Source organism: Roseibium algae (assembly GCF_037783265.1).
Lineage (GTDB): Bacteria > Pseudomonadota > Alphaproteobacteria > Rhizobiales > Stappiaceae > Roseibium > Roseibium algae.
On the sequence record NZ_JBAKIA010000018.1, the window covers coordinates 1 to 57,073 of the forward strand.

At 54.3% G+C, this 57,073-nt stretch carries 55 protein-coding genes (1 of these 55 cut by a window edge); 30 read left to right on the forward strand and 25 right to left on the reverse strand.

From position 1 onward, the window contains the following. The 3 genes from V6575_RS19605 to V6575_RS19615 form a co-directional block, all read right to left on the reverse strand. The coding region (locus V6575_RS19605) for a cache domain-containing protein (protein WP_340276760.1) at positions 1-411 on the reverse strand (411 nt) is incomplete at its 3' end. A gap of 554 nt (positions 412-965) precedes the next feature. Continuing rightward, complete coding sequence (locus V6575_RS19610; protein WP_340276761.1) at positions 966-2,327, reverse strand: MFS transporter; 1,362 nt, start codon at positions 2,325-2,327, stop codon at positions 966-968. A 68-nt stretch (positions 2,328-2,395) separates the two neighbouring features. After that, positions 2,396-7,201, reverse strand: coding sequence for an NAD-glutamate dehydrogenase (locus tag V6575_RS19615; protein WP_340276762.1), 4,806 nt, complete (start codon positions 7,199-7,201; stop codon positions 2,396-2,398). 96 nt (positions 7,202-7,297) lie between these two features. On the opposite strand from V6575_RS19615, the gene V6575_RS19620 reads away from it, so the two are divergent. The 4 genes from V6575_RS19620 (at position 7,298) to V6575_RS19635 (ending at position 10,609) form a co-directional block, all read left to right on the forward strand. Next, the gene (locus V6575_RS19620; protein WP_340276763.1) at positions 7,298-7,867 is read left to right on the forward strand and encodes a peroxidase-related enzyme; all 570 of its coding nucleotides are present in this window, start codon (positions 7,298-7,300) and stop codon (positions 7,865-7,867) included. 92 nt (positions 7,868-7,959) lie between these two features. After that, on the forward strand, positions 7,960-8,910 hold the full coding sequence (gene argC / locus V6575_RS19625) for an N-acetyl-gamma-glutamyl-phosphate reductase (protein WP_340276765.1): 951 nt from the start codon (positions 7,960-7,962) through the stop codon (positions 8,908-8,910). A gap of 47 nt (positions 8,911-8,957) precedes the next feature. Further along, positions 8,958-9,563, forward strand: coding sequence for a 3-isopropylmalate dehydratase small subunit (leuD, locus tag V6575_RS19630; protein WP_340276766.1), 606 nt, complete (start codon positions 8,958-8,960; stop codon positions 9,561-9,563). 161 nt (positions 9,564-9,724) lie between these two features. Then, a complete protein-coding gene (locus tag V6575_RS19635) occupies positions 9,725-10,609 on the forward strand; it encodes a protein-methionine-sulfoxide reductase heme-binding subunit MsrQ (RefSeq protein ID WP_340276768.1) in 885 nt (294 codons plus the stop codon). Between the two features lie 9 nt (positions 10,610-10,618). Here V6575_RS19635 and V6575_RS19640 read toward each other — a convergent pair whose 3' ends face one another. Both V6575_RS19640 and V6575_RS19645 read right to left on the reverse strand, forming a co-directional pair. Continuing rightward, positions 10,619-11,137: a Crp/Fnr family transcriptional regulator gene (locus V6575_RS19640; RefSeq protein ID WP_340276769.1), complete on the reverse strand. Its 519-nt coding sequence runs from the start codon at positions 11,135-11,137 to the stop codon at positions 10,619-10,621. Between the two features lie 25 nt (positions 11,138-11,162). After that, positions 11,163-11,846, reverse strand: coding sequence for a response regulator transcription factor (locus V6575_RS19645; RefSeq protein WP_340276770.1), 684 nt, complete (start codon positions 11,844-11,846; stop codon positions 11,163-11,165). 330 nt (positions 11,847-12,176) lie between these two features. Here V6575_RS19645 and V6575_RS19650 point away from each other — a divergent pair, with 330 nt between their 5' ends. The 5 genes from V6575_RS19650 to ftsY all read left to right on the forward strand — a co-directional run bounded on the left by V6575_RS19650 (position 12,177) and on the right by ftsY (position 17,168). Continuing rightward, the gene (locus V6575_RS19650; protein WP_340276771.1) at positions 12,177-12,590 is read left to right on the forward strand and encodes a L,D-transpeptidase family protein; all 414 of its coding nucleotides are present in this window, start codon (positions 12,177-12,179) and stop codon (positions 12,588-12,590) included. 27 nt (positions 12,591-12,617) lie between these two features. Next, positions 12,618-13,517 (forward strand): KPN_02809 family neutral zinc metallopeptidase, encoded by a 900-nt coding sequence (gene ypfJ, locus V6575_RS19655; RefSeq protein ID WP_340276773.1) that lies wholly within the window; start codon positions 12,618-12,620, stop codon positions 13,515-13,517. A 120-nt stretch (positions 13,518-13,637) separates the two neighbouring features. Next, positions 13,638-14,549 (forward strand): diaminopimelate epimerase, encoded by a 912-nt coding sequence (gene dapF / locus V6575_RS19660; RefSeq protein WP_340276774.1) that lies wholly within the window; start codon positions 13,638-13,640, stop codon positions 14,547-14,549. Next, positions 14,546-15,814 (forward strand): tRNA (N(6)-L-threonylcarbamoyladenosine(37)-C(2))-methylthiotransferase MtaB, encoded by a 1,269-nt coding sequence (gene mtaB, locus V6575_RS19665; protein ID WP_340276776.1) that lies wholly within the window; start codon positions 14,546-14,548, stop codon positions 15,812-15,814. Before dapF ends, mtaB begins: the two co-directional genes overlap by 4 nt. 40 nt (positions 15,815-15,854) lie before the next feature. Beyond that, positions 15,855-17,168, forward strand: a complete 1,314-nt coding sequence (gene ftsY, locus V6575_RS19670; protein ID WP_340276777.1) for a signal recognition particle-docking protein FtsY — start codon at positions 15,855-15,857, stop codon at positions 17,166-17,168. 13 nt (positions 17,169-17,181) lie between these two features. On the opposite strand, the gene V6575_RS19675 is transcribed toward ftsY, so the two are convergent. From V6575_RS19675 to gloB, 4 genes are all read right to left on the reverse strand, one after another. After that, complete coding sequence (locus V6575_RS19675) at positions 17,182-17,802, reverse strand: hypothetical protein (protein ID WP_340276778.1); 621 nt, start codon at positions 17,800-17,802, stop codon at positions 17,182-17,184. Between the two features lie 65 nt (positions 17,803-17,867). Continuing rightward, positions 17,868-18,326, reverse strand: a complete 459-nt coding sequence (locus tag V6575_RS19680) for a cupin domain-containing protein (RefSeq protein WP_340276779.1) — start codon at positions 18,324-18,326, stop codon at positions 17,868-17,870. Between the two features lie 117 nt (positions 18,327-18,443). Continuing rightward, the gene (locus tag V6575_RS19685; protein ID WP_340276780.1) at positions 18,444-18,659 is read right to left on the reverse strand and encodes a hypothetical protein; all 216 of its coding nucleotides are present in this window, start codon (positions 18,657-18,659) and stop codon (positions 18,444-18,446) included. A 63-nt stretch (positions 18,660-18,722) separates the two neighbouring features. After that, complete coding sequence (gene gloB, locus V6575_RS19690) at positions 18,723-19,505, reverse strand: hydroxyacylglutathione hydrolase (RefSeq protein ID WP_340276782.1); 783 nt, start codon at positions 19,503-19,505, stop codon at positions 18,723-18,725. Between the two features lie 122 nt (positions 19,506-19,627). Between gloB and V6575_RS19695 the strand changes: the two genes are divergently transcribed. Further along, positions 19,628-20,386 (forward strand): class I SAM-dependent methyltransferase, encoded by a 759-nt coding sequence (locus V6575_RS19695; protein ID WP_340276783.1) that lies wholly within the window; start codon positions 19,628-19,630, stop codon positions 20,384-20,386. A gap of 42 nt (positions 20,387-20,428) precedes the next feature. Here V6575_RS19695 and metW read toward each other — a convergent pair whose 3' ends face one another. Both metW and metX read right to left on the reverse strand, forming a co-directional pair. Further along, positions 20,429-21,064: a methionine biosynthesis protein MetW gene (gene metW, locus V6575_RS19700; RefSeq protein WP_340276785.1), complete on the reverse strand. Its 636-nt coding sequence runs from the start codon at positions 21,062-21,064 to the stop codon at positions 20,429-20,431. A gap of 1 nt (position 21,065) precedes the next feature. Continuing rightward, a complete protein-coding gene (gene metX / locus V6575_RS19705) occupies positions 21,066-22,262 on the reverse strand; it encodes a homoserine O-acetyltransferase MetX (RefSeq protein WP_340276786.1) in 1,197 nt (398 codons plus the stop codon). A 224-nt stretch (positions 22,263-22,486) separates the two neighbouring features. Here metX and V6575_RS19710 point away from each other — a divergent pair, with 224 nt between their 5' ends. From V6575_RS19710 to V6575_RS19720, 3 genes are read left to right on the forward strand one after another with little or no spacing between them, the layout of a single operon-like run. Beyond that, positions 22,487-23,353 carry a chorismate mutase gene (locus V6575_RS19710; protein WP_340276787.1) on the forward strand — a complete coding sequence of 289 codons (867 nt, stop codon included), beginning with the start codon at positions 22,487-22,489 and terminating at the stop codon, positions 23,351-23,353. Positions 23,354-23,358: 5 nt separating this feature from the next. Next, positions 23,359-24,486 carry a histidinol-phosphate transaminase gene (hisC, locus tag V6575_RS19715; protein WP_340276788.1) on the forward strand — a complete coding sequence of 376 codons (1,128 nt, stop codon included), beginning with the start codon at positions 23,359-23,361 and terminating at the stop codon, positions 24,484-24,486. A 23-nt stretch (positions 24,487-24,509) separates the two neighbouring features. Then, complete coding sequence (locus V6575_RS19720; RefSeq protein WP_340276789.1) at positions 24,510-25,451, forward strand: prephenate/arogenate dehydrogenase family protein; 942 nt, start codon at positions 24,510-24,512, stop codon at positions 25,449-25,451. A 55-nt stretch (positions 25,452-25,506) separates the two neighbouring features. On the opposite strand, the gene V6575_RS19725 is transcribed toward V6575_RS19720, so the two are convergent. After that, positions 25,507-26,367 carry a polyprenyl synthetase family protein gene (locus V6575_RS19725; protein WP_340276943.1) on the reverse strand — a complete coding sequence of 287 codons (861 nt, stop codon included), beginning with the start codon at positions 26,365-26,367 and terminating at the stop codon, positions 25,507-25,509. Positions 26,368-26,598: 231 nt separating this feature from the next. Here V6575_RS19725 and V6575_RS19730 point away from each other — a divergent pair, with 231 nt between their 5' ends. The 4 genes from V6575_RS19730 to V6575_RS19745 all read left to right on the forward strand — a co-directional run bounded on the left by V6575_RS19730 (position 26,599) and on the right by V6575_RS19745 (position 29,523). Continuing rightward, positions 26,599-27,819 carry a class I SAM-dependent methyltransferase gene (locus V6575_RS19730; protein WP_340276791.1) on the forward strand — a complete coding sequence of 407 codons (1,221 nt, stop codon included), beginning with the start codon at positions 26,599-26,601 and terminating at the stop codon, positions 27,817-27,819. Continuing rightward, entirely contained in the window at positions 27,806-28,573 is a 768-nt protein-coding gene (mtgA, locus tag V6575_RS19735) for a monofunctional biosynthetic peptidoglycan transglycosylase (RefSeq protein ID WP_340276793.1), read from the forward strand. The genes V6575_RS19730 and mtgA overlap by 14 nt, the downstream gene beginning before the upstream one ends. 168 nt (positions 28,574-28,741) lie before the next feature. Further along, positions 28,742-28,927, forward strand: a complete 186-nt coding sequence (gene rpmF, locus V6575_RS19740) for a 50S ribosomal protein L32 (RefSeq protein ID WP_340276794.1) — start codon at positions 28,742-28,744, stop codon at positions 28,925-28,927. Between the two features lie 170 nt (positions 28,928-29,097). Continuing rightward, on the forward strand, positions 29,098-29,523 hold the full coding sequence (locus V6575_RS19745; RefSeq protein WP_340276795.1) for a hypothetical protein: 426 nt from the start codon (positions 29,098-29,100) through the stop codon (positions 29,521-29,523). Positions 29,524-29,612: 89 nt separating this feature from the next. On the opposite strand, the gene V6575_RS19750 is transcribed toward V6575_RS19745, so the two are convergent. Next, positions 29,613-30,254, reverse strand: coding sequence for a septation protein A (locus tag V6575_RS19750; protein ID WP_340276796.1), 642 nt, complete (start codon positions 30,252-30,254; stop codon positions 29,613-29,615). Between the two features lie 166 nt (positions 30,255-30,420). Between V6575_RS19750 and V6575_RS19755 the strand changes: the two genes are divergently transcribed. Then, the gene (locus V6575_RS19755) at positions 30,421-31,173 is read left to right on the forward strand and encodes a DUF3299 domain-containing protein (protein WP_340276797.1); all 753 of its coding nucleotides are present in this window, start codon (positions 30,421-30,423) and stop codon (positions 31,171-31,173) included. A gap of 60 nt (positions 31,174-31,233) precedes the next feature. Here V6575_RS19755 and phbB read toward each other — a convergent pair whose 3' ends face one another. Then, on the reverse strand, positions 31,234-31,962 hold the full coding sequence (gene phbB / locus V6575_RS19760; RefSeq protein ID WP_340276799.1) for an acetoacetyl-CoA reductase: 729 nt from the start codon (positions 31,960-31,962) through the stop codon (positions 31,234-31,236). A 124-nt stretch (positions 31,963-32,086) separates the two neighbouring features. Beyond that, positions 32,087-33,268, reverse strand: coding sequence for an acetyl-CoA C-acetyltransferase (locus V6575_RS19765; protein ID WP_340276800.1), 1,182 nt, complete (start codon positions 33,266-33,268; stop codon positions 32,087-32,089). 305 nt (positions 33,269-33,573) lie between these two features. Between V6575_RS19765 and phaR the strand changes: the two genes are divergently transcribed. Next, positions 33,574-34,164, forward strand: coding sequence for a polyhydroxyalkanoate synthesis repressor PhaR (phaR, locus tag V6575_RS19770; protein ID WP_340276802.1), 591 nt, complete (start codon positions 33,574-33,576; stop codon positions 34,162-34,164). 60 nt (positions 34,165-34,224) lie between these two features. Here the strand turns inward: phaR and V6575_RS19775 are convergent, their stop codons facing one another. Then, a complete protein-coding gene (locus V6575_RS19775; RefSeq protein ID WP_340276803.1) occupies positions 34,225-34,656 on the reverse strand; it encodes a GlcG/HbpS family heme-binding protein in 432 nt (143 codons plus the stop codon). A gap of 139 nt (positions 34,657-34,795) precedes the next feature. Between V6575_RS19775 and ggt the strand changes: the two genes are divergently transcribed. From ggt to V6575_RS19790, 3 genes are all read left to right on the forward strand, one after another. Then, the gene (gene ggt, locus V6575_RS19780; RefSeq protein ID WP_340276805.1) at positions 34,796-36,391 is read left to right on the forward strand and encodes a gamma-glutamyltransferase; all 1,596 of its coding nucleotides are present in this window, start codon (positions 34,796-34,798) and stop codon (positions 36,389-36,391) included. A gap of 178 nt (positions 36,392-36,569) precedes the next feature. After that, positions 36,570-36,803 carry an HD domain-containing protein gene (locus V6575_RS19785; protein ID WP_340276807.1) on the forward strand — a complete coding sequence of 78 codons (234 nt, stop codon included), beginning with the start codon at positions 36,570-36,572 and terminating at the stop codon, positions 36,801-36,803. Continuing rightward, the gene (locus V6575_RS19790; protein ID WP_340276808.1) at positions 36,766-37,071 is read left to right on the forward strand and encodes an HD domain-containing protein; all 306 of its coding nucleotides are present in this window, start codon (positions 36,766-36,768) and stop codon (positions 37,069-37,071) included. The genes V6575_RS19785 and V6575_RS19790 overlap by 38 nt, the downstream gene beginning before the upstream one ends. A gap of 27 nt (positions 37,072-37,098) precedes the next feature. Here V6575_RS19790 and V6575_RS19795 read toward each other — a convergent pair whose 3' ends face one another. Both V6575_RS19795 and V6575_RS19800 read right to left on the reverse strand, forming a co-directional pair. Further along, positions 37,099-37,443: a hypothetical protein gene (locus tag V6575_RS19795; protein ID WP_340276809.1), complete on the reverse strand. Its 345-nt coding sequence runs from the start codon at positions 37,441-37,443 to the stop codon at positions 37,099-37,101. A gap of 325 nt (positions 37,444-37,768) precedes the next feature. Continuing rightward, on the reverse strand, positions 37,769-38,674 hold the full coding sequence (locus V6575_RS19800; protein WP_340276811.1) for a LysR family transcriptional regulator: 906 nt from the start codon (positions 38,672-38,674) through the stop codon (positions 37,769-37,771). Positions 38,675-38,766: 92 nt separating this feature from the next. On the opposite strand from V6575_RS19800, the gene V6575_RS19805 reads away from it, so the two are divergent. Then, the gene (locus V6575_RS19805; RefSeq protein WP_340276814.1) at positions 38,767-39,732 is read left to right on the forward strand and encodes an NAD(P)H-binding protein; all 966 of its coding nucleotides are present in this window, start codon (positions 38,767-38,769) and stop codon (positions 39,730-39,732) included. An 82-nt stretch (positions 39,733-39,814) separates the two neighbouring features. Here the strand turns inward: V6575_RS19805 and V6575_RS19810 are convergent, their stop codons facing one another. Further along, positions 39,815-40,771 carry a GlxA family transcriptional regulator gene (locus tag V6575_RS19810; protein WP_340276815.1) on the reverse strand — a complete coding sequence of 319 codons (957 nt, stop codon included), beginning with the start codon at positions 40,769-40,771 and terminating at the stop codon, positions 39,815-39,817. A gap of 82 nt (positions 40,772-40,853) precedes the next feature. Here V6575_RS19810 and V6575_RS19815 point away from each other — a divergent pair, with 82 nt between their 5' ends. Further along, positions 40,854-41,522, forward strand: coding sequence for a DJ-1/PfpI family protein (locus V6575_RS19815; RefSeq protein WP_340276816.1), 669 nt, complete (start codon positions 40,854-40,856; stop codon positions 41,520-41,522). Positions 41,523-41,591: 69 nt separating this feature from the next. On the opposite strand, the gene V6575_RS19820 is transcribed toward V6575_RS19815, so the two are convergent. The 6 genes from V6575_RS19820 to V6575_RS19845 form a co-directional block, all read right to left on the reverse strand. Beyond that, complete coding sequence (locus tag V6575_RS19820; RefSeq protein WP_340276817.1) at positions 41,592-43,028, reverse strand: alanine/glycine:cation symporter family protein; 1,437 nt, start codon at positions 43,026-43,028, stop codon at positions 41,592-41,594. A 207-nt stretch (positions 43,029-43,235) separates the two neighbouring features. Further along, the gene (gene rplT / locus V6575_RS19825) at positions 43,236-43,595 is read right to left on the reverse strand and encodes a 50S ribosomal protein L20 (RefSeq protein ID WP_340276818.1); all 360 of its coding nucleotides are present in this window, start codon (positions 43,593-43,595) and stop codon (positions 43,236-43,238) included. A gap of 32 nt (positions 43,596-43,627) precedes the next feature. Further along, entirely contained in the window at positions 43,628-43,825 is a 198-nt protein-coding gene (gene rpmI / locus V6575_RS19830) for a 50S ribosomal protein L35 (RefSeq protein ID WP_340276819.1), read from the reverse strand. A 232-nt stretch (positions 43,826-44,057) separates the two neighbouring features. Continuing rightward, positions 44,058-44,975, reverse strand: a complete 918-nt coding sequence (locus tag V6575_RS19835) for a response regulator (RefSeq protein WP_340276820.1) — start codon at positions 44,973-44,975, stop codon at positions 44,058-44,060. After that, complete coding sequence (locus V6575_RS19840) at positions 44,968-48,357, reverse strand: hybrid sensor histidine kinase/response regulator (RefSeq protein WP_340276824.1); 3,390 nt, start codon at positions 48,355-48,357, stop codon at positions 44,968-44,970. Before V6575_RS19840 ends, V6575_RS19835 begins: the two co-directional genes overlap by 8 nt. 219 nt (positions 48,358-48,576) lie before the next feature. Then, entirely contained in the window at positions 48,577-50,157 is a 1,581-nt protein-coding gene (locus V6575_RS19845; protein ID WP_340276826.1) for a BCCT family transporter, read from the reverse strand. 379 nt (positions 50,158-50,536) lie between these two features. Here V6575_RS19845 and urtA point away from each other — a divergent pair, with 379 nt between their 5' ends. The 6 genes from urtA to V6575_RS19875 all read left to right on the forward strand — a co-directional run. Next, positions 50,537-51,832: an urea ABC transporter substrate-binding protein gene (gene urtA / locus V6575_RS19850; RefSeq protein ID WP_340276827.1), complete on the forward strand. Its 1,296-nt coding sequence runs from the start codon at positions 50,537-50,539 to the stop codon at positions 51,830-51,832. Positions 51,833-51,954: 122 nt separating this feature from the next. Next, a complete protein-coding gene (gene urtB / locus V6575_RS19855) occupies positions 51,955-53,574 on the forward strand; it encodes an urea ABC transporter permease subunit UrtB (RefSeq protein WP_340276829.1) in 1,620 nt (539 codons plus the stop codon). Beyond that, positions 53,571-54,764 (forward strand): urea ABC transporter permease subunit UrtC, encoded by a 1,194-nt coding sequence (gene urtC / locus V6575_RS19860; protein WP_340276831.1) that lies wholly within the window; start codon positions 53,571-53,573, stop codon positions 54,762-54,764. Before urtB ends, urtC begins: the two co-directional genes overlap by 4 nt. Then, the gene (urtD, locus tag V6575_RS19865) at positions 54,764-55,510 is read left to right on the forward strand and encodes an urea ABC transporter ATP-binding protein UrtD (RefSeq protein ID WP_340276832.1); all 747 of its coding nucleotides are present in this window, start codon (positions 54,764-54,766) and stop codon (positions 55,508-55,510) included. The genes urtC and urtD overlap by 1 nt, the downstream gene beginning before the upstream one ends. A gap of 51 nt (positions 55,511-55,561) precedes the next feature. After that, positions 55,562-56,257 (forward strand): urea ABC transporter ATP-binding subunit UrtE, encoded by a 696-nt coding sequence (gene urtE, locus V6575_RS19870; protein ID WP_340276834.1) that lies wholly within the window; start codon positions 55,562-55,564, stop codon positions 56,255-56,257. An 82-nt stretch (positions 56,258-56,339) separates the two neighbouring features. Then, a protein-coding gene (locus V6575_RS19875) for an AsmA family protein (protein WP_340276836.1) crosses the window boundary here: on the forward strand, positions 56,340-57,073 show its 5' portion. It continues 2,125 nt past the right edge of the window; the window shows 734 of its 2,859 coding nt (coding positions 1-734); the start codon lies at positions 56,340-56,342; the stop codon falls past the right edge of the window.

A 57,073-nucleotide genomic window follows, 5' to 3' on the forward strand; every position in this document is an offset into this window, starting at 1 on the left:
CAATACCCAACCCCACGGTTTAAATGCCTGAGCCCAAGAGATTTTTGGCAAAGGTTCTTTACCCCCTGGCCGTGAGACCACGTAGGGCACGGATCCGCCGCCTGCCTTGGCCGCTGCAATCATCTCTCGAACATGGTATTTCCCACTGGCGTCTTTCGCATCATAGGCATTTGTTCCGATCAGGTCAGCGCGTGAGCTGATGATGCGTGTCCCGTCCATGCCATAAGCAAATACATAGCCTTTGCCATTATAGCGCAGGTTGGTGATCGTATCACTTGCTTGCTGCTGGGCTTCCTCACGAGTCAGCTCTCCGGACAGCTCTTTTTTGTGATAATAATCGGCTGCGGAAATAGCCATTTGAACGATTGATTTTGTTTGGTTGCTTCGCTCATCAAAGAGCGCACCGTTCAAGGCTAAAAGGCTAAAAGGCTAAAAGGCTAAAAGGCTAAAAGGCTAAAAGGCTAAAAGGCTAAAAGGCTAACGGCTGCAACGATCATTGAGAGGATGGTCAAGGTGGTGACTGGGAGCCAGAATTTGAGGCTAAGGCCGATTCGATTGAGCATATTCGCGGACCTAAGTTATTTAAATGTGATTTAAAAATAACTTATAGAAACTTAACGATGCGTAAATTACATAGTAAAAATTATCGATGTAATAAATTTCTAAAATTATTACTTTAGCCGTAAAATAAAATTCTGACGTGTGATGTTGCGCTCGCTGAGTCAGATGGTGCTGTTAGAAAAAAGTCTTCGGGATTACTTAAGCTGAAAAATTTTGGACAGATGAGTTTCAACAGCCTCATAAGCCATTGCTGCTGAAACGGCATTTGCATCGAAGTGAGGTCGGGCACGACGCATTCGTCTGAATAGGTGAATGGCTTGCCAGTCTCCAGATTCATCAGAATGACGGTTTCGCCTTCCGCAATTTTACAAGCGCGGAAGGTCTGGGATTTTTAGACTCGTTTTCTAACTCTTGTTGTCTATCCGAGTGAGTAGAAACGCACCCAGAATGAAGAAAAGAAGGATGATAGACATGCCCGCAGACTGACTGCCTGAAGCAAGAGTAACGAGGCTGACCAAAAGCGGGGCTAGAAAACTTGTGACCTTGCCAGAGAGCGCAAGAAGTCCAAAGAACTCTGATATTTGCTTTTTGGGTGCGAGGTAAATGAGAAGGCTGCGGGATGAGGCTTGCATGGGGCCTGCCGCAGCACCGATCAATCCTCCCAAAGCCAGGAACATTTGTTCTGGAAGCGAGCTGAAGGGTGCACTTCCTGCTGGTGCGGGCGTCGTTTCGATGAAGAAGAAGATTGTCGTTCGATCGATTGAGATGATACCCAGGCAGCTTACGATCAGGATCAAAAGAGCGCCAAAAACGACTGCCTTGGGGCCAAAACGATCATCGAGACTGCCTCCGATGATGGCACCGAAGATACCTGTGATGGTGACAAGAATGCCGAAACTGCCGATCTGAATCGAACTCCATCCAAGTTGCCCGGCCGCATATATACCGGCAAATGCGGCCAGAGCGACAAATCCATCCTTGTAAATCATGTTGGCTAGCAAAAACACGAACATTGGTTTGCGCTTGCGTGCATTGCGCAAGGATTTCAACAGGTTGGAGGGTCCGGTCTTGATGGCTAGACCTAAGGCAGACTTCTTGGGTGCGTCGGGCGTAAACAAGAAGAGTGGCAGAACGAATATCAGATACCAAAGCGCTGAAAATGGCCCAGTGGCCCGGTCACCTTCCCGGGTGGCCGCATCAAGGCCGAACCAGGGGTCTATTCCGAGCAGGGTTAGCCCCGTTTCCGGCTTTGCAGTGAAAAAGCCAAGGACAATGACGAGGCTGATGAGGCCGCCAACGTAGCCTGCAGCCCAGCCAGCACCTGAAAGCCGGCCTACTTTATTTGGCGCAACAAGGTCCGGCATCATGGAATTGTTAAAGATTGTTGCAAACTCAATAGCCAAGGTTGCAACGGCGAACGAGACAACCGCTATTGCAATTGAAGAGGGGTTTTCTGGCGAAGTATACCAGAGCATGCAACAGGCGATTACAAAAGGGATCGAGAAAGCGAAGATCCAGGGCTTTCTGTGGCCGGTCGCATCTGCGATAGCCCCCAAAATTGGGGCTAGAAGTGCTATGGCGAGGCCGGAAGCAGCTGTTGCATAGCCCCATAGAGTTTGCCCTTCCGCAGGAGTATCTGCCAATGCTGAGGCAAAATAGGGTGCGAACACAAATGCGGTGATCAATACGAAGAATGGTTGTCCGGCCCAATCGAACAGGGCCCATGACGTAATGGCGAGTTTGCTCGCCGGAGCAGGTTGGTTCATGTCGTCTTTCTGTGATTGATGTCACACGGTCGGCAGGTTGATTGCCGACCGTGCGTGAACTTCAAACTCTACCGTTTGACTTCTGCCAGAAGACTTGCAGCGACAGAGAACTTCGAGACTGTAAGGTCGCCTTCGAGGATCTCATTGACCGTTTGCGAGGTCCGGGCAACGTCAGCTTCATGGGTCGATAGCCACGCTTGGAAGCTGCCTGATGAGATGGCCTGAACTGATAGACCGCGATGGGCCGCTGCAAGGATCGAGCGGGCTCGATCCAATGCCAGTCCGTCATAGTAGTCCGAAATTGACAGCTCACGTGCCATTCCATCCATCGCGCCGATGCGGAAATGCGCGGCAACTTCGAAGAATGCTTTGGCTGCATCGTCCAGCTTTGCACCGGTTTCTTCAGCAACAAGGACGATGTCCGGAACAGCAGCTTCGACAGGTAACCAGGCCATTCGACCGGCAAGGGCCGCTGGCACCCCGTTTTCGGTATATCGTTCTGCCACGCGTTCGAGTTCTGCTGCTTGGGCTTCGCTCAACAGGTCCTTCATTTGAGGGCGCAGGGTCTTGATACCCGTGCCGAAGCGTTCGACCACCTCGGATATGCCGTTTCCAAACGCGACATTGCGTTTGAACCAGACCACTTGCTCCAGAAGAAGATCCTGGACCGCAGAATAGAGCTCAAGTTGAATCTTGCCTGAGACATTGGTGTCCAGAGCGTCGATTTCGGTGTTCAGATTGGTCATGTCAAAACTGTTGCGGACTGCAACGAAGCTCTGTGCAATTTCGCTGGCAGAAGCACCGGTCTGATCAACGAGGCGTGTCAGGAATGTTGCCCCCCCCCGATTGATCATCGAGTTTGCCAGCATTGTGGCAATGATCTCTCGGCGCAAACGGTGACCCATGATCTCATCTACGTAGGTATCTCCCATTTGGTTCGGGAAGTAGCGGAACAACTCGCGGCTGAGATAGCTGTCATCTGGAACGCTGCTGTCCAGCAACTCATCGTAGAGTGTGAGTTTGGCGTAAGCGAGGAGGACTCCGAGTTCAGCGCGGGTCAATGTGGCATTGGCTTTGACCATGTCCGCCAGGGCTGCGTCATCTGGCAGGAACTCGACATCCCTATCTAGCAATTCGGCGCTTTCCAGTTGCCGCATCATACGGATCTGATAGCCGAGATCTTCACTGCCACGCCGTTCGGTAATGGAAATTGCCAGCGTCTGCAGATAGTTGTTTCTCAAGACCAGTTCAGCAACTTCGTCCGTCATGTCGGCCAGGACAACATTGCGCTGTGTAATGTCCAACTTGCCAGCTTTGATCGCGGCGCCGAAGGCGATCTTGATGTTGACCTCCATATCCGAGGAGTTCACGCCAGCGGAGTTGTCAATGGCATCTGAGTTGCCCCGACCACCCTTCTTGTTGAACTGGATACGTGCAAGTTGGGTGATGCCAAGGTTGGCACCTTCGCCGATAACCTTTGCGCCGACCTCTGGTGCCGTGATCCGGATTGAATCATTGGCACGGTCGCCTGCATCTGCATCGGTTTCTGTCGTTGCCCGAATGTAGGTTCCAATGCCGCCGAACCACAGCAAGTCGACATTCATCCGCAGGATAGCTGTCATGACCTCCTGTGGTGCTGCTTTGGATCGGGAAATTCCGAGTAGAGCCTGAATTTCCGGCGTCAAAGGAATGGACTTTGCTGCGCGGGAGAAAATACCGCCGCCCTTGGAAATCAGTTTCTCATCATAATCTTTCCAGGATGAACGACCCATATCGAACAGGCGCTTGCGCTCGGTCCAAGTCTTTGCTGCATCCGGATCCGGATCAATGAAAATATCCCGATGATCAAAGGCTGCCAGAAGTCTCGTGGTTTTGGACAGGAGCATGCCGTTGCCGAAGACATCCCCCGACATGTCGCCGACCCCTGCGGCTGTGAACGGTTCGCTTTGGATGTCACGATCCAATTCCCGGAAGTGGCGTTTGACCGCTTCCCAAGCGCCGCGTGCGGTGATGCCCATTTTCTTGTGGTCGTACCCGGCTGATCCACCTGAGGCAAAAGCATCGCCTAGCCAGAAATCACGTCCCTCGGAGATGCCATTGGCGGTATCGGAGAAAGTCGCTGTGCCTTTGTCGGCTGCGACAACCAGATAGGGGTCATCACTGTCATAGCGTTGCACTTCAAGAGGAGGCTTCACAGCATCATCGACAAGATTGTCGGTTACATCCAGCAGTGCATTGATAAAGATCTTGTAGCTCTCGGTTCCTTCCTTGAACCAGGCATCGCGATCACTCATGTCGGGCAGCAATTTCGGTACAAAGCCACCTTTGGCTCCAACTGGAACAATCACGGCGTTTTTGACCTGCTGGGCTTTCACGAGGCCGAGGACTTCAGTTCTGAAATCCTGAGGCCTGTCGGACCAGCGCAATCCGCCGCGTGCCACCATGCCGAACCGCAGATGCACACCTTCAACGCGTGGGCTGTAGACGGATATCTCGCGGAACGGACGAGGTTGTGGCAAGTCTTCTATTTTTCGGGAATCGATCTTGAATGCGAAAGTTTGTTTCGGAGCTCCGCTTGCGTCCAGCTGGAAGAAATTCGTCCGCAAAATCGATTCGATTGTGTTCTGGAAACGGCGGAGAATGCGGTCGTCATCCAAGCTTGTGACATTGTCGAGCGTTTCGCTCAATTTGCTTTCCAGATTGGCGATCTGGAGTGTTCGGTCATTTTCCTCCATTGAAGGGGCGAACCGGAGATGGAACAGGTCGACGAGCTTGGACGCGATCTCCGGATAGTGGTTCAGCGTCGTCCACATATAGTCTTCGGAGAATCGAATCCCGGTCTGCCTCAGGTACTTCGAAAGGGCCCGGAGAATGGCAATGTCACGCCAAGCGAGACCCGCGCTAAGGACGAGGGCGTTATAGCCATCGTTTTCTGCCTGGCCGGTCCAGATCGCCATGAACAGGCTTTCGAGCCGGTCCTGTACGTCTCGTTTGAGAGCAATGTCTCCGCCGCGTCGTGACTCCAATGTCATTTCATGGAGGTAGGACATGGGCGCGTCGGTTGGCGTGATGCGGTAGGTTCGCTCGTTGATGACGTGGAAACCCATGTTTTCCAGCAGTGGAACACGTGCGGACAACGGGATAGGGGCACCGCGGTTGAAGACCTTCAGCGATAGCTTGTCCTCCATGGTACCTGTGCCACGGAAGAAAGAGATTGCCGTTTCGCGGTTCTCAGACAGGGTCTCGACCTTGAGAACGTCCGACAGAGCGGTCTCTGCGTTATAAACTTCCTTGTAGCCGCCGTGAAATGCCAGAGCATAGCGGTCGGATAATTCGCGAGCCTTGACCGAAGGGAACTTGGCTTTCATTGCGTCACGCAGACTGTCTGGCCAGGTTCTGACCATGCTGGCAACGGCAGCTTCAAGGTCTTCTTGCGCCGGTGTGGGTGTTTCGCCCTTGTCGCGTCCGACGATGAAATGCACACGTGCGAGGGAACCTTCTGGATAGGTGACGTACCAAGCGGACAAGCGGCCATCATAGACAGACGCCAGATAGGTCCCAATGTTCAGGCGCACTTCAGTTGTATAGCGATCGCGCGGCACGAAGCAGAGAATTGAGACATATCGATCAAACCTGTCGGCGCGGGCCAGCACGCGAATACGCGGGCGCTCTTCCAGCTGCAAGATGGTGATGGCGAACTCGAACAGGGTATCGCGATCGATTTGGAACAATTCGTCGCGGGGAAATGCTTCCATCACATTTGTCAGTGCGCGCCCGGAATGGCCGTCCGGATCGTACCCGGCTTTTGCCAAAACGCTGGCCACCTTGCGGCGCAAGAAAGGAATTGTGCTGGTCGGTTCTGTGTAGGCAGTCGATGCAAACAGCCCGACGATTCGCAGTTCGCCGACCATTTTTCCGTCATCATCGAATAATTTGACGCCGATGTATTCCATGTGAACACGGCGGTGCACCTTGCTCTTCACATTTGCCTTGGCAATGATCAGAGGGTCCGGCTTCATCAGGAATTCGCGGATTTCCGGGGTGATTTGAACGAATTCAGACCCGCGGCGCAAGACGCGTACATCCGGATCGGTTAAAAGGCCGAGGCCCGTTCCCTCGGATGGGGACAGCGAGCCCTCTTCGACGCCGCCGTCGAACGTATATTCGCGCATCCCCAAGAAGATAAAGTTGTCTTTCGACATCCACTCGAGATAGTGGATCGTTTCCCAGAGTTCGTCGTTGCTGCCGCTGAGTTGGGCGGTTTTATAGGCGTTGATCGCGCGCACGATACGCTTGTTCATCGGCTGCCAGTCACGTACGGCTGAGCGTACATCCTTAAGGACTGCGTCGAGGCGATTTTCGAGTGCCTTGCGGGCGCCTTCAGAATCGATCCGGGTGATGTGAATATGGATCAGGCTTTCCTGATCGTCTTCACGCGGGGCCCCCTTTTTCTTGCCTTTTGCGGTGACCAGCTTGCCTTTGGCATCGCGCTCAACATTGAAAATCGGGTGCAGAACGAGATGAACTTCGTATCGGCTGTCCTGTATTTCGGCCATAACCGAATCCACAAGAAACGGCATATTGTCATTGACGATTTCAACGATCGTCAGTTCAGAAGCTCTGTCACCCTTTGCCTTGAAGACCGGGTTTGCAACACTGACGCGGTGGGTGTCGCGTGGATGGGTCTGGAAATCTGCAAAAGCGTGCTTTGCGAAGCCGCCCAATTCTTCCATCGAATAGGTTACGAGATCTTCCGCAGCACTTCGGAGATAAAACTCTCTTGTAAACTCGGCGAGGTCAGGATCTTTGCCTTTTAGATCGCTGTAAAGCGATTCAATGAGCTTTGTTTTTGCAATTTCTCTTTTATCAGTCATTCCGGACCCCTTACGCACCCGTATTCGACGGCATTTGATCATGCTAACCTTAGTTAGTGATGGAATGCTTACAATTTCGTAGAATTGAGGAAAGACATGACCGTAAACCGAATTACAGCCCTGAATCTGGGCGATAATGGTGATGTTAGCCCTGAGACGCAGAAATATTTTGACATTTGTCAGGACAAACTCGGGTTGGTTCCGAATGTTTTGAAAGCCTATGGGTTCGATGACAGGAAACTGCGCGGCTTTACCGAAATGTACAATGAGCTGATGCTTGTGGATTGCGGCTTGTCAAAGCTGGAGCGGGAGATGATTGCCGTTGTGGTTTCGTCGGTAAACCGTTGCTTTTATTGCTTGACTGCCCATGGAGCTGCTGTTCGAGAGTTGTCTGGAGATCCTGTTCTGGGCGAGCTGATGGTGATGAATTATCGTGTTGCGGATCTGACTGACCGCCAGCGTTCCATGCTGGATTTTGCTGTGAAGCTGACAGAGCTACCGGCTGAAGTCCTGGAGAGAGACCGTCAGGATCTGCGCGATGCGGGGTTCTCAGATCGCGATATTTTCGACATCTCATCGGTTGCTGCGTTCTTCAATATGACGAACCGGGTAGCTGCTGCGACTGATATGCAGCCCAATCATGAGTATCACTCAATGGCCCGTTGAGTTTGCGTCGCTTGTCAACGAGTGACTTTTTTGACATTTGAGTGTAAGAGGGCTCGTGTTTTTCATGAGCAACAGGAGAGGGAGCCGAGACCATGGTCGCGCGCGTATTCATTGATGGCGAAGCAGGAACGACGGGTTTGCAGATCCGCGAGCGCCTTGCATCGCGCCGCGACATAGAGCTCCTGTCGATTCCTGATCACTTGCGCAAGGATGTGGCTGCAAAGGCGGATATTCTGAATTCCGCGGATGCGACTATTCTTTGCTTGCCGGATGCGGCGGCAAAAGAGAGCGTTTCCCTGATCACAAACGACAGAACCCGGGTCATCGATGCGTCGACGGCTCACCGGGTGGCGGATGGCTGGGAATACGGCTTTGCAGAAATGGATAAGGGCCAGGCGGCCAAGATTGCCGCCTCGACCCGTGTCGCGAATCCAGGTTGCTGGCCGCAGGGTGTGATTGCGTTCATCCGCCCATTGATTGCAGCCGGGATCTTGCCTGCCGACTTCGCTCTGACTGTCAGTGGCATTTCCGGCTATTCCGGCGGTGGCAAGTCCATGATTGAGGCCTATGAGGCTGAAGGCGAGACAGCCAACGTGTTTTCGCCTTATGGGCTGACGTTCTCTCACAAGCATCTGCCTGAAATGAAGCGCTATGCCACGCTGGACCGCGATCCTCTGTTCGTGCCGGCTGTCGGCAACTACTATAAGGGCATGCTGACTTCAGTGCCTTTGCAGCTGTCGCAGCTTGATAGTATTCCGACGGGTGCAACTCTCCATGCGGCCATTGCAGATCATTTTGCTGGTGTCAGTGGCGGGTTTGTCGAAGTTGCGCCGTTGGCGGATCTCGGGCGTTCTGACGAGTTGGATCCTCAGGCGCTGAACGGAACAAACCGCATGCGATTGCATGTCTTTGCCAATGATGCGCGGGCACAGGCAGTCTTGATTGCGACTTACGACAACCTCGGCAAAGGCGCATCGGGCGCGGCAGTTCAGAATCTGAATCTTATGCTGGGTGCTGACGAGGCAACAAGTCTCGCAGCCTGAGTTCGATACAAATAAAAATAAAGACAGAGACCTTTGGAGTAACCACCTTGGACAAGTTCGACACGCTTACCGGTGTTGCCGCGCCGATGCCGATCATCAACATCGACACGGATATGATTATCCCGAAGCAGTACCTGAAGACGATCAAGCGCACAGGCCTTGGAACCGCGCTTTTCAGCGAAATGCGTTACAATGAAGATGGGTCCGACAATCCGGATTTCGTCTTGAACAAGCCTGCCTACAAGAACGCGAGTGTCCTGGTCGCGGGCGATAACTTCGGTTGTGGCTCTTCTCGTGAGCACGCACCTTGGGCGTTGGTTGATTTCGGCATCCGCTGTGTGATTTCTACATCCTTCGCTGATATTTTCTATAACAACTGCTTCAAGAACGGCATTTTGCCGGTGCAGGTGTCTGAAGAGACCCTCGAAAAGCTGATGGATGATGCGTCCCGAGGTGCGAACTCCACATTGACGATTGATCTGGTCAGCCAGACAATCAAGGGCCCGGATGGCGGCGAAATCAAATTCGAGATCGACCCATTCCGCAAACATTGCATGTTGAATGGCCTGGATGATATCGGCCTGACCATGGAGAAAGCGCCGAAGATCGACACCTACGAATCCAAGACTGCAGAGAGCCGTCCTTGGGGTTGAGCCTGACACGGCATGCTAATCTGAATCTGGAAAGGCCGGGCAGTTGCTCGGCCTTTTGGCTTCCTGCATCCAATCAGTGTTTTGATAATGGCTTCTACCTTAGATAATTATCACACAGTCTTGAAAAAGTGTTGCGTGAAATTTACGTATCGGCACTATACATGCGTCTCATGACCAATTTGTCTTCATATGCTGAGTTCGCTCCCTGGAATGACCGACGCGGCAAGCTGTCCGTGCTGCGTTTGATTGTTCTCCTCGTGTTGCTTCTACCTGCGACGATGGTACTGGCCGATCTGGCCTTTGGCCCTATCCGACCAGAGCCTTATGAACATGCGCTGCATGAAAGCGGTGAATGGGCGGTTCGGTTCTTGCTGCTTTCCCTGTTCGTCACACCGCTTCGGCGGATATTCTCCTGGAATAAGATTATTGGCGTTCGGCGGATGATCGGTGTTTCGGTGTGTGCCTATGCGTTTCTGCATCTGGGACTCTACGCGGCACAGGAAAACTGGGATCTTTTGAAAGTCGTTTCCGAAATTTACCAGCGAATATATCTGACGATTGGTTTTGTTGCGCTTTTGGGGCTTGCTGCGCTCTGTGCCACCTCTTTTGATAGAGCTGTGCGCAAGATGGGCAAAAGCTGGCACCGGCTTCACATGTTGGCCTACCCAATTGCAGCGCTGGGGATCTTACACTTCTTTTTGCAGTCCAAATCAGATGTGACACAGCCGACGCTCATGGCGGGCCTATTCTGCCTGTTGATGTTCTATCGTCTTGCTGTGCGGGTAAATCTGCCGGTGTCTAGTTGGTGGGTGCTGTTGGTCTGCGCCGGACTGAGTTCTGCCGCGACGGCCGGTATTGAATATGCTTGGTATGCGTTGGCGACTGGTATTCCAGCACATCTGGTGTTTTTGGCGAATTTTGATGTGGCCAACAGTTTGCGGCCTGCCGTATGGATTGGAATCATCGGAGCTGTGATCAGCCTCGCCGCGCTGGTCCGTTTGGGCTGGACACATCTGCGTTCTGAAAAGCGCTCCATTGCAGCTTAAAGCTAAGCTCTAACTTTCACTTGTTCCGCGCAGTTTCTGGCCACCCAGTTTGTGGGTGGCAGAGAGTTTCTCCAGTTGCGCCATACGTTCTCCGATGGGTGCAAGGGCCGTAGCCGTTGCCCGGTATCGGAGTGCGTGAGCCTCAAATAGACCTCTTGCAAGATCTGGGTATTCCTGGATCATACGCTTAAACAGGGCACGGCGAATTCGGATGACGCGCACACCGCCGACTGCAACTGCCCTGCAAGGGCGTGTTGTTTCGACCAGCATGGCTGTTTCGCCCAGGAGCGTTCCGGTCATTGCCAGATCGACTTCTTCAAATCCATCGGACCCACGTTTTTGCAGGCTGACATCACCGCTTGCAATCGCGAGACCGCCATCAGCACGATCACCCTCTTCGAACAGTGTCATACCGTTTCGATAGTCAAGGCTCTCCGCGCTGAAGGCGAGCAGGCGCAACTGGTCGTCGGTAAATTCCGACAACATGGGGATCTTTTGAAGAATCGCTATGTCCTGCGTAAGGCTCATACTTATGATTTACGCTTATTCGGCTTTACGGCACAAGCTTGTATCCACCGGCTTCTGTGACCAAAAGCTCTGCATTTGATGGATCTCGCTCAATTTTTTGCCTCAGACGATAAATATGGGTTTCCAACGTGTGAGTCGTTACACCGGAATTGTAGCCCCAGACCTCATGCAGCAGGACGTCTCGCGTGACCGGTTTTTCGCCAGCCCGGAACAGGAACTTCAAGATTGATGTTTCTTTTTCCGTCAGACGAACCTTGCTACCTGTGTCGTCCTGCATGATCTTGCCTGCGGGGCGGAACGAAAAGCGACCGACGGAAAATGTGGCGTCTTCACTTTGCTCATGCTGGCGCAGGTGCGCTCGAATGCGAGCAAGAAGGACCGCAAACTTGAAAGGTTTGGTGACATAGTCATTTGCGCCAGCTTCAAGACCAAGGATCGTATCGCTGTCACCGTCGTGGCCGGTCAGCATGATGATGGGAGCCTTGAAGCCATTTTTGCGCAGCAGTTTGACGGCCTCACGTCCATCAATGTCCGGCAGGCCGACATCCATCAGGAGCAGATCAATGTGATCATCCTTGGCAAGAGCGATTCCGGTGGCGGCCGAATTTGCCTGAACTGTTGCGAACTCATCGTAGAGCGCTAGCTGTTCGACAAGCGCCTCGCGCAGGTCATCATCATCATCGACAATCAGGATGGTGCGGGCGGTCATTCTTTGCTCCTCACTTGGCCAGATGGCCTTTGTCCCTGTCTCTGCTTGAGTTGGGGATGATTGCTAAATGGGTCTTCTCACGCGTTTGTGCGAGGGAAATCATGGTCAAACAAGCTGCGCTTCGTCAATTCTTCTTCACGCGGGCTTTATGAAAGGTTTATCAAGGCCTTTGGAGCTCTTGATTTTTTAGGTGAACATGTGACGGCAGGCGTTGAGAAAGCGGCGAGATATCTTGAAGTTCGGGCGATTCCGAGCTGCCGGACAAGGGGCACTTTAACGCTTGGAACGATCACGGTTCCGTGTGCGTTGGGGAGATCCGGGCTTACAAGAATGAAGCGCGAAGGCGATGGAGCAACGCCTGTTGGGCAGTTTGAGCTGCTGAATGTCATCTATCGTGTGGATCGTGGGCGGCGTCCCAGAACCGGATTGCCGGTGGAATCCATGGCTTTGTCTGATGGTTGGTGCGATGCGCCAGGTCATCGCCGCTACAACCGTCCGGTCGATCTTCCGTTTTCCGCAAGCCATGAAAAGATGTGGCGGGAGGACCGGCTCTACGACATTGTTGTGGTTCTGGACTGCAACATGCATCCTCCGGTTCCGGGGCGCGGAAGTGCGATCTTCTTTCATATTGCCCGAGAGGACTATCGTCCCACCGAGGGCTGTGTTGCTGTTGCTCCTGTGCATATGCGGTTGATTCTGGACTGGGTCCGACCGGGAACGATCATGCGAATTTCTCAGAGTTGATTGTCTGGGGCAAAAGGAAAAAGAACCATGCGTTGGAAAGGCCGTCGCGGTAGCAGCAACATTGATGACCGGCGTTCATCAGGCGAGGCAAGACGCCAGATGCGCATCCTGCATGGGCGAGGCGTCAAGACGGGTGGTAGCATTGGCCTGACCGGCCTTGTCGTCGTGCTTTTCGTGTCCTGGGTCGCTGGAATCAATCCGCTATCGCTTCTGGGTAGCTTGGATGGCAGCAGCTTTGAGGTTGGTCCCACCTATGACACCTCTGTTCCGTCTTCATCGGAGAGCGATGAAACAGCCGCGTTCGTGTCTGTCATTCTTGCGGACACCGAAGACACCTGGAACCATATTCTGGCGCAGCATTCGGTCAATTATCCTGAGCCGACGCTGGTGCTGTTCTCGGATTCTGTCTCGTCCGCCTGCGGCCACGCCAGTTCCGCGACCGGACCTTTCTATTGCGGTGCGGATCAGAAGATCTATATCGACTTGTCGTTCTATCGGCAGCTTGCCGGTCAGCTGAATGCACCCGGTGATTTTGCTCAAGCCTATGTTTTGGCTCATGAAGTCGGCCATCACCTGCAAAACCTTCTTGGGGTTTTGCCTGAGTATCAAAAGGTACGACGTACGTTGAGCAAGGCGGAAGGCAATGCCCTGTCGGTCCGCGTTGAACTTCAGGCCGATTGTTACGCAGGCATCTGGGCGCATTATGCAGCCAGGCAGCGCGGCTTCATCGAGGACGGAGATATCGAAGAAGCTCTGAATGCAGCCAGCCGGATTGGAGATGATACTCTGCAGAGAGAAGCTCAGGGCTATGTGGTGCCGGAAAGCTTCAACCATGGCACCTCTGCCCAAAGGGCGAGCTGGTTCCGACAGGGCTTTCAATCCGGCGACATGACGGCCTGCGACACCTTCAGCGCTGCGCAGCTTTAACGCTGTTTGCACCTGAAACCCAGACCACTGGTAATTGGGCAAGGTTTCCGCCATATAAGGGCAAATGCCATTTAGATTGGCGACAGGTTTTCAACCCTTTTGAATGAAGCGAAGACTGGTATGGCGCAGGCGCGCAGACCCTTTTTGAAGATGAACGGCCTTGGCAATGATTTTGTCGTTTGGGATGCGCGGGATCAACCGCTGCGCCTGACACCAGAGGTGATTGCCAAATTGGGGGATCGCGCGTCCGGGATCGGCTTCGATCAGATGATTACGGTGGAGCGTTCTCCGGCCGGTGTCGATGCGTTCATGCGGATCCACAATTGCGATGGCTCGCAAGTAGATGCCTGTGGCAACGCGACTCGCTGCATTGGCCGCTTGTTGATCGAAGAAACATCTAGGCATGTTGTCACGATTGAGACAAATGCGGGTCTGTTGCATGCTTCTGTCGGCACGGCTCGAGGCTCTATCACTGTTGACATGGGCAAGCCGCGCCTGAGATGGGACCAGATTCCGCTCGGCGAAGAGTTTGCAGATACGCGGGCGATTGAGCTGCAGATTGGGCCTATTGATGATCCGATCCTGCACACGCCTGCTACCGTCAATATGGGCAATCCCCACGGCATTTTCTGGGTGAAGGATATTGAGGCCTACGACCTGTCCAAGGTCGGGCCGTTGCTGGAACATCATCCGGTGTTTCCGGAGGGAGCAAATATCTCGTTGGCACATATCTTTGCTCCAGATGAAATTCGCGTCAAAGTCTGGGAACGCGGTGTGGGGCTGACCGAGGCTTGCGGTACGGCGGCCTGTGCCGTTGCAGTTGCGGCTGCGCGGGACAAGAAAGCTGGACGCAAATCAACGATCCATCTTCCGGGCGGTCCGTTACATATTGAATGGCGTGTGAGCGATGATCATGTGCTGATGACGGGCCCGACCGAGGTTGAGTTTGAGGGCGAAATCGACCTTGAGACGCTGGAGTGGGTACGCACTGCGCCGGGTGACGCTGACCTTGCTGCGGAGGCATTCGCATGACCATTGATGTCGTGACATTTGGCTGCCGGTTGAATTCCTACGAATCTGAAGTCATGAAGCGGGAAGCGGAGGCTGCTGGCCTCAAGGACGCTATCCTGATCAACACTTGTGCTGTGACCAATGAGGCGGTTCGTCAGGCCCGTCAGGCTGTTCGGAAAGCCCGCCGTGACAATCCGCAATCCCGGATCATTGTCACCGGCTGCGCTGCGCAAACGGAAAGTGCGACATTTTCTGAGATGAACGAAGTCGATCTGGTGCTCGGCAACACCGAAAAGCTGGAGCGCAAGTCCTATAGCCAGGTTGCGGCCTTTGGCATCGACGAGAGCGAGAAGGTCCGTGTCAACGACATCATGAGCGTCGAGGAGACGGCGGGGCATCTGATTGATGGGCTTGCAGGCCGTGCGCGTGCCTTTGTGCAGGTTCAAAATGGCTGTGACCATCGCTGCACCTTCTGCATCATTCCCTATGGTCGGGGCAATTCACGTTCGGTTCCCATGGGGGTTGTGATCGACCAGATCCGCCGACTGGTAGAAAACGGCTACAATGAAATTGTTCTGACCGGTGTCGATATTACTTCTTATGGCGCTGACCTGCCGGGCACGCCGAAGCTGGGAACGCTGGCTGCGAAAATTCTCAAAATGGTGCCGGACCTGAAGCGTTTGCGCTTGTCGTCGATCGATTCCATCGAAGCAGATGATGATCTCATGCGGGTCATTGCAGAGGATGAGCGGTTGATGCCGCATTTTCACCTGTCCTTACAGGCCGGGGATGACATGATCCTGAAGCGGATGAAGCGCCGCCATCTGCGTGCTGACACTATTCGGTTTTGTGAAGATGTGCGCCGGATGCGGCCTGATGTGGTGTTTGGCGCAGATATCATCGCCGGGTTTCCGACCGAGACCGAAGAGATGTTCCTCAACAGCTTGCGCATCGTTGATGATTGCGGCTTGACCCACTTGCATGTGTTTCCGTTTTCACCGCGCCCGGGAACGCCCGCAGCGCGTATGCCGCAGTTGCAGCGACCTTTGATAAAGGAACGGGGCGCGCGGCTTCGGGCCAAGGGGGAAGAGGCCTTGCAGGCGCATCTTTCTGCCGAAGTGGGTAAGATTCGTCCAGTTCTGGTGGAAAAAGAAGGCCTCGGCCGGACCGAGCAGTTCACCCAGACAGAGATTTCAGGCGGTGTTGCCGGTGAAATCCTGTCCGTGAAGATTACCGGTCACACAAGCCGCCATCTTCTTGGCGACGTGGCTTCCGAAGCGGCTTAAAGCCCGCAATTGATTCAGGCAGTACTTTCAAGGCGATTTCATGAGCGAGAAAAAGCGCGGGTTTCTTGGGCGGTTGTTTGGAGCCAAGGACGAAAAACCCGAGGCGGACCATCTGGAAGCGGCGGCGGTATCTGCTGTCGAGGCAGATGAGGCAATTCCTGATGAAGTGACCGCGCCCGACGTTGAGATGCCCCTTAAGCCGGCTCCAGACGCAGATGCGCTTGTGTCCGAAGCTCCTGAGACGCCTGTCCTCGAAGTTGTCGAGCCTGAAGCTCTGTCTGATGAACCCGTTGCCGAGACAGCAGAGGCTGTAAAGTCTGAGACTTCCGATGTGCCTGCTGTTGTGGAGCCTGAGTCTGTTCCCGCAGAGGCCGCCGTTGAGCCTTCTGCCGTGCCCGCTCCAACTCCGGGTTTGGTCGAGACAGCAGCTGAGCCGGAACTGTCCTGGTTCCAGAAGCTCAAGCAGGGCCTTTCGCGCTCATCTTCCGCGCTGACGGATGGAATTTCGTCGATCTTCACCAAGCGAAAGCTTGATGCGGCGATGCTGGAAGAGCTGGAAGACATCCTGATTCAGGCAGACCTTGGCGTCGATACGGCCATGGCGATTACTGAGCGTCTGTCTCAGGGTCGGTTCGACAAGGAAATCTCGCCAGAAGAAGTCCGTGCGGTCCTGTCGGAGGAAGTCGAGAAGGTTCTGGCCCCTGTGGCTATGCCGCTTGATCTGAACCGGGGCAAGTCTCCCCATGTTGTGCTGATGGTCGGCGTCAATGGGACCGGCAAGACCACCACCATCGGCAAGCTGTCCCAGAAGCTGGCGTCTGAAGGTAAAACCGTGATGCTGGCCGCTGGTGATACGTTCCGGGCCGCTGCCGTCGAGCAGTTGAAAATCTGGGGTCAGCGCACTGGTGCCAAGGTGATTTCTGGCGACACCGGAGCTGATGCGGCAGGGCTGGCCTATGATGCCATGAAGGCGGCCAAGGATAGCAATGTCGATGTTCTCCTGATCGATACCGCTGGCCGTTTGCAGAACAAGACCGAATTGATGGACGAACTTGAAAAGGTCATTCGGGTCATCAAAAAGCATGACCCGGACGCGCCCCATGATGTCATTCTGACGCTTGACGCAACGACCGGACAAAATGCGCTCAATCAGGTCGAGATTTTCGGCAGGGTTGCCGGTGTGACCGGTCTGGTCATGACCAAACTCGACGGCACCGCCCGTGGCGGCATCCTCGTCGCCATCGCCTCCAAAAACCAGCTGCCAGTGCATTTCATTGGCGTCGGCGAGGGCGTTGATGACCTGGAAGCCTTTTCCGCGAAGGATTTCGCCTCGGCAATTGCCGGATTGGCTTGAGGAACCACGATCTTTAAGAAAATGGGTTAAAGCTATCTAGGCTATCCAAGTTTTTGATTAGATCACCAAAAGATTTTTTCGCAGTTCCCAATGCTCCAGTAATATCTTCGGATATTTCTTTTTCTGCAGACTTTCTTGTGAGTTTTGTAAACCAATATAATCCTTGACGAACTCTGCCCCTATCTATGGCGGGAGCCTCAAGTTCGACAATAAGTGTTTTAAGAACGGCAAGTAATTGCGAATAATTTATTTTACCGAGTATTTCCTCAATGCTCTCGTTTTGATTTCTAGATCTAAGAGTTTCATATAGGCCTTCCAGTGATGTTAGTGCGTTTTTCAAAAGCAAATTTGTAATTTTATCACGTGAGCTAACCCATTCACTGTGATGTGGCCCATACTCTTGAAGCACATATTCTTTTATTTCTTCCGCGCTATCGTCATCTAAGCCACACTTTATGTCGTCAATCACTTCAGACTTAACGTCATCCCGCAATGAATCAATTAAGTGTTCGCGTATGTACTGGGGTAATGAATCGATATCATGAAAAGCCGTTTTTAAAATTTTCATTCTTTCAATGTCTGAGCTAGCTTTACTCAATTGAAATGTTAGTGTTTTAGAAAAATCATCGATCATTAAAACGCCCCAAATGATGTTAGAGACTATGCAGCCTGGTCGGGTAAATACAATCTAGCCTCTTCTCATTTGTTTGGCTCCCAACCTTCTGGTGCCATTTCAAAGCCTTCGAATTGAAATCCGGGGGCGACTGTGCAGCCGACGAGGGTCCAGGCGCCAAGGGAGCGGGCCTGTTGCCAGCCGTCTCGTGGCACGATGCCTTGCGGGCGCTGGCCGTTGATCAGGTCGGACCCCAGCGTGATGATGTCGAGTGCACGGCCATCCGGGCTGATGGACAGCTCCAGCGGACTGCCTGCATACCAGTGCCATGTCTCGACTGCATCGACCTTATGCCAACGAGAGGTGATGCCTTCGGGCAGCAGGAAGTAAATCGCGGTTGAGGCGGCACGGTCGGTTTCATCCACCACATCATCACGGAAGGTCTCGACGTAAAAGCCGCCTTCGGGATGGGGTTGCATGTTCAGGAGCTTGACGACCTCGTCTGCGCTCAAGGATGTCTGCAAGATCGGGGGTGTTTTGGGCATACTGCTGGTTCCTGGTGGGCACTTATCTGCAATTGGGGGCAATGCCAGCATTCGCGGGGCGGGGTCGGCCGGAAAAGCGTTTGTTAGAGTTCCGGGCCGACCCTTGCCAAGTCGCGATCAGCTGGCATTTGCTGTAGTAAACACCAGATCATCAATCGTTTCACGCAAAGCGCCGAGAACCTCCGCGTGAAGTGTTGTTGTGTCCAGTCTATGTCCACCGCCCTGCTGTATCGGAATTGCTTCCGCTTGCATCAGGATGCGGTGAACGACCGCTTGCGCCCTTTGTTCTGCCGTTCTGGCCTCCGGTGCACAGCTTTTAATATCCGTCATCATAAAATGCCCCTTTCTGATGCCGAGGCCTTTCATATGGTAACGGAGAGAGTGCGGTAAAAGGTCTCAGGCGTTGTCTTTGCGGGTTCTGATCTCTGCGAAGACTTCTCCAGCTGATTTCCCCACCATGCCGAGAGCTTCCTGGACGCCCGTGTCGGCTGCTCGCAGGAAAGGGTTGGCGGCCAGTTCCTGGGCCATGGTGGTCGGCAGGGTTGGTTTGCCAGCAGCGCGCAGGGTTTCGACTTCTGCAGCGCGCGCCTTCAGAGCTGCGTTGTTCGGATCGATGGTCAGAGCGAATTTGGCGTTCGACTCGGTATATTCGTGGCCGCAGTAAATTGCGGTGTCTTCCGGCAGAATGCGGGCGAGCTTTTCGAGGGATGCCCACATCATCTCCATGTCACCTTCGAAGATGCGGCCGCAGCCAAGGGAAAACAGCGTGTCGCCGGTGTGGGCTATTTTCAGCGCGGGAAAATACCACGAGATTTGATCCAGCGTGTGACCGGGTGTGGAAATGGCGGTGACTTCGAACGGGCCAACCAGGATCTTGTCGCCGTCTTCGACAAATTTATCCATGCCTGTGATTTTCTGACGCGAACGTTCTGGGCCGGTGACATGAGCTCCGGTTTTTTCTTTCAATTCTGAGAGCCCTTGAACATGGTCCCAATGATGATGGGTGATCAGAATATGGGTCAGTTTCCAGCCGTTTTCGGCGAGTATATCGAGATAAGCCGCTGCGTCGGGTACATCAATGGCGATCGTGGTACCGTTATCTGGATCGTGGATCAGAACGCCGAAATTATCGGACAGGCAGGGAAACTGGCGAATTTCAGCTGATGGTGCAACGGTCATGATGGTTCCTTCAGAGGTGATTTCCCCTAAGGTTGCAAAGTCATTGCCTCCGAACAAGGGGTTCCTTCTTGCGTAACGATGCGGATCAAGGTTCAATCGCGCCAGATTGATGCGGGCGGACCATGTATCTCGACGTAGCAGACCTGAGAACGTTTTATGATTTGCCCATGGGCCGGCTTTTGCGGGTGCTGATTGGTGGGCAAATTCGTGCGCTTTGGCCTAATCTCGAAAACCAGAGCCTGCTTGGGATCGGCTATGCTGGTCCCTTCATGCGGCCATACCTTGGCAGTGCTGAGCGGTGTGTTGCTGCGATGCCAGCGCAGCAGGGCGCTGTTGGGTGGCCGCGGGAGCTCGATAATTCTGCAACGCTTGTGGAGGATTCTAATCTTCCGTTTTCCGATGCATTTTTTGACCGGGTGATTGCGGTTCATGCGCTGGACCATGCCGCTGATGCGTCTTCGATATTGCACGAAGCATGGCGCGTGCTGGCTCCAGGCGGACGTTTGATCGTCATCGTGCCGAATCGAAGTGGTTTGTGGTCTCAGTCCGAGCTGTCACCCTTTGGCTATGGGCGGCCCTATTCCCGTAGCCAGCTGAAGGGTTTGCTGCGCAGTTGTCAATTTGATGTCGTGGCGCAGAAAGAAGCCTTGTTTTTGCCGCCAACCCGCGCACGTTTCGTATTGCGCTCAGCGCGCACCTGGGAAGGGATTGGACGCCGTCTCTGGCCTGCCTTCGGTGGACTGCTGATCGTTGAAGCGGAGAAGAAGGTCTACCGAGGCGTGCCAAAAGAAGGGTTGCGAAGCCCGTTCAGGGTTTTGCGACCTGTGTTTGTGCCCGAAGGGGCCACGGCAGGCATGAAGCCTATCCGGCGAAGCTCATAATTCGAGTTGGTCCGGATATTTTCTAGAAGATGTGCGGTGCTGCTAAGGGCGTCGCAGCTGGAAGACGGCTTGCTCTGCGATAATGTTCCAGACCCACCAAGGTGCGGTGAACGGGATTTCATTGCCTTTGCCGCTCAAAGCAACAGCTTTTTCTACAGTGGCATCCAGTTCCCGGCAAAGTTCGACGAAATCACGCAAAGAACAGAAATGGATGTTGGGCGTGTCGTACCACTCATAGGCCAGATATTTGGTGACGGGCATACGGCCCTTGAACAAGAGCTGCATGCGGTTGCGCCAATGGGCAAAGTTGGGGATCGAGATGATCACCTGTGACCCGATGCGAAGCAATTCATTCATGACGTTCTTCGGGTCGCGGGTGGCCTGCAAGGTCTGGCTCATGACAACAACGTCGAAGGACTTGTCCGGATAATCGGAAAGGTCGGTGTCCGCATCGCCCTGAATGACAGACAGGCCGCGGGCAACGCATTTGTTCACGCCATCCTGGAAAATCTCGATACCACGGCCATCAACGCCGCGTTCATGAGCCAGAAGCGCTAGCAATGTTCCGTCGCTGGAGCCAATGTCGAGAACGCGGGTGTTCTCGGGAACGAGGTTTGCGACAACGCGGTGATCTCCGCGCACTGCCAAGCCGTCGAAGGTTTGTGAAATTTCACTCATGTCAGGTGCCGCTCCCTGGTGCGGGAATACCGCGTGCATTGGCTGCACCGGTTATGAAGCCACGAATTGTTGAGAACATTTCCGGCACATCCAGTAGAAATGCGTCGTGTCCCCTGTCGCTGTCGATCTCAACAAAGGAGACATTGGCCGCCGAGGCGTTGAGAGCCTTGACCACAGCGCGGCTTTCGGAGGTTGGAAACAGCCAGTCCGAGGTGAATGACATAATACAGAAGCGGGTTTTGCTGTCCTTGAATGCCTTAGGTAGGGTGCCGAATTCTGCCGCCAGATCAAAATAATCCATGGCACGGGTAACATAGAGATAAGAGTTGGCATCAAAGCGATCGACGAAAGTCATGCCCTGGTGCCTGAGATAGCTCTCGATCTGGAAATCAGCGTCGAAACCGAACGTTAAGCCATCGCGATCTTGCAGATTCCTGCCGAATTTCTGTTGCAGGGATTCATCCGACATATAGGTGATATGGGCAGCCATGCGGGCAACGGACAGCCCTTTTGTGGGCCGTATGCCTTTGGCAATGTAATCGCCGCCGGACCAATTTGGATCCGCCATGATGGCTTGGCGACCGACTTCATGAAAGGCGATGTTCTGTGAGGAGTGGCGCGCGCCCGAAGCAATCGGGATGGCGGCAAACACACGCTCGGGATAACTGGCCGCCCACTGCAGCACTTGCATTCCACCCATAGATCCGCCGACGACTGCAAATAGAGTATCGATGCCGAAACGGTCCACAAGACGCGCCTGAGCCCGAACCATATCGCGAATCGTGACGACAGGCATTTTAAGGCCGTAAGGCTCCTTGGTTTCGGTATTTGTCGTTGCAGGGCCGGTGGTGCCAAGGCATCCGCCCAGAACATTTGTGCAAATGACGAAATAGCGATCCGTATCGACCGGACGCCCGGGACCAACCATGCGAGACCACCAGCCGGGCTTTCCAGTCAGCGGATTGGTTGACGCGACATATTGGTCACCGGTCAGTGCGTGACAGACGAGAACGGCATTTGTTTTGTCTTGGTTCAGCGTTCCATAGGTCTCATAGGCGATTTGCCATGGCGCCAGCGCTGGGCCTGCATCCAGTTCAAGCGGCTCATCAGCGCCAAACCGGACCAGTTTGCTGCTCGGCTGGTCGGCTTCCTGTATGAATTTGTTCGCAGTATCTGTTGCTGATGTTTGATCGGCCATATCGAATGCTACGGGTCGCTTTTGTGCGGTTTCTTCCATGGGCAGAGGCAAGGACGCCTTGTTCTGCCTGTCTCAAGTCGCTCTTTGGGGTGGGCATCCTGTGGGAGCCAATCACCTAGGAGGGCAAAGACTACAGTGTCAATGTTTTCTTTTGCGTTTAAAGCCGCTGATGCCTATGACTATGGCCGTTATTCCACTGCTCCCAAGAGGTTCCAGGGTCCGTTATGAGCTTATCGTCCGACCGCGAAACACCGCTGGATGGCTTGCGCCGCCGTATCGACGAGCTGGATGCAGAGCTCCACAAATGCTTGATAGAGCGCGCCCAGATCAGCGTCGGCATTGCTGCTGCGCGATTGGCTGGTGGTGCGACGGGCGTCAGTTTTCAACCGGATCATGAAGCAGAAGTGATACGTAATGTTGTTGAACGTCACGAAGGGTCATTGCCGTTAACGACGGTCGAGCATCTTTGGAGAGAGCTGATTTCGGCGTCTCTGACACTACAGGGTGAATTTACGCTGCATCTGGACGGCAGTGCAGATCTGCTCGGTATGCTGGATCTTGCAAGGTTCTATTTTGGCTTTTCGAGTGATCTTCTGCCCGGCGCTGATGCGGCTGATGTTGTTGGCTCGGTTGCTGCCTCTGAGTGCGATTTGGGGCTGATTGCCTTGGAAGATCGTGCTGAACTTCCCTGGTGGCGTGGCCTCAGCACCGATGGCGCTGAAGTGATTGCGCGACTGCCGTTTCTCGTTCTGGATGATCGGCCTGCGGATATGCCTGCGCTGGTTATCTCACGCGCCGTTGCAGAGAATGTTCAGCGTGACACGCTTGTTTATGATGCGCGTTGGAGCGGCGCACTGCCGGGCGATCTGATGAGCGAGGGCCTTGAAGTGGTCAGCTTCCATCGATCCGCAAGTGGTGTAGATGCCTTGTTGGCTGTATCTGCAGATATGAGCGAAGATGAGATTTTTGCGGCCTGCGCCGAAGCTGGTGCAGAGCCTGATGTGTTGAGAATGATTGGCGGGTATTCTGCCCCCATCGATGTTGAGGGCGATGCGGATGAGGATTTCGATACCGCTCTCGCCGAAGGATGATCTGAATGACTGACGCTTTGACTTCTGTTGAAACGGGCAAGGATGCAACACGTCCGCAGCCAAGAGCTGGTGTGCTGGATATTGCTGCTTATGTGCCTGGCAAATCTAAGGGCGCAAACGGTCTGACACTCCATAAGCTGTCGTCCAATGAGACGCCTCTTGGAGCCAGTGAAAAAGCCAAAGCTGCATTTGCAGGCACCGGGGCCCATCTTGAGCTTTATCCAGATGGAGCCTCGACAGCGCTTCGCGAGGCGATTGCAGAGGTTTGTGGCCTTCATGCAGATCGGATTATCTGTGGGGCAGGGTCCGACGAGATCTTGAGCCTTCTGGCCAATTCCTACCTGTCTCCCGGCGATGAAGCGATTTACACCGAACATGGATTTCTGGTGTATGATATTGCAATCCGCGCCGCTGGTGCGTTGCCCGTGATTGCGCCTGAAAAGGATTTTACGACGGATGTCGACGCAATTTTGTCTCGTGTGACTGCGCGAACCAAGATGGTTTTCATCGCAAATCCGAACAATCCGACGGGAACCTATCTCCCTTTCGAAGAAGTGCGCCGCCTGCATGCTGGTCTGCCATCGAATGTTCTGCTGGTGCTTGATGCAGCTTATGCGGAATATGTTCGCCGCAACGATTACGAGAGTGGAATGGAGCTGGCAGCTACCATGGAAAACGTTGTGATGACGCGCACGTTTTCCAAGATCTACGGTCTTGCTGGCCTCCGGCTCGGCTGGTGTTTTGGACCTGCACATATCATTGATACAATGAACCGCATTCGTGGCCCGTTCAATGTCAGTGGTCCGGCGATCGCTGCCGGTGTTGCTGCGATTCGGGACAAATCTTTTGTCGAGAAGGCCGTTGATCATAATGAGGTCTGGCGGCCTTGGGTGACGAGTGAACTGGAAAAACTCGGACTATCGGTGACGCCAAGCGTTGGAAACTTCGTTCTAATCCATTTTCCGGATGTTGATGGCAAGCGCGCTGTCGATGCGGATGCCTATCTTCTTGAAAGAGGCTGCGTTCTGCGCCTTGTTGGAAATTATGGTTTGCCAAATTCACTGCGCATGTCGGTTGGTTCGGAAGAGGCCAACAAGACCGTACTCGCCCATTTCGCCGCGTTTTTGGCATAACTCCGTGAAGTTCTGATTGTCTGATGAGTGAACCACAATTTGACCGCCTGGCCTTGATCGGGATTGGCCTGATCGGATCGTCTATCGCCCGTGTGGTGCGCGACCGTAACCTGGCAAAGGAAATCATCATTTCGACCCGGTCCGAGGCAACCCTTGCCCGTGCCGAAGAGTTGAAGCTGGGGGATCGTTATTGCCTGGATGCCGCAGATGCAGTTGAAGGGGCAGATCTTGTCATCCTGTGCATCCCGGTTGGGGCGAATGAGGCTGTCGCTGAAGCGATCTCGGCGTCGTTAAAAACAGGGGCTATCCTGACGGATGTTGGCTCAACCAAGGGGTCGGTAATCCAGCAAATTCAACCCCATGTTCCAGATGGGGTTCATTTTATTCCGGGGCATCCGATTGCGGGGACAGAGTATTCAGGCCCTGATGCCGGGTTTTCGACCCTTTTTGACAATCGCTGGTGCATTCTGACGCCGGTTCCAGGTGTGGACGCGGTTGCCACTGAAAAACTCCAGTCGTTCTGGCAGGCCTGTGGATCAAATGTGGATATCATGGATGCAGATCGCCATGATCTGGTGCTCGCGATCGTGTCGCATCTGCCGCATCTCATTGCCTACAATATTGTCGGTACCGCTGATGACCTTGAAACGGTCACCAGCTCCGAAGTGATCAAATATTCAGCTTCCGGGTTTCGTGATTTTACCCGTCTTGCAGCGTCGGACCCGACCATGTGGCGCGATGTTTGTTTGAATAACAAGGATGCGATCCTGGAAATGCTGGCGCGCTTCTCGGAAGACCTGTCAGCCCTACAGCGGGCCATCCGCTGGGGCGATGGCGATACATTGTTTGATTTGTTCACGCACACACGCGGCGTGCGCCGGTCGATTATCGAAGCGGGCCAGGAGACAGACGCGCCGAACTTTGGTCGTGAGACGGGTGAAGACCAATTGCCCGCCAAAAACTAAGGGTGTGCAAAGGCTAGCTCGTGTAAAAAACGGCCAGCTGAAGAGATCACTCTTTTCAGTGATCTCGGTTGGCAATGAAAGCTGCGATTGACGCAAGACGCTGAGCTTTATCACCGTAAGGTGCCAGCAGAGCGTTGGCCTCCTGCAGAAGGCTTTCGAGTTCTTCGCGTGTTTGATTCAATCCCATCAGCCCGACCAGAGTTGCTTTTCCCGCATCAGCATCCTTGCCGGTTGCCTTGCCCATCTGCTCAGGTGAGGCTTCAACGTCGAGCAGGTCATCTGCCAGCTGGAAGGCGAGGCCAATGGTTTCCCCAAATCGATTCATTCGTTCGACGTCTAGCTTACCCGCATCGGCGAGAATAGCGCCGGTGCGACAGGCATAACGCAATAATGCGCCTGTCTTCATAGCCTGAAGGGTGTGGATTTCGCGTTCTGTCCTCTGCCGGTTTTCCGATTCAAGATCCAGCATCTGTCCGCCGGCCATGCCGCCTATACCCGATGCCCGGGAGAGGTCGCGTGAGAGGCCTAGCCGAATGGCGGCATCTGGATGGACGGCCTCTTCGGCGATCACGTCAAACGCCAATGTCAGCAGTGCGTCGCCTGCCAGGATCCCTGTGGCGTCATCAAAGGCCTTGTGAACTGTTGGCTGCCCACGGCGTAAATCATCGTCATCCATGGCGGGAAGATCATCATGCACCAGCGAATAGCAGTGAATGAGCTCCAGCGCGGCGCCAGCCTGGCATATGCCCTCGTCACTGCGCCCAAAGAGCTCTGCGCATTCCATCAAGAGCACAGGGCGCAGGCGCTTCCCGCCGCTCAGCGACGCATAGCGCATGGCATCAAGTAAACGCTGGGGACGGGCTGTTTCCCCATCGAGAGGTTGGGTGTGAAGCAGGCGGTCCAGCGCAACTTCCATGCGTTGGGCCTGGGTTGCCAGGTGGGGCTTGATGTCAAAGGTCAAGATCGGCTCCAGGGTGTGTGTCTGGCTGCTTGAAAGCGGATTTGCATTGATGTTTCAGCTTCCCTGAAGCCAATTCGCTGTATCGTCAAGGTGGAAAGATAAATAACGTAGGGTCTGATTACGATCAGAACACATCTGAGTGCTCTGCTACTGGTTTCTTTATGGAATTTATTGGAGGTTTGCCTAATGCGCCTGTTGTCGAGTCTGCTTCGCTCTTTCGTTAAGCGCGGTAAAATGAGCGTTTATGACGCGGACGGTCAGTTGCATGATTTCGGGTCTGGAGATGACGGCCCTACAGTGACCATCAGATTGCATGACAAAAAGCTGTATCGATCTTTGTTTTTCAATCCCGAGCTTGCTGCTGGCGAAGCCTATATGGATGGAACGCTGACCCTTGAGGGCGGCTCGACGATTTATGACTTCATGTTCTTGTTTTCCATCAACAGGGCTCCATTGGGAGCCAACCCTGTTCAGGGGCTTCTGCGGCGTTTCTGGAGGGCTTTTCGCCGTCGGCAGCAACGCAATAACGTTGAGAGGTCAAAGGAGCAGGCACGCCATCATTATGACCTTTCTACAGACCTCTACCGCCTGTTTCTGGATGAGGGCCTGAATTATAGCTGCGCCTATTACACTGGGCCTGATGAGACACTTGAACAGGCGCAGGCTGACAAGCTTAGCCATCTGGTTGCGAAATTGGACTTGAAACCGGGAATGTCCGTGCTGGAGATCGGCGGAGGCTGGGGATCTTTGGCCATCCGAATGGCGCAGGCAGGTGCGAGTGTTACATCGCTGAATGTGTCGCCAGAGCAGGTGAAAATTGCGGAAGAACGGGTTCGTGCCGCTGGTGTTGAAGACAAGGTTACCTTTGTTCTCAAGGATTACCGTGAGTTCGAAGGGCAATTTGATCGCGTGATTTCGGTCGGCATGATGGAGCATGTCGGGATTGGTCATCTGGATGCTTATTTCGGCAAAATACGACAATGCCTGACAGAAGATGGTTATGCTGTGGTTCATTCGGTCGGTCGAATGACGCCTCCTGGTACAACCGGCCCTTTTATTCGCAAGTATATTTTCCCTGGCGGTTATGTTCCTGCGCTGTCTGAAGTCTTTGCATCGACCGAACGGCTTGGGTTATGGGTGTGTGATACGGAGATTTTGCGACTTCACTACTATTATACGATCCGTGACTGGCGTTTGCGGTTTGAAGAACGCCGTGACGAAGCTCTGAAGCTTTATGATGAAAGCTTTTGCCGAATGTGGGAATTTTATCTCTGCGCAGTGGAGTTGGGGTTCCTTCACGGATCGAATATGGTGTTCCAGCTTCTTCTGTCGAAGAAACGTGACGCAGTTCCGATTATTCGGGACTTTATTGTCGACAACGAACGGAAACTGGATGGCCCGGGCTAAGGCTAAGTCTGCCAAGAGCAACGATCAGGCAGACGGCAAAAAATCTCCCACCAGGGCATCTTTTCGTCGATGGCTGGGGATTGGCTGGTGGCGACGACTTATTTTCCGTTTGATGCTTGTGCTTGTTCTGTTGCCGCCGATGCTGACCGTTGTCTATGCAGTCGTCCCGCCTGTCAGCACTTTGATGCTGGCACGCTACGCCCAGTTGCTGTGGGTCGATAGACAATGGCGTCCGCTTGAAGAGATTTCTCCTCATCTGGTGCGAGCTGTCATCACGTCCGAAGACAGCAGTTATTGCTTTCATGGTGGTGTCGATTGGGCGGCCCTCCAAAAGCAAATCGAAGTGCTGTTGAACGAGGGTGAAAAGCCTCGTGGGGCCAGCACTTTGACCATGCAAACGGCTAAAAATCTCTATTTGTGGGGTGGCCGCAGCTATGTGCGCAAGGGTCTGGAGCTTCCGCTGGCGGTGATGATTGACGGCATTTTGACAAAGCGCCGGATCATGGAAATTTATCTGAATATTGCCGAATGGGGCGAGGGCATTTTCGGGGCTGAGGCTGCTGCGCAAGCCTGGTTCGGCAAGCCTGCCAAAGACCTCACTGCGACACAGGCCGCGCGGCTTGCGACAGCCTTGCCGAACCCGCTTGGGCGCAATCCGGCGAAGCCTTCTGTAGGCCATAGAAAACTCTCTGCGACCAATTTATCGAGGGTGCGCGGGGCCGGGTCAATTTTTGAGTGCGTTCTTGGTTCTTGACGGGGGCTTCGACTCTGTGTACGTCCGGGTCAAGAAAATTCATTTGATGGGTTGGCTAATGCAATGCTTTGGCTGTATAAAGCCGCCCATTCCAACACACTGCGTGATGCCACGCCCCGGGCTTTCCCGGTCTGGGCCGCGCCACTATGGACCACGGAGAAAAACAAAATGGCAGTTCCAAAAAGAAAAACCTCGCGCATGAAGCGCGGTTTTCGCCGTTCCACGGATGCCCTGAAGGCTCCTACATACGTTGAAGACAAAGATTCAGGCGAACTGCGCCGTCCACACCATGTCGACCTTAAGTCTGGCATGTACCGTGGACGTCAGATCTTTACACCTAAGGACGACGTCTAAGGGTTATAAGATTGCCGTTCGGCATCTAAGATTGAGGCCGGCCCATTGGGTCGGCCTTTTTCGTGTCTGCTTGTCACGATAAGCATATATAGAGCGTGTCTTGAAGCACCGAGTTTTTGCCTTGGGTTGATTGAAGGCGCAGATTTGCGCCGTTTGGGAGAAGCATATCCATGTCTTTTTTAGTATCTCTGCCGCTGACACTGTTGCCACTGATTGCCTATAACGTTGTCGTATTTGGGATGACTGGCGGGGCTGGTGGTGATCCCTGGGCTACAGAGATCATCTCGATCAATATGGTGTCCGGTGCGACTTTCAAGATGGTCCTTGGCGACCTTGTTGTGACAGGGGCGTTGTTTCTGCTCTTTATCGAGATGCTCAAGGCGACCAGGACAGGCGTTTCCGCGCTGATGGATCACATCCTGTCGGTGCTGGTATTCGTTGTCTATCTGATTGAGTTCCTGATCGCTGCGCCTGCTGCAACGTCAATCTTCTTTATCCTGATGGTGATCTCGCTGATTGATGTGATCGCAGGTTTTTCGATCAGTATCACAGGCGCGCGCCGTGACGTCAGCTTCGGCCAAGGTGGAATGCACTGACAAACTTCTTAAACGCCAAGGGGCATTACCGGTTTCCGGTAAATGCACCTTGGCTTATTTGGTATGATTAGCCTCTGGGATTGGATCGTTTAGACGTCTTCTGATTCTTCGGCAATCGTGTGGCGTTGGATCAGCGGAAGCTGGGTCATGGTGAAGATCAAGGTCAGCGGCATGACGCCGAACACTTTGAAATTCACCCAGAAATCGGTCGAAAAATTGCGCCAGACGACTTCATTTATGATCGCAAGAACGAAAAAGAACACACCCCAACGCAATGTGAGAACGCGCCATCCTTCGTCGGTTAGCTTGAAGGCGCTGTCGAACACATAGCCCAACAGGGACTTGCCGAACAGCAGGCCGCCGAGCAGCGCAGAGCCAAACAGGCAGTTGATGATGGTTGGTTTCAGCTTGATGAAAAGATCATCATGCAGCCATAGCGTCAGCCCACCGAACACCAGCACGACAACGCCGGTGATCAACGGCATGATGGGTAGGCGTTTCGTCAGCCAGAGCGATGTCGACAGGGAAATGGCGATAGCCACCATAAAGGCTGCGGTTGCCAGAAAAATCGGCTGCCCCAACGACTGAAGTGCTGGAACTGCTTCTGCAATCTGTTCGCCGCGAGCGTTGAACAAGAAGAATACAGCCAGCGGCCCGAGCTCCAGAGCCAACTTCAGGAGCGGCGACAGTTCCTTGCGCGTCGGGTCGTTCGGGTCATGTTCTAATTCCATATGGCTCGCAGCGCTCCTGTTCATGTTAACCGGGACATAGGGTCCGCTTGGTATACGGGTCAAGAGGCCGCATTGTAAAATAGGCGCTGTCACTTGATATGAGAGACATTCGGCTGGTTTTGATGCAGCGTATGATTTGAATTGGGTAAAACGTGTGAGGGTTCTGGTGAGGTTGTTTCTGGCAGGTGTTTTGATTTTGGTGTCGCAGGCCGTTTTTGCTGCGCCCCAGGTCGTGTCCTGGGAGACGCTCAAAGATCCTGTCGCGGGGCACTACGATGACCCATTCGCGGCGTTGCATCCTTCACAATTGAGATCGTTGGGTCAAATTCTGCGTCTGCGTGAAGGTTTGAAGGCAAAGGGCCTTAAACCTGATGAACGTAGCGACCTGGAAGGTGAGCTGGAGCGTGAGGAGGCTTTGCTCGTTGTGACGGGGGTCGATGTTGATGGATTACTGTCCAGGAGGCAGCAAATTGCCATAGAGCGGGCACGGGCGTCGCTTGCAGGCAACAAAAATCTGGCGGGGCAGGAAGTCACGATCCGCGGCTATGTCATTCCTGTTCTTGGCAAAGATGACAAGGCGATTGGGGGATACTTGGTACCTGAGCGAGGCATGTGCAGTCATATCCCACCGCCAGATCCAAATCAGATGGTGCGATATAAATTATCTGGTGGCCAGGCTGGCAACTGGGCAGCTGACTACATTTATGAACCCGTTGAATTGACCGGCCGTTTGACCCTTGGAGCAACCAGGCAGCAAATTACATTGCTGGATGGCCAAGTTGAAATGATTTCAGCGTTCCAGATGGATGTCGACAAGGCGGTTCGGCTGGACGACAGCGCTCCAGCGCCTGAAGAAAGAGGCTTCAATTTCTTCTCGTCCGTGAAAAGACTGCTCAAACGTCGTAACTTGGAACAATAGATGAAAAAAGGCGCCACAAAGGGCGCCTTTCTCTGATGTGTCTGATTTGAATCTGACGGATCAGCCGTTGGCAATGTATTGGCCGCCGTTGATGGTCATTACGGCTCCGGTCATGAATGCAGCTGCGTCTGATGTAAGGTAAGTCACAGTTCCTGCGATTTCTGCCGGATGGCCGAGACGCCCGACCGGAATGCCGGAGATGATCGACGTCAGGACCTTTTCCGGCATGGCCGCAACCATATCGGTGTTGATGTAGCCAGGGCAGACAGCGTTGACTGTGATGCCCTTGAAGGCGTTTTCCTGGGCCAGGGCCTTGGTGAAGCCGATCACGCCAGCTTTCGCAGCTGAATAATTCGACTGACCCATCTGACCTTTCTGGCCATTGATCGACGAAATGTTGATGATCCTGCCAGAACAGCGAGCACGCATGCCTTCAATGACAGGCCGTGTCATGGTGAACATGGAATCGAGGTTGGTCGACATGACCTCCCGCCACTGTTCAAAACTCATCTTGTGGAACATGCCATCACGGGTGATGCCGGCATTGTTGACAAGCACTTCCACCGCACCGACTTCTGCCTCAACCTTTGCAATGCCTTCAGCGCATTCTTCCGGGTTTGATACGTCCCATTTGTAGACATGGATGCCGGTGGCCGCCTTGAACGCCTCGGCTTTTTCTGTATTGCCAGCGTATGTGGCAACCACTGTGTATCCAGCGTCTTTAAGTCCTTTGGAAATTGCTTCCCCAATGCCGCGAGTTCCCCCGGTGACCAATGCGACCTTGCCCATTCCCATCTCCTTTTGTGTCTGACGTTGCAGACTTTTAAATCCCCTTGTGTGGCTGTCGTGAGGGATAGCCTCCGCCACGACAGCCTGCGTGCCAGTCAGTTGTTCTTGAACTGCAGACTGTTTGTTAGCGCTCGAGGCACATGGCAACGCCCATGCCGCCGCCGATGCAAAGCGTTGCAAGGCCTTTTTTGGCGTCGCGGCGGCTCATTTCGTGGAGCAGTGTGGTCAGGATGCGCGCGCCGGATGCGCCGATCGGGTGCCCGATGGCAATGGCACCGCCGTTCACATTGACGATGTCCGGGTTCCAGCCCATGTCCTTGTTGACGGCGCAGGCCTGAGCGGCAAAGGCTTCATTGGCTTCGACCAGATCCAGATCGCTTGCAGCCCAACCGGCTTTTTCAAGTGCCTTGCGGGATGCCGGGATCGGGCCTGAACCCATGATGGCCGGATCAACGCCTGCTGTGGCTGTGGAGGCGATGCGCGCCAGAGGTGTCAGCCCGCGCTTTTCAGCTTCTGCAGCGCTCATGACCAAAATTGCGGCCGCACCATCGTTGAGGCCTGAGGCATTTGCAGCCGTGACGGAGCCGTCCTTGGTGAAGGCCGGACGCAGCTTTGCGATGCTTTGCAAGGTCGCGCCATGGCGGATGTACTCGTCTTCTTCGACGATTGTATCACCCTTGCGACCCTTCAGGGTTACAGCTGTGATCTCGTCCTTGAAACGACCCGCTTTCTGAGCCGCTTCCGCCTTGTTCTGGGAGGCAAGAGCAAATGCATCCTGCTGCTCACGGGTGATTTCCCATTTGCTGGCGACGTTTTCGGCTGTTTGGCCCATGTGGTAGCCGTTGAACGCGTCCCAAAGGCCGTCCTTGATCATCGTATCGATCATTTGGTAGTCGCCCATTTTGTAGCCTGCGCGCATTGGCGCGCAATGAGGCGAGAGCGACATGTTTTCCTGGCCACCAGCCATGATGATGTTGGCATCACCGCACATGATTTGCTGGGCTGCAACGGCCACGGTGCGCAGACCAGAGCCACAAACCTGGTTAAGTACCCATGCAGTTGATTCTTCTGATAATCCGCCGGCAATAGCTGCTTGACGGGCCGGGTTCTGGCCCTGACCAGCTGTTAGAACCTGACCGAAGATCAGCTCATCAACTTCCGAGCCGGATACACCTGCTTGTTCAAGTGCTGCCTTGATGACAGCGGCGCCTAGGGTATGCGCAGGGGTGTTGGCAAAGGCACCGTTGAAAGACCCAACGGGTGTGCGTGTTGCACTGACAATAACTACATCGGTAGAGGCGCTCATTTTAAACTCCGGGTACGTTCCTTCCACGAAGAACCTTAGCGTGTGACAACAGTTGTACTGCGTTCGCGTGCTGGCTCTCTTTAAGCGACTAGAAACTGTAGGTAAATTTATGTCAACCGGAATGCCACGTATATGGATGGGCTATTTGCACCCGCAGCAAAATCCTTTCATTGTGGCGCACAAAATACTGGCAAGTGTCGCGACTATTGGCTTAGTCTGATCGGATGGAGGAGGCGGGGACAGGCTCTAGCGCTCTGTGCTCAAACGGGAACTTGCTGTGAGGTTCCCTGAAACGGAAGACTGGAATGGCAAAAACCAACGATCCAACGATTATCAAGAAATACGCGAACCGGCGTCTCTACAACACGGGCACCAGCACATATGTCACGCTGGAAGACCTGGCTGTCATGGTGAAGGGGGGAGAGGACTTCATTGTTTATGATGCAAAGTCAGGAGACGATATTACGCGCTCTGTGCTGACGCAGATTATTTTTGAGCAGGAAGCCAAGGGGCAAAACTTGCTTCCGGTCCCTTTCTTGCGCCAGCTGATCGGTTTTTATGGAGACAGCATGCAAGGGGTGGTTCCGAGTTTCCTTGAGTACTCTATGACCTCTTTGACCCAGGAGCAGGACAAAATGCGGGCGCAGGCCGGAGATGCATTTGGGGGCAACGCCTTTGATGCCATCGAAGACCAGGTCAAGCGCAATGCGGAAATGTTCGAACGGGCCATGAAGATGTTCATGCCGTTTGCTGCGGGTGAAGTCAGCCGTGGTGCCGATGTTCCTGCTGCAGAAGAGCCAAAACCATCGAAGGTCGAGTCGTCGGACCTGGATGACATGAAGCGGCAAATGGCGGAAATGCAGGCCATGATCAGCAAGCTTGGCGACAAATCCTGACGTTTGACAGTGCCGTGCCCGGATAGAGTTTTGCCGGGCACGGTCGTTTGGGTTTTCCGCTTAGCCGCAGTCAGCTTCGAGGCCAACGGCTGCAACGCCTGCAACGGCTGCAGCTTCATCATTGTCTGATGTGTCGCCTGTGATGCCGACGGCACCAACGACGTCGCCCTCTTGGTCTTTCATCAAGACCCCGCCTGGGACCGGTACAATGGTTCCGCCTGAAACGCCGTTTAGCGCCTGGACGAAATGTGGGCGGCTTTCGCCATTGGCATTCAACCAACGTGTGCCGGTGCCGACTGCCAGAGCACCGAAGGCTTTGCCGCTGGCAATTTGTGGGCGCATGATGGACGATCCATCTTGACGGGACAGGGAGACCATGTGGCCACCAGCATCCAGTACGGCGACAGTTAGGGGCTTGAGCTTCAGTTCTGCAGCTTTTTCAAAGGCAGCAGCAATGATTGTCTCAGCCATAGAAAGTGTTAGTTTGCGCATGAGGTTGGTTCTCCCTTAAGACTTTGGCTAGGGTCCGACCCCTAGTGGTCACCGTTTGCTAACAGATTGGTGACGAAGCGGCCATATCCATTAACAACCAAAGATTTCCTCCCTGAAGGAAAAACTCTGGAGATTTAATTTGAAACGCGATTTTGAAGCACCGGGCCGCTCACCGGTTTATGCGCGAGAAGCTGCTGTTGCCACATCGCATCCGCTTGCGACCAGTGCGGCGCTTGAAGTGCTTCATGCAGGTGGAAATGCTGTTGATGCAGCGATTGCAGCTTCCGTTGTTCATGCCGTGGTTGAGCCACAGATGACGGGCATTGGCGGCGACTGCTTTGCGATTGTGACCGAAGCGGATGGCCGAATGGCCGGGTTTAACGGATCCGGCGGGGCGCCTAAAGCGCTCTCTCAAGAGCTTCTGGCCGAAAAAGGCATCGACGAGTTGACGCCAACATCGCCGCATTCGGTGACTGTTCCGGGGGCTATACGTGCCTGGGAAACACTGCTGAAAGCGCATGGCACACGTGATTTCAAAACACTGTTCAAGCGCGCCATTGAATATGCCGAAGAGGGCTTTCCGGTTGCGCCGCGTGTCCAGCAGGATTGGCGAGAAAGTGCCGACCGCCTCAATACGACTCCGGCGACAAAAGCCACTTATATGCCAGGTGGCCAGGTGCCTGATGTTGGGCAAATCGTCAAGTTTCCGCGCCTGGCCAATACACTTCGGGCAATTGCCGAAGGTGGAGCTGATGCCTTTTACACGGGACCTGTGGCAGACGACATCGTTTCGACCCTGGAAGGTCTTGGCGGTGTCATGACCCGGGAAGATCTGGCGGCTTGTCATACGACAGCCGTTGCACCGGTGATGCGAGATTATCGCGGTTATACGATTGCCGAGTTGCCGCCGAATGGTCAGGGTGTGATCGCTCTGGTCATCCTTGGCCTCTTAGAGCGTTTCGACATGGCGAGCCTGGACCCTCTCGGACCGGATCGCATGCATCTTGAGATGGAAGCCTCCCGTATTGCCTATGCGGTGCGTGACAAGTTCGTCACCGATCCGGGCTATATGGATATTTGCCATGCAAACCTGATTTCCGAGGATTATCTGGATCAGCTTGCCAGTATGATCGACCCTAACAAGAAGCTTGATGACCTGCCGGGCACCAGCCTCGCGCCGCAGACGGATACGATTTATCTGACGGTTGTCGACAAGGATGGGCTTTCAGTCTCGTTTATCAATTCGATTTTCAACCCCTTTGGCAGCGGTATTCTCGCCGCTGAAAGCGGTGTTTTGCTGCACAATCGCGGTGCGGTGTTTCATGCCAAGCCAGGTCACGCCAATTCGATTGCGGGCGGGAAGCGTCCGATGCATACGATCATCCCAGCCATGGGCCTGAAAGACGGCGCTCCCTGGCTCTCCTTCGGGGTAATGGGCGGACATTATCAGGCCTGTGGTCATGCGCATTTGATTTCGAACATCGTCGATTACGGCATGGACGTTCAAATGGCGATTGATTTCCCGCGCATGTTCTTCGATATGAATACGCATGCGCTGGAAGCGGAAAAGCTGATCCCACAATCGACCCTGTCCGGGTTGATGGAAAAGGGACATGAGGTACACCGTGCCACTGCTGCGATTGGGGGCAGTCAGGCGATCATGATCGACAAGGCGAACAAGGTGCTGATCGCAGGATCTGATCCGCGAAAAGATGGTCACGCTGCGGGCTATTGAGCTCGGTGACTGCTCAATTTACTGGCGGCTTGGTTCCTGGTCGAGCTGCCGGTTTTCTGCTTGGCTGGCGCTGTAACCTTAGACAGCAGCGTTAGCGAAGGAGTGGGAAGGCGTGTTGGATCGGGCATGGGAGCATAGGTGGTTCGGTCCAGGGCCTTACCCATCAGGACCTGAAAGAATGACCATGACCAGCCTACCCAGTTCGAGTTTTCCTGATAGAGGCCGTCTTGCGCGGACTATCGAATTTCTTCAGGCCGCCGAAGCCTTGGAGGATACTCTGCGAAGTGGGCGCACAGCGCAAGGTCGGCCGGAAAGCACGGCGGAACACACTTGGCGGCTCTGTCTGATGCTGATGATGGGAGAGCAGAACGCGAATGGCAGATTTGAGGGTTTTATGCGCGGTGCTGCCTGAAGACCTCTCAAGTGAGATTTTCGAGCTATGGGACGAATACACAAAGGGTAGGTCGCCGGAAGCTATTCTCGCCAAAGGCTTCGATAAGATTGAGACTATACTTCAGCATGTCAAAGGCACGAACGCGCCGGATTTCGATTTTGAATTTAATTTGGAGTATGGGTGGGAGCGAACTGAGCGGCATCCGTTGCTGAAGGCGTTACGTGCATTGTCCGACAATATAACGAAGAGCCAGATGACCTCCCAAGCGGACAAGACAATGACGTGATCAGATACTTAAGTCTTGAGAGTATTCTCAATACTCAATAGCGATCAGATGACCAACGGCGCGTTTGCGCGGGCTGGCGGCTGTTTCCCGGTAACGGCTGGTGCCGATAGCGGAGGCCGTTTGACGCATAAAGTTGGTCTGTGCTTCGTCGTTGTCGCGGTTGGCGATCAAATGAGTGAGAAAGGTCGAGTTCGGACGATAACGTCCGGTGAAACGATCCTGCTCTTCTTCCAGCCGGTTGGTTTCGGTTGGCACAAGGGCAATTTGGAACGGATGCTTTTCGCGCCTGTTTTCCCGCCTGTCGTCGTCCCAATACCAGCCTCTGCGCTTCAAATTGGAACGCCCGAGGGTCTTGACCGGTTCAATACGCACGTGAATTGCCTCACCTGTCCCACAACGGCACGGGGACCCCGTACCTGATGAGAACATCGCAATGCTCATGCCACTTTATAGGATCTGTTAACTTTTGCGCCGCGGAAAGCCTTGTCTTTTGTTTGATATGGTTAACGCGGAGCGCTCAATCCTATCAATCCGAGGGTGCGCACATGTTCAACTCATTTTCCGAAAGCAGTGACTTGATTGGCCGCAATCCCCTCAGTGGTTGCATGAGCTGACTTGCCGAATGGGTGAAAAATTTTTTGAAAATATTTTTTGACTGGAGTTTTCGAAGAAAGGGGCTTTGACAAAAAGCCAGAGTCTATTCTTGGCCACCTTTGGCATAGGCTGTAACGGCCTTATATAGATGATCGAAGACAAGTCGCATGCGAGGGTCGCCTTTCAGATCCTCATGCATTGTGATCCAGGTCTCGAGTTCGATCTCTATTTGCGACGCAAGCAGGCGCGACAGATGTGGGGAGCGCATTGCAAGGCCGATCTGACAGAACCCAATACCGCATCCGGCACGAATGGCTGCGAGCTGGGCGATCTGATTGTCTATCCGGTAGGAGAAATGTGCGCGGTTGAAAGGCAGCTCGAGCTGTTTGAGAATATGATCTGCGCTCGTGTCACGGTCATACCCAATGATAATATGGTCTTTGAGCGCTTCAATCGTTTGCGGTGTTCCGTGGCCCTTTAGGTAATCAGGATGGGCAAACATGCCCAGCTTGATGTCTGGGGCTCTTTTCGCAACCAGGGCTTTCTGGACAGGACGTGTCATGCGAACTGCGATATCGGCCTTCCGCCGGAGCAAGTCGGTTATCTGGTTCGACAGGGTTATTTCAAAGCTTAAGCCAGGATGCCGGGCTTTGATGTCTTTTAGGATCGCAGGAAGAACTTCCACACCGATGACATCGCTGGCAGCAATTCTGACGACGCCAATTATCTCTGTCGGGTCTCCCGTAGCGCTGCGTTGCAAAGCCGCTGCTGCCGCTTCCATTGTCTCTGCGTGAGGTGCAAGCCGGAGGGAGGTAGCAGTGGGGGTCAAGCCCTGTGGTCCACGGGTGAAGAGCCGCCCAGTCCCAAGTTCATCTTCCAGTTGATCAAGGTGCCGCGAGATCGTCGGTTGGGTCAATTGCAGAGATCTTGCTGCAGCTGACAGACTACCACCGCGCAGGATAGCCAGAAAAGAGCGATAATGATCCCAATTGGATGATGGTTTGTTCATGGTTTTTTGTATAGCAGGGATACGCATTACGACAATTTATTTTATCTAGATATCTGTCAACTTGCTCTGCAATCGATGATCAGGAGCATGAAATGATAGAGAAGACAGCATTGATACTTGGGGCCACTGGCGGGTCTGGTTATGCGGTTGCGCGGGCGCTGCTGGCGCAAGGGTGGCGTATTCGGGCCTTGCATCGCCGCCCGGAGGAGGTGTGCTCGCTCATACCGGAGGTAGTTTGGATCAAGGGTGATGCCATGGACACGGCGTCTGTCGTCGCCGCAGCCGAGGGCGTTTGCTTGATCTTCCATGGCGTGAACCCTCCTGGTTATAAGAACTGGCGTAAGCTGGTTCTGCCGATGTTGGAGAGCACCATCGCTGCCGCGAGAGAAAGCGGTGCGCGGATTGTTTTGCCGGGAACGATCTACAATTACGGCATCGATGCTGGGTCGTTGTTGAATGAGGCAACTGTTCAGAAGCCAACAACGCGAAAGGGCGCTATCCGAGTGGCGATGGAAGAACGCTTGCGCGATGCCAGCGAGAAAGATGGTGTTAAGGTTCTGATCGTTCGCGCAGGAGACTTCATCGGGGTCGAGGGCAAGGGTGCATGGTTTTCTCAGGTGATGGTCAAACCAGGAAAGCCCTTACGTTCTCTTACCTATCCGGGTCGGCCAGACGTCGGGCACGCCTGGGCTTATCTGCCGGACTTCGCAAAGACAATTGCACAGCTTGTCGCAATAGAAGACGATCTGGCTCCATTCGACAGTTATCATTTTCGGGGCTACTGGTTCGATCCGGGGATCGGAATTGCAGAGCAAGTCCGCTCTGTGGCGGGTCGGTCAGATCTTCCGATACGTTCCTTTCCTTGGTGGGCGATCAAGCTGTTGTCGCCGATCGTGCCGTTCTGTCGGGAGGTCTCGGAAATATCGGGATTTTGGAAAAACGGAATGTGCCTTGATAATACAAAGTTGGTAGCGACACTTGGTGCCGAGCCGCATACGCCAGTGGCACAAGCCCTTCGCGATACGATTGAAGGCCTCGGCTGTTTGCCAGGTCGATAATGTGGGCGACAGAAAAGGCGTGCTTCTTGCTCAGCACGCCTTTTTTCAAGCGCTAGCTGTATCTCATGAATGAGTTCATACCCTAGGCCGAAAAACGGTCCCGGTAGGATTGCGGGCTTGTGGCAAGTCTCCGCAGAAAGGCGCGCCGCATGGTTTCTTCTGTACCGAAGCCGCTGCGGGTGGCTGTGCGCGCAATTGTAAGACCTTGCTCCAGCAGTCGGCGGGCTTTTTCTATCTGCAGATCTTCAAGTGCTCGTGCAGGCGTTCTGCCGGTGGCCTGGCGATAGTGGCGAGAGAAACTGCGCTGGCTCATCCCAGATTGATCTGCCAGGTCCGACAGGGAAAGTGGCAGATGAAGGTTCTGAGACAGCCAACCATGCAGCTTGTCAAACCGGCCAGTATCTGCCTGCAGGCCAAGGGTGTTGCTGAACTGGGATTGGCCGCCTGGCCGCTTTAGAAACACGACAAGCTGGCGGGCAACCGCCAATGCGATGTCACGCCCAAGGTCTGCTTCAACCAGGGCCATGGCCAAATCAATCCCGGCTGTGACGCCAGCAGATGTCCAGATGCTGCCGTCTTGTATGAAAATTGGGTCAGGATCGACTTTGACCTTTGGAAAGCGCTCGGCGAATTCCGCGCAGCGCTGCCAATGGGTTACGGCCCGTCGTCCGTCTAAAAGTCCGGCAGTGGCCAGAAGAAAAGCCCCGCTGCAGACCGAGACCGTGCGCCGAGCTTGCCTGGATCTCTGAACAACCCAGTCGACCAGCTCTTGATCCTGGCAGGCGGCGTTGATGCCCCAACCACCTGGTATCACAAGCGTGTCGACCGGCAATTTTTCTGGTGGAAGCGGTTGTACGACCAGCGCCAGACCGGAGGATGAAGACATGTTGCTGTCTTTACCGATGACAACCGGATCGTATAGCGCAGGCCTGCCTTTGGCTGTTTCCAGATCATTGACGGATGCAAAAACCTGCAATGGGCCAACAACATCCAGAATTTGGCTGTTGGGAAACATCAGGACTTCAATGCGATAAGTCATTTTGGCACGAACCGAGGGGTAAATGGCAATCTGGTCAAAGAATGACCTGTTAGGGTTTAGACTGTCAATTAGGAGATTTTAGATGACCTTGCGCTTCGGCATACTCGCCTTCCCCAATGTGCAGCTGCTCGATTTCGCTGCGCCCTATGATGCATTTGCAGCTGTTCCCGATGCTGAAGTGCTCCTTGTAAGCCAAACGACAGATACGCTGCGCGCCTCGACTGGACTGAGCTTCCTTCCGGCGGTGACGTTTGCTGACTGTCCGCAGGTGGATGTGCTTTGTGTGCCTGGCGGTGCTGGGGTAAATGCTCTTTTGGGCGACGAGCCAACTCTGGCATTCATTCGCGATCAAGCCGCCGCCGCGCAATATGTGACGTCGGTTTGCACAGGATCCTTGTTGTTGGGTGCTGCTGGACTGCTTCAAGGCAAGCGTGCAACGTCACATTGGTATGCTCGGGATTTTCTGAAGCACTATGGTGCAACGCCGGTTGATGAACGGATTGTCCAGGATGGTAATGTGATTACCGCAGGCGGGGTCACGTCGGGGATCGATTTCGGGCTGGCTGTCATTCAGGCCCTCAAGGGGCAGTTGGAGGCTGAAACGGTGCAGCTTTCGATCGAATATGCTCCCAAACCTCCTTTCAACAGCGGAACGCCGAGTGAAGCGTTGCCGGAAGTTTTAAGCGCTGCAAAGAAGCGCCTTGCGTCTTCTAGGTTAGAGCGGGAAGCGTTTTTTGCAAAATTGAGATGATGTAATCGAGCCAGTACTGAAGACTGCGCGCCTTGGTCCAGGTGCGCAGTCTGTTTTTATTACCAATTTTTAGCCGTTTTCGCGGATTTTTCCGGTCCAGGCGGTGCGGTCCAGATCCAGATCGGGGAATTGATCAGGATTGAGAACAGGACGATCAACGCCTGCTTTGATCTGAGCGCGGAAGTCATTCAATATGCGCTTGGCGGTTGGGAAAAGCATCATCAGTGCCAGCAGGTTCACAACAGCCAGAATGCCCATCATCGGATCCGAGAAAAAGAAGACCGACGTTGCACTTGGCGCTGTCGCTCCGATGAACACCAGTGCCATCACCGCAATTCGCAAACCCTGGAGGGCAAGTGGACTGCTTGTCATGAAGGTCAGCGCATTTTCACCCAGATAATAGTTGTAGATGATTGAGCTGAACGCAAATAGCAAGATCGCGCCGGTCAGGAAGTAGCTTGTCCATCCGCCGAGATGGGATGCTAAAGACTGCTGGGTCAACACAATGCCATCAACGCCTTCCGCTCCGGGCTGATAAACGTCGCTCAGAAGGATGATGAAGGCGGTGCAAGTGCAGATGATCATCGTATCAATAAAGACCGAGAAGGACTGTGTGATGCCCTGGCTGATTGGATGGCGTACGTCAGCTGTTGCAGCCACGTTCGGTGCTGATCCAAGGCCCGCTTCATTTGAAAACAGGCCTCTGCGCAGCCCTTGTGCAAGGGCTGCTCCCATTCCGCCACCGACGACTTCTTCAAAGCCGAATGCGTTGGTCACGATCGAGTATATCAGCCCTGGGACCTCTGTGATGTTGAGAGCGATCACCACTAGGGACATGGCGATATACCCCACAGCCATGATAGGCACGATGACGTCGGCCACCTTCGCAATTCGCTGGATGCCGCCGAACACGATCAGTCCGGTCACTCCAGTGAGCAGAATTCCGGTCCATATCCGGCTGATGCCAAGGCTTTCCTCCGCAGCACCTGCAACCGTGTTGCCCTGAAAGGCATTAAAGCCAAAGGCAAAAGAGGCGATGAGGCAGACGGAATAAATGATCGCGAGCCAACGATAATCAGCACCAAGGCCATGAATGATGGACCGCGCGGGGCCGCCTCTATAGGTGCCGTCGCCTTCAGAACGTTTGAAGAGCTGAGCCAGCGAGCATTCGATCAAGCTGGTTGCCATTCCGACAAGAGCAATTGCCCACATCCAGAAAATGGCACCGGGACCGCCGAGGGAAATTGCGACGGCCACGCCTGCAATATTGCCGCCGCCAACACGACCGCCGACTGACAGGAGTAGAGCTGCGCGTGCGGAGATCGCATTGGGATCACCGGACTGGTTCTTGGAGGATAGAACCCGGAACATTCGCCCGAAGTACTGAAGTTGAACAAAACCGCTGACGACTGTGAAGAAAACGCCGATGACGACGAGGAAAGGAATAAGGGCCCAGCCCCATGTGAGGTCTCCGATGACCCCGAAAAAAGCTTCTAGAAATTCCATAGTGTTGGTCGAGCCCCTGTTGTGTTTGCCTTGGGAAATTCCGACAGGGGACAAGTCTGGCTGTATTTGATGTTCACGACAACAATGGATTGAGAAGAGCTTGTGGTAAACTCCTGCGTACTAGGCAAAAACTCAAAAAAATAGCGTAGAAACGAAAAAAGCGTGATCCGAAGACCACGCTTTAAAATTCATAAAGCCTTTGAGGCCTTAGGCTGCCAGAGCGCCCTGAGCCTTTTCAACCAGAACCTTGAAGGCATCTGGCTGATGAATGGCTAGGTCGGACAGAACCTTACGGTCGACTTCGATGCCGGCCTTGTTCAGACCATCGATGAAGCGGCCGTATGTAAGACCCTGTTCCCGAACAGCAGCGTTGATACGCTGGATCCAGAGCGAACGGAAGTTCCGCTTTCTGGCTTTTCTATCGCGATAAGCGTATTGACCGGCTTTTTCGACAGCCTGTTTCGCGATGCGGATCGTATTCTTGCGGCGGCCGTAGTAGCCTTTAGCTGCCTTCAGAACCTTCTTGTGACGTGCATGGGCTGTGACGCCTCTTTTTACGCGCGACATGTGATAACTCCTTTAAAGATAGGTGCTTGGGCTCAGGCGTACGGTAGGAACTGCTTCACAACCTTTGCATCCTGCGGTGCCAGCGTGGTCGAGCCACGGGCGTTGCGGATGAACTTGGTTGTGCGCTTGATCATACCATGACGCTTACCGGCCTGGCCTGCTTTCACTTTGCCGCTCGCAGTCAGTTTGAAGCGCTTTTTGGCTCCAGATTTTGTCTTCAGCTTGGGCATTTTGCATCCTTTCATTAGCGCGGAAGGTAAGCCCACCGCATTTTTGTTGGTGCATCGAGAGGTCGCCACGGCATGCCCTGATGTATCAGGAGCGTGTTCTGTGCCCAGGATCGAGTAAACTCGAAGAAAGACGCGGAAATCCAGCTCCCGAAGAGCCGGACGACTCTGGATCGGGCGCTTATAGGGGGACTCTTGCTTTCATGCAACAGGAATTCGGCGCGAATGGACCGAATTAGAGTTCATGCAGCACATGTGCGGCACGGACAGCGGCGGACGCGCGATTTTCGACGCCGAGCTTTTGGTAGATTTGCTCCAGATGCTTGTTCACTGTGCGAGGCGACAGGCCCAGGATTTCGCCAATGTCGCGGTTGGCCTTGCCTCTGGCTATCCAAAGCAGGACGTCCGCCTCGCGGACTGTCAAGCCAAAGTGCTGGCGAAGAACTTCATCCTGATTGGGATGATCACTGGTGGTCATACGGAACAGGAGTTCATCGGGACCGACGGCGCCAAGATATTGCATTTGCAGGTTCAGCCCATGGCCGGGCGTCAGCGCAAAGGGGTCTGACTGTGTGGAGGGTTTGATGGTCTCATCGCTGAGCCATGCGCCAAGGTCCCGGCCGATTTTATCCAGAAGATCTTCTGCATCGCCTGTCACAGCAAGAACCTGATGGGTTTGCGGTGTTGACCAGCGGATACTGCCGTCACGCGCGATGGCAATCAGGTGGCGACCTGCGGCATCCAACGCGATCCGGGCGCTTTGAACTGACCGGGCGTTGGCCAGATGAACCCGGATGCGGGCCTGCAACTCGTCGATGTTGATGGGCTTGGTCAGAAAATCGACGCCGCCGGACTCCAATGCGTTGACCACATGCTCCGTTTCACTCAGACCGGTCATGAAGATGATCGGGACATGGCGGAGGTGGGTTTTGGCCTTGATCTGCTGACACGTTTCAAAGCCGGACAGGCCAGGCATGATGGCGTCCATCAGGATCATGTCCGGTGTCACGCGATCTGCAACAGACAGGGCCGCAGCGCCGCTTGTTGCGACCAGCACCGTAATGCCTGCCTTCTCAAGGGCCTGAGTCAGAAAGCCCAACGTCTCCGGGGAATCGTCGACGACGAGAACGATATCGCGCTGTGAATCAGTCATCCTTGTCAAAGGTCTCCAGAAGCTTGGTGTAGCTGTCGAGATCGAAAGCCTTCAGGTGGGTTTGAAGGGCGGCCACAAGAGCCCGATTGTTAGGAAGTTCGGCCAGTTCGGCAAGCTTGGCATCAATGCCGTGGATGTATCCGATTTCGCCCAGACTGATCAGTTCGCGGACATGGCGTGTGCCGGGGCTTGTCATTATATCATTGCCATCGTCGGGCGCAGAGCTCTGTTTGTACGTACGTTCTGTCCAGCGCATGTCCAGCAGCTTTTCCAGCTTGTCCAGCAACTGGCGTAGGTTGAAGGGCTTGGCCAGTGTATCATTATGAAGATCCTGCGAGTCTATACGCAGGGTTCCATCGCCAATATTGGCCGATAGCATGATGACTGGAGCATCCACCCCGAGATCGCGCAGCTTCGCAACAAGCTCCCAGCCGTTCATGTTCGGCATCAATATGTCGATCAGAAAAAGGTCAGGCTGCTCGGCCACGACTCTGCTCAGGCAGGACGGGCCGTCTTCGGCCTCAAGAACGGTGAAGCCGAGCGGGGTTAGGATTTCCCGGATCAGCGCTCTGTGATCCGGATTGTCGTCGATTACCGCGATGGACTTGCGTTTACCCTTATAGCCTTTGATCTGTTTTTCCGGAGATATCGACTTTGGCGGATTGGCGACGGTTGCCAACATAAGCCTGACTTCAAAGGCCGAGCCTTTTCCCGGTTCGCTGGACAGGGCAACTGCCCCGCCGAGAGTCTCTGTCAGCAGCTTGGTGATGGTCAAGCCGAGGCCAAGGCCCGGCGTGCGTTTCAGCTTGACCTCTTCGCTTCTGCCGAAAGGTTCAAAGATCTTGGACTGTTCGACCAGAGCAATTCCCGGTCCTGTGTCCGTCACAGTGAAGCTTGCGACCTGAGATCTATAGTCTACCTTCAGACTGACGGAGCCTTCGTCTGTGAATTTGATCGCATTTGACAAGAGATTTACCAGGATCTGGCGCAGGCGTTTTTCGTCAGTTCGAACGTAGCGCGGTAGATTTTGTGCCCGTTCGTGGTTGAAATCGAGATGTTTTGCGGTTGCTTGCATCTGGAACATATTGACGATCTGGTCGAGAAAGTCGTGGATGTTGATCTCGTTTGAATAGACCTGCAGCCGGCCTGCTTCAATTCGGGAGATGTCCAGCAGACCGTCGATCAGGCCGGAGAGGTGTTCGGCGCTGCGTCGTATGGTGCTGACGTTTGCCTTGCGTGTATCAGATAGATCGTCATCCCGTTCCATCACCTGGGCATAGCCAAGCACCGAGTTGAGCGGTGTTCTGAGTTCATGAGACAGGCCGACAACATAGCGGCTCTTGGCCAAATTGGCGGCTTCTGCATTTTCCTTGGCTTTTTGCAGCGCTGCGTCGGTCTTGCCGTGGGCGTCGATTTCCTTCTGCAGCAAGGCGTTCTGGCGTGCGGATTCTTCCTCCGCTACCCGGCGTGTGTCATGGGCCAGCACGAGAAACCAAGAGGCAATTCCTGTTGCCACTGCGAAGACGACGAAAATCAAAGCGACCGTCTGGCCGATGATGCCAGCCGCATCCGGAAACCGTTCGGTTGCCTGATTGTGGATCACCCAAAGCACAAGGCCGATGGTGGCAATCGAGAATGTTGCAGTGAGGCCATAGCGACCAAGCCGCGTTCTGAAATGAGCGAGCGTTTTTTCCGGCAGAAAGTGCGCAGCAACCACGCCAACCTGATGGTTGATCCGGGCGTTCGGTTTGCACAAGTCGTGGCAGCGGGCATCCAGGGAACAGCAGAGTGAGCAAATTGGAGCCTGATAGGCGGGGCAATAGGCCATGTCCTCAGGTTCAAACGGGTTCTCGCAGATGGAGCAAGTGATGGTGGATTGTTGCTGCCAATGGGCACGGGGCTTGCGCGCCAGATAGAACTTGCCTTTGGTTGCAAATGCGATAGCAGGAGCGGCAACGAAGGCGACGGCAATTGCGATGAAGGTCGAAAGAGCAGCGGCTTCCTCTCCGAAATGACCGTAATAGGCGATGATCGCCAGTGTTGCGGCCAACACCATGGAACCTGTTCCCACAGGGTTGATGTCGTAAAGATGGGCGCGTTTGAACTCTATCCCCGGAGGCGAAAGGCCGAGCGGTTTGTTGACGAAGAGATCCGCAGATATCGAGGACAACCAGGCCATGGCGACGATTGAAAAAACCCCGAGGGTTTCTTCAAGCAGGCGGTAAATCCCCAGCTCCATCAGCAGCAGCGCAATGCCGACGTTGAAGACCAGCCAGACGACCCGACCGGGATGGCTATGGGTCAGCCGCGAGAAGAAATTCGACCATGCCAATGACCCGGCATAGGCGTTCATCACGTTGATTTTGAGTTGGGAGACAACCACGAAGGCGACCATCAGGAGCAGAGCTGCCTGTTCTGAGGGAACCATGTAGCCGAAGGCAACCGCATACATGCGGGAGGGCTCATTTGCATGGTCTGGTGTGATGCCAACAGACAGAACCAGCACGGCCAGGAAGGATCCCGCCAGCATTTTGGGGGCGCCCAGGATGACCCAACCCGGACCTGCCAGAAACAGCGCCAGTCGGTGGCGCTTGCGGGACACCTCGCCGCTGGGAAGGAACCGCAGGAAATCGACCTGCTCGCCGATCTGCGCCATGAGGCCAAGGATCACGGCGCAGGCAGCCCCCACACTGATCAGGCTGAGGTCGGAAAACCCGCCGCCAACAGGTTTGGGTGCACTGGTTTGCGGGTCGATGCCAGCAAAGCCCAGCCAATCACCGAAGACGCTCCAGTCGGCGTAGGCGATGAAGACAAACGGCAGGATGTTGAGCACGATCCAGAAGGGCTGGGTCAAAATTTGAAATTTGGAAATCAGTGTGATGCCGTGTGTCACGAGCGGGATGACGGCGACGGCGCTGATGATATAGCCAATCCAGAGCGGGACGCCGAGCGCATATTCCAGCGCGCTCGACATGATCGAGGCCTCAATCGCAAACAGGATGAAGGTGAAGCTGGCGTAGATCAGCGAGGTGACTGTCGAGCCGATATAGCCGAAGCCTGCGCCGCGTGTCAGTAGGTCGATGTCGACACCGTGAAGGATCGCATAGCGGGCGATGGGGATGCCGACCAGCAGAAGAACAAGGCTTCCAATCAGGATCGCAACCATCGCATTGGCCGTGCCGTAGGACAAGGTGATGGCCCCGCCGACGGCTTCAAGTGCGAGAAAGGATATCGCGCCAATAGCTGTTTGGGATATACGGCGGGAGGAGAACGTGCGTGCGCTTTTGGCCGTGAAGCGAAGCGCGTAGTCTTCCAGAGTCTGGTTGTTGACCCATTGGTTGTACTTGCGGCGGACTGGAAAGATTCTTTGCCGCGCCTTCATGGCTTTGCCTTAAACAACGTCATTCGCCTAAAATTTGCACACCAAATCTGTCCCCAGAACGCTGAAAAGGCGGTTTAGGGTCGTCATTCACGTTGCTATAGGTGAAGTGCAGGGATCGTGCCGGTTTTAGTTGGCCTATCGTGAATGGCACTGATATGCGGCAAAGAAGGCGCCACAGCCGTCGCATTGAGCGTACGGCGGCTGTGGCTAAATCAGATTTTATGCAAGCTTGGAAGTGTATTCCTGATGCAGGCCTTTCCATATGGAAAAGCACATCAGGAGCAAGACGACGGCAAACGGGATGCCCGTCGTAATCGCTGCAGCCTGCAAGGCAGCCAAACCGCCCGCCAGCAGCAGAACAATGGCAACCAGTCCTTCGAAAACCGCCCAAAACACGCGTTGTGCAACGGGCGCATCGAGTTTGCCTCCGGCGGTGATCGTGTCGATGACCAGTGAACCAGAGTCTGAGGACGTCACGAAGAACACGATGACCAGCACGATGCCGATCATCGATGAAATCGAGGCCAGCGGAAGCGCTTCAAGCATTGCGAACAGTTTCAGCGGCAGATCAGCGTCCGTCACGGCTATGTAGCCCTGGTTGACGATCTGATCGAGCGCTGTTCCGCCAAAGGCTGTCATCCACAAAACGCAGGCGATGGATGGGATCAGCAGAACGCAGGTCACGAATTCCCGCACTGTCCGGCCACGGGACACCCGCGCAATGAACATCCCGACAAATGGTGACCATGAGATCCACCAAGCCCAGTAAAATGCCGTCCAGCCATTGTAAAAGTTCGTATCCTCTCGTCCAACGAAGTTGCTCAAGGCCGGGAGATACTCAAAATAGGCCACCAGATTGGTAAAAAAACCGGAGATGATAGCCAGAGTTGGACCAACGATGATCACAAACAGCAGAAGGGATGCAGCCAGGATCATATTGATTTCGCTGAGCCGTTTGACCCCGGCCTCAAGCCCGGCCACGACAGATATCAGTGCGACCGCTGTGATTGCCGCGATCAATACGACTTTGCTTGTCGCGCTGACTGGAATGCCAAACAGGTGATTGAGCCCTGCATTGGCCTGCTCCGCGCCGAAACCAAGCGATGTTGCAAGACCGAACAGCGTGGCAAAGACCGCCAGTGTATCAATCACATGGCCAAGCGGGCCCCAGACGGCATCACCGAAGATCGGGTAAAAGGCGGAGCGGACTGTGAGTGGCAGGCCCCGATTATAGCAAAAGAAAGCCAGCGACAGACCGACGACCGCATAAATGGCCCAGGGGTGTAGGCCCCAATGGAAGATGGTCGCTGCCATGCCTAGGCGCATCGCTTCAGTTTGATCGCCTGCAGCGCCGCCCAAGGGTGCCCAGCTGTCAGCTGAGCCGGCACCTGCCGCAACACTTGATGAATAATGCGAAATTGGTTCCGAGACACCAAAGAACATCAAGCCGATGCCCATGCCAGCTGCGAACAGCATCGCGAACCAGCCCGGGTAGCCAAAGTCGGGTTTGGCGTCATCGCCCCCCAGACGGATCTTGCCGTAGGGCGAGACAATCAGGAAGAGGCAGAACAGGACGAAGACGTTGCCAGCAATGGCCAGCAGCCAGTTGAAGTATTCTGTCACGGTTGGGCGCAGCCAGCCGAAAAACTCCGTGGCTTCTGCCTGCATGACAGACGTCAGGACGACGAACAGAATAATCACGCCTGCAGATATGATAAAAACTGGATTGTGTACATCCAGCCCCATGGTCTGGATGTTGTCCTGGCCGACCTCATAGTCGGTGTCTTCTCTGTCATTCATTTGCTTCCCCCCTCTTTAAAGGCGTCGCCTGAGAAGACGCCTGAATAAAATTCAGTACACATTTAAAAATTATTCGCTCCGGATGCCTATGCGACAATTGTTTTACGAAAATCGACAGAAAAATCTCCCATATCAAACACCAGTGACCCCAATAAAACTAGTTATGTTCTGACTTTAACGTCGCCGTTGACTTCAAATGCATACGCTGCCCGCTTTCGTGCGCTGCGATATCTATTGTCTCGTTCTGCGCAAAAGGCGCAGGTGCTTACGTCAAATGACGTATGTCGCATTGCATCATTCGCGATCACGATCCCCTTCAGACGGCGCTCCTTCCATTTGCCGCAGAATGCCAAAAGGCTTCATTTACAGGGGATACAGCATGATGAAAAAGACACTCTCGGGTCTCGCCCTCGCAGGTTTGATGACCAGCACCATGATCGGCGGCGCGGCAGCTGACGAAGACACCATCAAAGTGGGTATCCTGCATTCGCTCTCCGGTACGATGGCGATTTCTGAAACCACTTTGAAAGACGCCATGTTGATGCTCATCGAAGAGCAGAACAAAAAAGGCGGTGTTCTGGGCAAGAAGCTCGAAGCTGTTGTTGTCGATCCGGCTTCTGATTGGCCGCTGTTTGCCGAAAAGGCGCGTGAACTGATTGAAGTGAACGGTGTTGATGCGGTCTTTGGTTGCTGGACGTCAGTGTCGCGCAAGTCCGTTCTGCCGGTCTTCGAAGAGCTGAACTCCTTGCTCTTCTACCCGGTTCAGTATGAAGGTGAAGAGTCTCAGCGCAACGTGTTCTACACAGGCGCGGCTCCAAATACGCAGGCGATTCCGGCTGTTGATTACCTGATGAGTGAAGAAGGCGGTTCGGTGAAGCGCTGGGTTCTTGCTGGTACCGATTATGTCTACCCGCGCACAACCAACAAGATCCTTGAAGCCTATCTCAAGTCCAAGGGTGTTGCCGAAGAAGACATCATGATCAACTACACGCCCTTCGGTCATTCCGACTGGCAGACGATTGTGTCCGACATCAAGACTTTCGGTTCCGCTGGCAAAAAGACCGCGGTTGTCTCCACCATCAATGGTGATGCAAACGTTCCGTTCTACAAGGAACTTGGCAACGCAGGCATCAAGGCTGAGGACATTCCTGTCGTTGCCTTCTCCGTTGGCGAAGAAGAACTTGCTGGTCTCGATACAGCTCCCTTGGTTGGGCACCTGGCAGCCTGGAACTACTTCCAGTCCGCTGATACCGAAGCAAATGCCGAGTTCATCGAAACCTGGCAGGCATACACTGGCGATGAAAATCGTGTGACCAACGATCCGATGGAAGCAAGCTACATTGGCTTCAACATGTGGGTCGAAGCGGTTGAGAAGGCCGGCACCACAGATGCGGATGAAGTGATCGATGCGATCGTTGGTGTTTCCGTTCCGAACCTGACCGGCGGTTACTCCGCCATGATGCCGAACCACCACATCACTAAGCCGGTACTGATCGGTGAAATTCAGGAAGATGGCCAGTTTGAAACCGTCTGGGAAACCTCCGGCCTCGTTGTTGGCGATGCATGGTCTGATTATCTGGAAGGTTCCAAGGATCTGATCTCCGATTGGCGTGCTCCAATGTCTTGTGGCAACTTCAATGTGAAGACCGGCAAGTGCGGCGGCTCTGACTCCTAATCGTCGGAAGTCTGGAGGCGGGCAGTTTTGTCCGCCTCCTTTTGTATTCCCACCCAAGCCTTTCTCGAATTTGATGGCCTGAGGCCTTTAGCTAGGCTGATATCGAAAGCCCCGGTGGACCTATGTCCTTTTTGAAATCCTGTCTCTTGCTTGTTTGTCTCATGGTCGGTCTCTCAGGGCCTGCTGCAGCACAGAGTGACCTCGAAAGCCTGCGCCCGCTTGTGAATGCGCTTGCCGTGGGCAAGTTCAAACAAACGGAAAAACAGATTGGCGCGCTGGTCGCGACCGGAAATCCTGCTGTTGCGCCGGTGCTTGAAGCGCTGAGCGATGGCGCCTTGTATTTTCGCAAATCAGACAAGCAGGTTTTTATTGCGCAAAAGGCTGGCAAGGGCTTTGCCCTGACCGACCCCTTGACTCTGGAAGCTGCTGGCGAGACAGGGAAACGCGCAGTCAAGAAGATCAAGGTCAACAACGGCCTCCGGCGCGTCATTCGCTCCGCTCTGGGATCATTGACCTTGCTCGCCGCAGATCCGGATGTCCGCAAAAGCGCCGCAGAGGCCATCTTCAAGGCAAAAGACCCGGCAGCCATTGAAGCGCTGGATGAAGCGCTGGCGCAGGAAACCGATGATGGTGTGAAAACTGTCATGCTGCAGGCCCGTGCCGCGGCTGTCTTGCAGTCGGACCTTCCCGATGAAGATAAATTGGCTGCGATCAAGACACTGGAAGTTATGGCCAACAGGGACGCTCTGTCCTTGCTCACTGGCTTGCAAAATGCCTCTGAAGGTGTGGTGCAGGAAGCAGCAAGCACCGCTGTCACCCGGATCAACAAGTCGCTGGCGCTCTGGGGCTATGGCCAGAACATCTGGTATGGCCTTTCGCTCGGCTCTGTGCTGTTGCTGGCTGCTATCGGCCTTGCCATCACTTTTGGCGTCATGGGCGTGATCAATATGGCTCATGGCGAGATGGTTATGATCGGCGCTTATGTCACCTTCGTGGTGCAGGAACTGATCCGCTCCTCTGCCCCTGGCCTGTTCGATTATTCGCTGTTCATCGCACTGCCGATCGCCTTTCTTGTTTCCGGGGCAATCGGAGTTGGCATTGAGCGCGGCATCATTCGTTTTCTCTACGGCCGTCCGCTGGAAACTCTGCTGGCAACCTGGGGCTTGTCCCTCATTCTGCAGCAGGCAATTCGCTCGATTTTCGGGCCAACAAACCAGGAAGTCGGCAATCCGGACTGGATGTCAGGTGCTTTTGAACTCGGACAGCTGACCATCACCTACAACCGTATGTGGATCATTGTCTTTTCCATTCTGGTCTTTGCTGGCCTCATGCTGGTGTTGAAGAAAACATCCTTCGGCCTGTTTACCCGCGCCGTGACTCAAAACCGCGAAATGGCGGCCTCCATGGGGATACGCACGCCTTGGGTCGATGCAATGACCTTCGGCCTTGGCTCCGGGATCGCGGGTATCGCCGGGGTTGCGTTGTCGCAAATCGACAATGTGTCGCCAAACCTTGGCCAAGGCTACATCATCGATAGCTTCATGGTCGTGGTGTTCGGCGGGGTCGGCAATCTGTGGGGCACGCTGGTCGGGGCGATGACGCTTGGCATCGTGAACAAGTTCCTTGAACCTTTTGCGGGGGCGGTGCTCGGCAAGATCTTCGTGCTCGTCTTTATCATTCTCTTTATTCAGAAGCGTCCGAGGGGCCTGTTTGCCCTCAAGGGCCGGGCAGTCGAAGCATGATGACGTCTTTTCTCTTTCGTGCTCTGGATGCCAAGGTCGGGCTTTTTGTTGCGATCCTGCTCGCGATCATTGTCGCGGTGCCAGCCCTCAATATCCTGATGCCACCCGAAAGCCCTCTGCACGTGCCAACTTATGCGGTTACGCTGATGGGCAAATACCTGACGTATGCGCTCCTGGCGTTGTCGGTGGATCTGGTCTGGGGTTTTTGCGGTATTCTTTCGCTCGGTCATGGAGCGTTTTTCGCGCTGGGCGGTTATGCGATGGGCATGTATCTGATGCGCCAGATTGGAACCCGTGGCGTGTATGGCGATCCGGTTCTGCCAGATTTTATGGTGTTTTTGAATTGGTCTGAGTTGCCCTGGTACTGGTTCGGATTCGACATGTTCTGGTTTGCCGCTGTCATGGTGCTGATTGCGCCCGGGCTGTTGGCGTTCATTTTTGGCTGGTTTGCGTTTCGCTCACGTGTGACGGGCGTTTATCTCTCGATTATCACGCAGGCGCTGACCTATGCTCTGCTGCTGGCATTCTTCAGAAATGACATGGGTTTTGGCGGCAACAACGGGCTGACGGATTTCAAGGACATTCTGGGCTTTGATGTGCAGGCCAACTCGACCCGCATGGGGCTGTTCGTGGCCTCTGGTCTGGCGTTGGTTCTGTGTTTTCTGATCTGCCGGGCCATCACACGGTCGAAACTCGGCAAGGTGCTGGTCGCTGTGCGGGATGCGGAAAGCCGGACGCGCTTCCTTGGGTATCGTGTGGAGCACTACAAGCTGTTTGTCTGGGTCATTTCGGCCATGATGGCGGGCATCGCAGGAGCTCTCTACGTGCCACAGGTCGGCATCATCAATCCGGGTGAATTTGCTCCGGCCAATTCCATTGAAGTGGTGATTTGGGTCGCTGTTGGTGGTCGTGGCACCTTGGTTGGTCCGATTATCGGCGCGGTTCTGGTGAATTTTGCCAAGACCTGGTTTACCGCAGCGTTGCCAGATGTCTGGCTGTTTGCCCTTGGAGCGCTGTTTGTGGTTGTGACGTTGTTTCTTCCCAAAGGCATTGTCGGTGTCGTCAGTCAGGGCTGGGCCAATCTGCGCCAACGCAAACCGTCGGCTGTCACCGATGCGGGGTCAGAGGAACCTTCCGGTGGTTCGCACTTATCATCCGGCGTTGAACCCCAACTGGCGGAGAAACCCTGATGGCCAGACAGACAAGCATTCTTTACCTCGACGGTGTTTCAGTCTCCTTTGATGGCTTCAAGGCGCTGAATGATCTCTCCATGGTGATTGAGCCGGGCGAAATGCGGGCGATTATCGGCCCCAATGGCGCGGGCAAGACGACCATGATGGATGTCATCACCGGCAAGACAAGGCCAGACACGGGCGAGATCTATTTCAACGGTGTGGTTGATCTGATCAGCGAGGATGAAGCTTCCATCGCTGAGCTAGGCGTTGGGCGGAAATTCCAAAAACCGACGGTGTTTGAAAGCCATACGGTTTGGGACAATCTGGAACTCGCCTTGAAAGCGCCGCGTGGACCTTTGGCGACTTTGTTTCATGTTACGTCCGGTGATGAAAGGTCTCGCATAGAAGAGCTGCTGACACTGATCCGACTTGGCGACAAGCGGGATGAACTGGCGGCCAATCTCAGCCATGGCCAAAAGCAATGGCTAGAGATCGGAATGCTGCTGGCGCAGGACCCCAAGCTGCTTCTGGTTGATGAACCTGCAGCGGGTATGACCGATGCGGAAACCGCTGAGACGGCTGAGTTGCTCAAGGACATCGCCAAGACCCACTCCGTCGTGGTGGTCGAGCACGACATGACGTTTGTGCGCTCGCTGGACGTCAAGGTCACGGTGCTGCACGAAGGCTCGGTTCTTGCTGAAGGGTCTCTTGATCACGTCTCCGCTGACGAGCGGGTCGTCGAAGTCTATTTGGGGCGTTGATATGTATGAGATTTCTCTTCCGCAGGCCCGCAGAATTATCAGGGACACCCCATGCTAAGCGTTGAAAACATTGACCTGCATTATGGCGCAGCACAGGCGTTGAAGAACGTGTCCCTGAAGGCCGAGGTCGGGAAAGTCACGTGCCTGATGGGACGCAACGGCGTGGGAAAGACCTCAACGCTGCGTGCTGTTGTTGGACAGCATTCCATTAGCAAAGGCCAAATCATCTGGAACGGCGAGGACGTCTCCAAGCTGGCGCCCTATGCAAGGGCAAAGCGTGGCATTGCCGTGGTGCCACAGGGGCGTGAAGTCTTTCCGCTTTTGTCGGTGAAAGAAAACCTTGAGACCGGCTATGCCTGCGTACCGCGCAAGGACCGATTTGTACCGGAGACCATTTTTGAATTGTTTCCGGTGCTGAAGTCGATGCTGTCCCGGCGAGGGGGGGATCTGTCTGGCGGCCAACAGCAGCAGTTGGCCATTGCGCGGGCTTTGGTAACGCGGCCAAAGCTTCTCGTGCTGGATGAGCCGACCGAAGGTATTCAGCCGTCGATTATCAAGGACATCGGTCGGGCGATTGAATGGTTGCGCGATCAAGGCGACATGGCAATTGTTCTGGTTGAGCAGTATTTCGAATTTGCCCGCGATCTGGCAGATGATTTTGCCGTGATGGACCGGGGGGAAGTGGTCCTGTCTGGCACCCGCGCCGAGCTTGATGAAACGGAAGTGCGCCGCCATCTCACGGTCTGATTCCGCGAAGTGAATTTGACAGTCATGCTCTCGCCACGCTTAGTCCTACACTTGATGGGTGATTCGTGACTTGGAGCAGTGAATGCGACGGCTGTTAATTGGGCTAGGCGCCCTTTTCTTTCTGTTGGTGACCCTTGTTCTGGCAGTGCCCTTTTTTCTGCCGAAAGAGGCCATCAAACGGCAAGTGATTGCTCAGGTCGAAAAAACCGTCGGCTGGCGATTGCGTCTTGATGGCGCAGTCAGTCTATCGCTAATTCCTGGATTTTCCCTGATTGCAGAACAGGTTGGCCTTTCAGGTGAAGCCGGAGCTGACGGCATTGAATTTGCCAAGGCGAAAAAGATTGAGTTCGGCCTCGGTTTGGCTGGACTGTTTGGCGGAGAAATTCGCGTTACCGGTATTGAACTGGTCGAGCCGGAAATTTTTCTCGAAATAGGGCCTTCAGGCCAAACGAGTTGGGCGCCCCGTCGGGATCTAACGCCTGCCGAACAGGCGGCAGAAATCCTGTCCGGAGAATTAACAGCTCCAACCGAGCCGCAGCCTGCTGCCCAAAACGATCAGGAAGAGCCGTCTGATGTTGCCTATTTGAAACGCATCGGCATTGACCGGCTCGAGATCGTCAAGGGCAGGGTCGTTTATCATGATAAAGGCAGTGAGCAGCGTCATGAAATTTCTGAACTGAACCTGACGTTGAAAGCGCCTGATCTGACGGGTGAAGTTGGTCTCGAAAGCAATTTCATCTGGCAGGAGAAACCTGTTGCTGTCAGTGGGTCCTTGACCAATCCGCTTGGATTTGTCGCCGGCGAGCAGGTTCCGAT

Coding starts and splice junctions, on each gene's coding strand:
- metW (WP_340276785.1), bottom strand. CDS start 21,064: ATGAGTGAAATTTCACAAACCTTCGACGGCTTGGCAGTGCGCGGAGAT.
- V6575_RS19835 (WP_340276820.1), bottom strand. CDS start 44,975: ATGACTGATTCACAGCGCGATATCGTTCTCGTCGTCGACGATTCCCCG.
- V6575_RS19750 (WP_340276796.1), bottom strand. CDS start 30,254: ATGGAATTAGAACATGACCCGAACGACCCGACGCGCAAGGAACTGTCG.
- V6575_RS19730 (WP_340276791.1), top strand. CDS start 26,599: ATGCGCCTGTTGTCGAGTCTGCTTCGCTCTTTCGTTAAGCGCGGTAAA.
- urtA (WP_340276827.1), top strand. CDS start 50,537: ATGATGAAAAAGACACTCTCGGGTCTCGCCCTCGCAGGTTTGATGACC.
- urtE (WP_340276834.1), top strand. CDS start 55,562: ATGCTAAGCGTTGAAAACATTGACCTGCATTATGGCGCAGCACAGGCG.
- V6575_RS19765 (WP_340276800.1), bottom strand. CDS start 33,268: ATGAGCGCCTCTACCGATGTAGTTATTGTCAGTGCAACACGCACACCC.
- V6575_RS19805 (WP_340276814.1), top strand. CDS start 38,767: ATGATAGAGAAGACAGCATTGATACTTGGGGCCACTGGCGGGTCTGGT.
- hisC (WP_340276788.1), top strand. CDS start 23,359: ATGACTGACGCTTTGACTTCTGTTGAAACGGGCAAGGATGCAACACGT.
- V6575_RS19635 (WP_340276768.1), top strand. CDS start 9,725: ATGCGTCTCATGACCAATTTGTCTTCATATGCTGAGTTCGCTCCCTGG.
- V6575_RS19790 (WP_340276808.1), top strand. CDS start 36,766: ATGGCAGATTTGAGGGTTTTATGCGCGGTGCTGCCTGAAGACCTCTCA.
- rpmI (WP_340276819.1), bottom strand. CDS start 43,825: ATGCCCAAGCTGAAGACAAAATCTGGAGCCAAAAAGCGCTTCAAACTG.
- phbB (WP_340276799.1), bottom strand. CDS start 31,962: ATGGGCAAGGTCGCATTGGTCACCGGGGGAACTCGCGGCATTGGGGAA.
- argC (WP_340276765.1), top strand. CDS start 7,960: ATGGTCGCGCGCGTATTCATTGATGGCGAAGCAGGAACGACGGGTTTG.
- V6575_RS19645 (WP_340276770.1), bottom strand. CDS start 11,846: ATGACCGCCCGCACCATCCTGATTGTCGATGATGATGATGACCTGCGC.
- V6575_RS19650 (WP_340276771.1), top strand. CDS start 12,177: ATGAAGCGCGAAGGCGATGGAGCAACGCCTGTTGGGCAGTTTGAGCTG.
- mtaB (WP_340276776.1), top strand. CDS start 14,546: ATGACCATTGATGTCGTGACATTTGGCTGCCGGTTGAATTCCTACGAA.
- V6575_RS19720 (WP_340276789.1), top strand. CDS start 24,510: ATGAGTGAACCACAATTTGACCGCCTGGCCTTGATCGGGATTGGCCTG.
- V6575_RS19695 (WP_340276783.1), top strand. CDS start 19,628: ATGTATCTCGACGTAGCAGACCTGAGAACGTTTTATGATTTGCCCATG.
- V6575_RS19620 (WP_340276763.1), top strand. CDS start 7,298: ATGACCGTAAACCGAATTACAGCCCTGAATCTGGGCGATAATGGTGAT.
- V6575_RS19685 (WP_340276780.1), bottom strand. CDS start 18,659: ATGATGACGGATATTAAAAGCTGTGCACCGGAGGCCAGAACGGCAGAA.
- V6575_RS19775 (WP_340276803.1), bottom strand. CDS start 34,656: ATGCGCAAACTAACACTTTCTATGGCTGAGACAATCATTGCTGCTGCC.
- rpmF (WP_340276794.1), top strand. CDS start 28,742: ATGGCAGTTCCAAAAAGAAAAACCTCGCGCATGAAGCGCGGTTTTCGC.
- V6575_RS19710 (WP_340276787.1), top strand. CDS start 22,487: ATGAGCTTATCGTCCGACCGCGAAACACCGCTGGATGGCTTGCGCCGC.
- V6575_RS19845 (WP_340276826.1), bottom strand. CDS start 50,157: ATGAATGACAGAGAAGACACCGACTATGAGGTCGGCCAGGACAACATC.
- V6575_RS19785 (WP_340276807.1), top strand. CDS start 36,570: ATGACCATGACCAGCCTACCCAGTTCGAGTTTTCCTGATAGAGGCCGT.
- dapF (WP_340276774.1), top strand. CDS start 13,638: ATGGCGCAGGCGCGCAGACCCTTTTTGAAGATGAACGGCCTTGGCAAT.
- V6575_RS19675 (WP_340276778.1), bottom strand. CDS start 17,802: ATGATCGATGATTTTTCTAAAACACTAACATTTCAATTGAGTAAAGCT.
- V6575_RS19820 (WP_340276817.1), bottom strand. CDS start 43,028: ATGGAATTTCTAGAAGCTTTTTTCGGGGTCATCGGAGACCTCACATGG.
- V6575_RS19640 (WP_340276769.1), bottom strand. CDS start 11,137: ATGAGCCTTACGCAGGACATAGCGATTCTTCAAAAGATCCCCATGTTG.
- rplT (WP_340276818.1), bottom strand. CDS start 43,595: ATGTCGCGCGTAAAAAGAGGCGTCACAGCCCATGCACGTCACAAGAAG.
- V6575_RS19815 (WP_340276816.1), top strand. CDS start 40,854: ATGACCTTGCGCTTCGGCATACTCGCCTTCCCCAATGTGCAGCTGCTC.
- mtgA (WP_340276793.1), top strand. CDS start 27,806: ATGGCCCGGGCTAAGGCTAAGTCTGCCAAGAGCAACGATCAGGCAGAC.
- ftsY (WP_340276777.1), top strand. CDS start 15,855: ATGAGCGAGAAAAAGCGCGGGTTTCTTGGGCGGTTGTTTGGAGCCAAG.
- V6575_RS19745 (WP_340276795.1), top strand. CDS start 29,098: ATGTCTTTTTTAGTATCTCTGCCGCTGACACTGTTGCCACTGATTGCC.
- phaR (WP_340276802.1), top strand. CDS start 33,574: ATGGCAAAAACCAACGATCCAACGATTATCAAGAAATACGCGAACCGG.
- V6575_RS19725 (WP_340276943.1), bottom strand. CDS start 26,367: ATGGAAGTTGCGCTGGACCGCCTGCTTCACACCCAACCTCTCGATGGG.
- V6575_RS19610 (WP_340276761.1), bottom strand. CDS start 2,327: ATGAACCAACCTGCTCCGGCGAGCAAACTCGCCATTACGTCATGGGCC.
- urtB (WP_340276829.1), top strand. CDS start 51,955: ATGTCCTTTTTGAAATCCTGTCTCTTGCTTGTTTGTCTCATGGTCGGT.
- urtC (WP_340276831.1), top strand. CDS start 53,571: ATGATGACGTCTTTTCTCTTTCGTGCTCTGGATGCCAAGGTCGGGCTT.
- V6575_RS19800 (WP_340276811.1), bottom strand. CDS start 38,674: ATGAACAAACCATCATCCAATTGGGATCATTATCGCTCTTTTCTGGCT.
- metX (WP_340276786.1), bottom strand. CDS start 22,262: ATGGCCGATCAAACATCAGCAACAGATACTGCGAACAAATTCATACAG.
- ypfJ (WP_340276773.1), top strand. CDS start 12,618: ATGCGTTGGAAAGGCCGTCGCGGTAGCAGCAACATTGATGACCGGCGT.
- V6575_RS19680 (WP_340276779.1), bottom strand. CDS start 18,326: ATGCCCAAAACACCCCCGATCTTGCAGACATCCTTGAGCGCAGACGAG.
- urtD (WP_340276832.1), top strand. CDS start 54,764: ATGGCCAGACAGACAAGCATTCTTTACCTCGACGGTGTTTCAGTCTCC.
- gloB (WP_340276782.1), bottom strand. CDS start 19,505: ATGACCGTTGCACCATCAGCTGAAATTCGCCAGTTTCCCTGCCTGTCC.
- V6575_RS19840 (WP_340276824.1), bottom strand. CDS start 48,357: ATGAAGGCGCGGCAAAGAATCTTTCCAGTCCGCCGCAAGTACAACCAA.
- V6575_RS19810 (WP_340276815.1), bottom strand. CDS start 40,771: ATGACTTATCGCATTGAAGTCCTGATGTTTCCCAACAGCCAAATTCTG.
- V6575_RS19615 (WP_340276762.1), bottom strand. CDS start 7,201: ATGACTGATAAAAGAGAAATTGCAAAAACAAAGCTCATTGAATCGCTT.